The organism is Acidovorax sp., assembly GCF_046294525.1.
GTDB lineage: Bacteria > Pseudomonadota > Gammaproteobacteria > Burkholderiales > Burkholderiaceae_C > Acidovorax.
Window position 1 is genome coordinate 1 of sequence record NZ_JBKBKQ010000004.1, and the last position, 55,604, is coordinate 55,604.

Below are 55,604 nucleotides of genomic sequence, written 5' to 3' on the forward strand. Positions count from 1 at the left end.
CGCCCGCGAGAGGGGGCCGAGCGAAGCAAAGGCCCGTGTGGCTGTTTGGATGTTCGGCTGCCCCACCCCCTGCTGGCTGCGCCTGCGGCGGGGCGGTTGTGGGGTGGCATGGGCGTCGGAGTGCCCATGCTTTGTGAACTGACTCGCCGCAGTTGTCCGAACGGAGCTGCGAAGCAGCGCAGTGAGTTCTGCGGCGCACCCCGCAACCGCCCCGACGCAGGATTGCCCCTTCGCTCCGCGAAGGGGTCTCAGACTGGGGGTCGCCCTTTCTTTGGTGACTTTCTTTCGGCGAGACGAAAGAAAGTTACTCGCCGCCGGGCGACTCCCGGCCTCCACCCTCAACCCGGGCATGCAGTAACCAAAGTAAATCAGACTACGACAAGCCCAGCCCAAAAGGACAGCGGAAAACAAAACACTATCAAAACAATAGCTTCCGGCGCTTTATATACAAGCGCTAGCAGCCAAAATCGCCTACAAAACTACTGCGATACCTGCGCCAACTTCGTAGCAGGTTGCTCCCCCCAACCGCCACCCAGCGCCCGAATCAACCCCACCGTCGCCACATACTGCGCCGTCTGCACCTGCAACGCCTGCCGCCGGTTGCGCAACTCACTGCGCCGCGCGTCAAGCAACTCCAGCTGGCTGACCAGCCCATTGCGGTACCGCACATCCGACAACTGCGTCGCCCGCCGCGCCGCCGTCACCGCACGCGCCTGCGCCTCGGCCTGACCCGACAGGAGACGGAGCGAGGTCAGCTGGTCTTCCACGTCGCGAAAGGCGTTCAGCACCTGCCCCCGGTGGTCTGCCAATGCAGCCTCCAGGCGGGCTTTGGCGCCCTCGATCTGGGCGTTGCGCTGGCCGCCGTCAAAGATCGGCAGCGACAGTAGCGCACTCACACCCCAGGCCCGCGCAGACCACTTGAACAGATCGCCCAGTTCTGGCGAGGCATGTCCCGCGTTGCCGGTGAGTGTGACGGCAGGGAACCACGCTGTCTGCGCCACGCCCACACGGGCCTGGGCGGCCAGCACGGCGGCCTGCGCAGCCGACACATCGGGCCGGCGCGCCAGCACCGTGCCGGGCACCCCGGGCGGGATCACCGGCAACGCGGCATCTCCCGTGGCGGGCGGCAGCACAAAGGTGCTGGCGACTTCGCCGACCAGCACGGCGAGGGCGTTCGACAGCAAGGCTTGCTGGCGCTGCAGCGCGAGGGCATCCGACTCGGTGGCGGCGACCTCGGTCTGCACGCGGGCTACGTCCAGCTCGGCCACATCGCCGGCCTGCAGGCGGCGCTGGGTGAGGCGCAGCGTGTACTGGTAGGCGGCCAGGCTTTCCTGCACCAGCACTTGTTCGGCCTGCACGGCGCGCAGCTGCAAATAGGTTTGCGCTACGTCGGCCTGCACCATCAGGCGCGTGCTTTGCAACAGCGCTTCGCGGGCGTCGGCGTCCAGGCGCGCGGCATCGCTGGTTTGGGCAAGGCGGCCGAACAAGTCCAGTTCGTAAGACGCATTGAGCCCCACCGTCCCTAGTGTGGACGGCGTGGCGCTGCCGGTGCTGCTGGCGCCGGCCTGGCGTGACACGCCAGCCGAAGCGCCCACCTGCACCGAGCGTGCGGCATCGGCCGAGCGCAGCAGTGAGCGCGCCTCGGCCAGGCGTGCGGCCGCCTGTTGGATGCTGGTGTTGGCAGCACCCGCGCGCTGCACCAGGTCGGCCAGCACGGCGTCTTGAAAGCCCAGCCACCACTCGCCGCGCGGTTGCGCCTCGGCCGGGGGCGCCACCGTCCAGGGCGCGGCGGTGGGCAGCAGCGCGTCGCCTCCCGCGCTGAAGCTGGCGGGCACGGGCACGCCGGCGTGCGGCGCGGGGACCACGGGCTGGGTCATGCAGCCGGCCAGCACCAGGGCGGCGGCCAGGGGGGCCAGGAGGCTGCGTTTGCGCGCGGCCAGGGCGCCCTCGGTGATGTTCTTCGTCATCGTCAGCAAATCGGTCATGGTTGATCTCCAGCCCGAACCACCACTGCCGGCAGCAGCAGTAGCAACAGCCGTGGGGTGCGAGCGTTCAGCGCCACCGGAGTGGCCGCTGTCGTGATTGGAAGAATGGAAGCAGAGGCTTGGCGCGATGCATGGCTCATCACTCATGCTCCTTGCGGGGCGCGGCGAGCACAGGCTGGCCGATGCCACCGCTGCCGGGCGTGTGCGAAATGGGCGCCACGTGCGCACCGTGCTCCACCAGCGGCCGGTTGCCCGCCAGCTTGCGCAGCACCACGTAGAACACGGGCGTGAGGAACAGGCCGAAGGCCGTCACACCAATCATCCCGGCGAACACCGCCACGCCCATGGCGCTGCGCATTTCGGCGCCAGCACCGGTGGACAGCACCAGGGGCAGCACGCCCATCACGAAGGCCAGCGAGGTCATCAGGATGGGGCGCAGCCGCAGGCGGCTGGCCTCGATGGCGGCCTGCACGGGGGTGCGCCCGGCAAACTCCAGCTCGCGCGCAAACTCCACGATCAGGATCGCGTTCTTGGCCGACAGCCCCACCAGCACGATGAGCCCGATCTGCGTGAACACGTTGTTGTCGCCCTTGGTGAGCCACACGCCCGTCATCGCGGCCAGGATGCCCATGGGCACGATCAGGATGATGGCGATCGGCAGCGTGAGGCTTTCGTACTGCGCGGCCAGCACCAGGAACACCAGCAGGATGGCCAGCGGGAACACCAGCACGGCAGAGTTGCCCGCCAGGATCTCCTGGTAGGTCAGCTCGGTCCACTCGAAGGTGATGCCCTGGGGCAGCGTCTCCTTGGCGATGCGCTCGATGGCCGCCTGCGCCTGGCCTGACGAATATCCAGGCGCGGGGCCGCCGTTCACATCCGCGGCCAGGTAGCCGTTGTAGCGCATGGCGCGCTCGGGGCCGAAGCTGGGCTCCATCTTCATCAGCGCCGACAGGGGCACCATCTCGCCGGTGGCAGAGCGCACCTTGAGCAGGCCCACGTCTTCCGCCCGCGCACGGTAGGCCGCATCGGCCTGCACGCGCACGCTGTAGGTGCGGCCGAACTGGTTGAAGTCGTTGGCATACAGGCTGCCCAGGTAGATCTGCAGCGTGTCGAAGATGTCCGTCACCGGCACACCGAGCTGGCGCGCCTTGGTGCGGTCGATGTTGGCGTACAGCTGCGGCACGTTGACCTGCCAGCTACTGAAGATACCGGTCAGCTCGGGCGTCTGGTAGGCCTTGGCCATGAAGGCCTTCACGGCGCCGTCCATGGCTTCGTAGCCCAGGGATGCACGGTCTTCGATCTGCAGCTTGAAGCCGCCCGTGGTGCCGAGGCCTGCCACCGGCGGCGGCGGGAACATGGCGATGAACGCGTCCTGGATGCTGCCAAACGCCTGGTTTAATTGCCCGGCCACGGCACCGCCGCTTTGATCGGCGCGCGTGCGCTCGGCAAAGGGCTTGAGGGTGGCAAACACGATGCCAGCGTTGGAGCTGTTGGTAAAGCCGTTGATGGACAGGCCCGGGAAAGCAATCGCGTCCTCCACGTTCGGGTTCTCCTTCATGATCTCGCCCATGCGGCGGATCACGTTCTCGGTGCGGTCCAGCGTGGCGCCGTCTGGCAGCTGTGCAAAGCCGATCAGGTACTGCTTGTCCTGCGCGGGCACAAAGCCGCCGGGCACGGCCTTGAACAGGCCCCAGGTCACGCCCACCAGCGCCAGGTAGATGGCCAGCATCAGCGCTTTGCGGCCGATGACGCGCTTGACGCCCCCGCTGTAGGCCTCGGAACCGCGATGAAACACGCGGTTGAAGCCGCGGAACAGCCCGTCAAACACCTTGTCCATGCCGCGCGTGAGTGCGTCCTTGGGCTCGTGGTGGCCCTTGAGCAGCAAGGCGCTCAAGGCGGGCGACAAAGTCAGCGAGTTGATGGCCGAGATCACGGTGGAGATCGCGATCGTCACGGCGAACTGCCGGTAGAACTGGCCCGTGAGCCCGCTGATGAAGGCCAGCGGCACGAACACGGCCGTGAGCACCAGAGCAATCGCGATGATGGGGCCGCTCACCTCGCGCATGGCGCGGTAGGTGGCCTCGCGCGGGGTCAGGCCCGCCTCGATGTTGCGCTCCACGTTCTCCACCACCACGATGGCGTCGTCCACCACGATGCCGATGGCCAGCACCAGGCCGAAGAGCGACAGCGCATTGATCGAAAAGCCCAGCAGGTGCAGCACGGCAAACGTGCCCACCACCGACACCGGCACGGCCAGCAGCGGGATGATGGACGCGCGCCAGGTCTGCAGGAACAGGATCACCACGATCACCACCAGGGCGATGGCCTCCAGCAGCGTATGGATCACGGACTTGATGGAGGCGCGCACGAACTGCGTGGGGTCGTAGGCGATGCGGAACTCCACGCCCTCGGGCATGTTTTTCTGCAGCTCGTCCATGGTGGAGCGCACGTTGGCCGAGATGTCCAGTGCGTTGGAGCCTGGCGCCTGGAACACGCCCATGCCCACGGCCGGGTCGTTGTTGAGCAGCGAGCGCAGCGAATAGTCGGCCGCGCCCAGCTCCAGGCGGGCGATGTCGCGCAAACGGGTCACGGCGCCGTCGGCACCGGTCTTGACGATGATGTCGCCGAACTCTTCCTCGGTCTGCAGGCGGCCCTGGGCGTTGATGGACAGCTGAAGGTCCACGCCCGGCAGGCCGGGCGATGCACCCACCACGCCGGCCGCCGCCTGCACGTTCTGCCCGCGGATGGCGGACACCACGTCGCTGGCCGAGAGGCCGCGCTGCGCGACCTTCTGCGGGTCGAGCCACACGCGCATGGAATAGTCACCCCCGCCAAACACCTGCACCTGACCCACGCCCTGGATGCGCGCGAGGCGGTCCTTGACGTTGAGCACGGCGTAGTTGCGCAAGTAGTCGATGTCGTAGCGGTTGTTGGGCGAGACCAGGTGCACCACCATTGTCAGGTCCGGCGCGCTCTTCACGGTCGTCACGCCCAGGCGGCGCACTTCTTCAGGCAGGCGCGGCTCGGCCTGCGAGACGCGGTTTTGCACCAGCTGCTGGGCCTTGTCGGGGTCAGTGCCCAGCGCGAAAGTGACGGTGAGCGTCATCACGCCGTCGGTGGTGGCCTGGCTGCCCATGTAGAGCATGCCTTCCACGCCGTTGATGGATTCCTCCAGCGGCGTGGCCACAGTCTCGGCGATCACCTTGGGGTTGGCGCCCGGGTACTGGGCGCGCACCACCACGGAGGGGGGCGCGACTTCAGGGTATTCGGAGATGGGCAGACCGCGCAGCGCGATCAGCCCTCCGAGGAAGATGAGCACCGACAGCACCCCCGCGAAGATGGGCCGGTCGATGAAAAAGCGGGAAAGGTTCATGGATGCAAATTCCTGCTATCGCTTCCGCTCAGGCGGCGGGCGACTTGCTGCTGTTGCTGTTGTTCTTGGCTTCCTTGGGGTCGCTGTCCAGTTCGGCCTTGGCGGTCATCGGCACGGGCTGGGGCGCCACCACGGCGCCGGGGCGCACGCGCTGCAGGCCGTTGACGACGATGTTCTCGCCCGCCTTCAGGCCCGAGGTGACCACGCGCAAGCCGTCAATCGGCGCGCCCAGGGTGACCTCGCGGTACTCGGCCTTGTTGCCTTCACCCACCACCATCACGAACTTCTTGTTCTGGTCGGTGCCCACGGCCCGCTCGTTGATAAGCAGTGCCTGGGTGTTTTGCGCCTGGCCCATGCGGATGCGGGCGAACTGGCCGGGGATCAAGGCGCCGTCCTCGTTGTCGAACACGGCGCGCACGCGCACGGTGCCGCTTCGGGCATCCACCTGGTTGTCGATGAGCTGCAGGCGCCCGGCATGCGGTGTACCACCCACGGCGCCGGTGCCCATCTGCACGGGAATGCGCTCGATGAGCTGGCGCGCGCTCTGGCCGCGCTGGCCGCTTTGCAGGTCGTGCAGCGCCTTCACCACGATCTGCTCGTCGGTGTCAAAGCTCGCGTAGATCGGGCTCACCGACACCAGCGTGGTCAGCACCGGGGCGCCCGCGCCCGAGCCCACCAGGTTGCCCACGGTGACCTCGATGCGGCCCACGCGGCCGGCGATGGGGGCGCGCACCTGGGTGTAGCTCAGGTTCAGGCGTGCGGTCTGTAGGGCTGCCTGGGCGGCGCGCAGGTTGGCATCGGCCTCGCGCTGGGCGTTCTGGCGCTCGTCGTGCTCGCGCTGGGCAATGGCCTTGTCTTCCAGCAGGCGTGTGGCGCGCTCCAGCTCACTGCGCGTGTACGACAGGCGGGCCTGCGCGGCCACCACCTGGGCCTCGGCGCGGTCCACCTCGGCGGCGTAGGGGGCTGGGTCCACCGTGAACAACAGGTCGCCCTGCTTCACCAGCGAGCCTTCGCGAAAGTGCACGGCCTGTACGGCGCCCGAGACGCGGGGGCGCACGTCCACGCGCTGCACGGCTTCAAGCCGGCCGGAGAACTCGTCCCACAGGGCGATGTCCTTTTGCACCACGGCGGCCACCGATACCGGCATGGGAGGCGGCTCGGCAGGCCCGCCATCGGCCTGCGCCAGCGGCGCCTGAAACACGAGCACAGCGGCGGCCACAGCAGCCGTGACGGCGGTGGCCAGGGTGGCAATGCCCAAGGGGCGGGGAGCGGAGAAGCGGTTGAAGTTCATGATGGTCGTTTCAATCGTTGAAGCTGCTTGTGGCAGCCGTGAAGGCTTGCGGGTTGCGGCATGCGGCTCGGGCCGCCCGCCAGGGGATTTGTATGGGGGGGGGCCGTGCGCACAGCCGGGTGTCCAGGTCAACAGACGAAGCCGCGTGGCGCGCTGTGACAGCCAACGTGGCGAATGCGGCCGCCGGCCAAAGGGCGAGAGATCAGGTTCATGGCGTTTTTCCTCCGTATCGTTTGAATCAGTGCAGGTGTTTGCGTGTTCTGCAGGCAAAACCTCTCCCCTCCGGCGCGCGGGGCCGGAAATTCAGCAGTCAGAGACAGGTTGGGGAGAAAGCAGGCGGCAGTATCAAACCTCAACTGAAGTTGAGGTCAATGCTTTTTTTCGGCCTTGCCCGCTCAGGAAGGCACCGGACTTCGGGTGGCTTCGAAAAACAGGCGAATCTGTTCGATGGCGCCTGCAGCGCAAGGACATTCGTGCTGGCCGGCTTGCAGCAATGCATCGGGCCACTGCGGCGCCTTGGAGAACACGTGGCGCGTGACTTGCAGGCCTGCTGATTCCAGCCGCGCGGCATAGGCCAGCGCCTCGTCGTGCATGGGGTCAGTGTCGCCCACCATGATCAGCGTGGGCGGCAGGCCCGCCAGACGGTGCGCACCGGCAGGTACTGCGTAGGGATGCTCGGCATCGCGCGGGCAGCGAAGAAAGTTGCGCCAACCCTCCGTCCACTTGCAGCCCATGGCATTGCCCGTCGCCTCGCGCAGCGACGCCGTGCCCACACACGGGTCCAGCATGGGCGACAGCAGGATTTGCCCGGCCAACGGCGGGTGCGACTGGTCGCGCGTCACCACGGCCACGGCAGCGGCCAGGTTGCCGCCCGCTTCTTCGCCCGCCAGGTACACCAGGGCGCCCTGCCCGCCCAGCTTGGTGCGGTTGCGGTGCACCCACTTGAGCACGTCGTAGCCCGTCTCTACCGGCTGCGGGAACGGCGTGAGCGGGTAGGCCACCGACACGACCACGGCGCCCGCCTCCTGCAGCAGCGTGGCCACGGTGCAGCCATTGTCCAGGTCGCCGGACGTGAACGCACCGCCATGGAAGTGCACTACCACCGGCGAGGCCTGGCCCGCCTTCTTGCGGCCGTACATGCGCACGGCCACTTCTTGCCCATTGGCCACCTCAATGGTGGAATCGGTGCAGACTGCGGCGGGCGCATTCGCCTTGCTGGCAGCGGAAGCTGCGGGGGCGACGGCGGCTGGCGATGGAGAAGCTGGCGAGGACGGGCGGTCGGGCTGCATGGCATGTACCCATTGAATTGAGAATGGTTGAAATGTAGTGGCTCAGGCCGCCCAGATAAACCGGCCAAACACCACCGCACTGTTTCCAAAAGCTCAACAATCACGATGGGGGCGGCGTGTGAGAATTCCTCAGCACCCACTGGTGGGTGCTGCAGTAGCGGACAGCAGTTCCGGATTTCAAGGAGAAGCCATGGACCAGATACAGGCCATGCGCATATTCGTGCGGGTGGTGGAGGCCGGCACGTTTACCCGGGCAGCGGATTCGCTGAACCTGCCCAAAGCCACGGTGACCAAGCATGTGCAGGCGCTGGAGGAGCGGCTGCGCGTGAAGCTGCTCAACCGCACCACGCGCCGCGTGACGGTGACGCCCGACGGCGCCGCCTACTACGACCGCACGGTTCGGCTGCTGACGGACCTGGACGACATCGAGGCCAGCATGACCAACGCCCGCGCCAACCCGCGCGGGCGGCTGCGCGTGGACGTGGGCACCTCGGTGGCGCAACTCCTCATCATTCCGCACCTGGCGGAATTCCACGCGCGGTACCCCGACATCCAGGTGGACCTGGGGGTGAGCGACCGCGTGGTGGACCTGATCAGCGACAACGTGGACTGCGTGATCCGCGGCGGGGAGCTGAGCGACCAGTCGCTGGTGGCGCGGCGCATTGGCAACCTGGAGTTCATCACCGTGGCCTCGCCCGACTATCTGGCGCGCAAGGGCACGCCCACGCACCCGCTGCAGATCGAGGAACAGCACACCAGCGTGATCTATTTCTCGCCCCAGACGGGACGGCACTACCCGCTGGAGTTCCGCCAGGGGGCCGAATCCATCGACATCACCGGCCCCTACCAGCTGAGCGTGAACGAAAGCAACGCCTACGTCACGTCCGTCATGGCGGGCCTGGGCATCGGTCAGATCACGAGCTGGCAGGCCGAGAGGCACCTGAAAAGCGGCGCGCTGGTGCAGCTGTTGCCCGATTGGACCCAACCCCTGCTGCCCGTGTACGTGGTGTACCCACCCAACCGGCACCTGAGCGCCAAGGTGCGGGCGTTTGTGGATTGGGCCGCCGAATTGTTTCAGCGCGAGGCGCAACTACAGCGGGCGGCATGAATCTCCCCTGAGCCGCATCGCCGCACGGTACGTCCGCCACGGGGGGGCGCCACCCGTGGCCTGGCAAACCCAGTTCCACGGTGGCACTGATGCAGGAAGTCCCGCTGCATGCGAGTGGGGCTGCAAGCAGATCGGGGCGCATCCTCACCGCGTTCTCAGTCTGTATGCTTGCAGCCATGAGCACCCCAGAGACCCCACCTCCCGCCCCGCCCGCCAGCAAGCCCGCCCAGCCCCGCAACCCTTTGCACGGCGTCACGCTGGAGGCCATGGTGGTGGCGCTGGCCGATTATTTTGGCTGGGAGGAACTGGGGCGTCAGATTCCCATCCGCTGTTTCCAGGTCGACCCCAGCGTGGGTTCCAGCCTCAAATTCTTGCGCAAGACGCCGTGGGCGCGTGAAAAGGTGGAGAGTCTGTATCTCTTCATGCTGAGAGACCAAAAGCGCAACGCCCAGGGCTGATTGACTGCCCACCAGAACCCATCGCACCCCAAGGAATGCTATGAAATTAATAGCTTCCAGCGCTTAATGGATAAGCGCTAGAGCCTAAATTCTCTTGGATTTTTGTGGCTGTACAGCCAGCGATCCATCGTGCAGCAGCGTTCTCTGGCCTTTGCGAAAGGCCAGAGAACGCAAAGATCAGTCGCCCGCCACCACCAAGAAATCCCGGCTGATGCCGCCACCCAGATCGTTCACACGGTCCAGGAACTGGGTGAGGAAGGCATGCAGCCCGGTGGCCAGGATTTCGTCGATGCTGCCGTACTGCAGGTCGGCCAGCAGGCGACCGGCGCGGCGGCTGGTTTCAGCAGACTGGCCGTTGGCCAGCACGGCGAGGTTGTCCACCACTTCGCGCATGCAGGCATGCAGCGAACGCGGCATGTCGCTGCGCAAGATGAGCAGGTTGGCCACGCGGCCCGGCGTGATCACGTCGCGGTAGACCTTGCGGTACACCTCGAACGCCGAGACGCTGCGCAGGATGGCGCTCCAGTGGTAGAAGTCGCTTTCCTGGTTGCGCTCGCTGGCGCGGCCAAAAAAGTCGTTCTTCACCGCGTGGAACTTCACATCCAGCAAGCGCGCCGTGTTGTCGGCGCGCTCCAGGAAGGTGCCCATGCGCAGGAAGTGAAACGCCTCGTCCTGCAGCATGGTGCCCAGCACCACACCGCGCGACAGGTGCGAGCGGTACTTCACCCACTCAAAGAACTGGCCGGGATCGCGTTCGAACGCGTCGCCTTCCAGCTGGCGGTGCAGTTCCAGCCAGGTCTGGTTCTGCGTCTCCCACACCTCGGTGGTGAGTGCGCCGCGCACAGCGCGCGCGTTTTCACGCGCGGCCCGCAGGCACGACAGGATGGACGACGGATTGGTGCCGTCTCGCACCATGAATTCCAGCACCTTGGCGGGTGTCACTTCGCCATGTTTGGCGGTGTAGGCAGGGATCAGCTCGCTGATGGACAGCAGGCCTTCCCAGCCTTTTTGCGCCACATCGGCGGCCTGGGGCAGCAAGGATGTCTCGTAGCTCACGTTGAGCATCCGGGCGGTGTTCTCTGCCCTTTCGGTGTAGCGGGACATCCAGAACAAATGGTCGGCGGTGCGGCTCAGCATGCGGCCTCCTTCATCGAGCAGGGCAGAGAACCCCGCACGTGCTGCGCACGCAGCACGCGGTGTTGTGCCGAAAAACTGCCTTTGGCAGTCTTTACTGCCCTTTCGGTGTACCTGGACATCCAGAACAGATGATCGGCGGTGCGGCTCAGCATCTCAATTCCCTCCCAATGTTTGCGTCATGCCGCCCATGGACTGCGTCATGCGTCCCGTGTCTGCGGAGGCTGTCTGCGACGCAGCAGCCATGCCCTCGCCCAGGACCCAGGTGTCCTTGGTGCCTCCGCCCTGCGACGAGTTGACGACCAGGGAGCCTTCTTGCAGCGCCACGCGGGTCAGGCCGCCGGCCACCATCTGCACGTCGCGCCCGCTCAGCACAAAGGGGCGCAGGTCGATGTGGCGGGGGGCGATGCCGCTTTCCACATAGGTGGGGCAGCTCGACAGACTGAGCGTGGGCTGTGCAATGTAGCCGGAGGGGTTGGCAATGAGCGCGCGGCGGAAGTCCTCGATCTCGGCCTGCGTGGCGGCCGGCCCGATGAGCATGCCGTAGCCGCCGGCGCCGTGCACTTCCTTGACCACCAGATCCTTGAGGTTGGCGAGCACGTGCTGCAGGTCTTCGGGCTTGCGGCACATCCAGGTGGGCACGTTCTTGAGGATGGGTTCCTCGCCCAGGTAGAAGCGGATCATTTCCGGCACATAGGGGTAGACGGACTTGTCGTCGGCCACGCCTGTGCCCACGGCGTTGCAGATGCCGATGTTGCCGGCGCGGTAGGCCTCCATCAGCCCGTAGCAGCCCAAGGTGGAGTTGCTGCGGAACACCTGCGGGTCGAGGAAATCATCGTCCACGCGGCGGTAGATCACGTCCACCCGCTGCAGGCCGCGCGTGGTGCGCATGTAAACGAACTTGTCCTTCACGACCAGGTCCTGCCCTTCGACCAGTTCCACGCCCATCTGCTGGGCCAGGAAGGCGTGTTCGAAATACGCGCTGTTGTGCATGCCGGGCGTGAGCACCACCACCGTGGGGTCATCGGCCGCGGCCGGGGCGCTGGCGCGCAGGGTTTCGAGCAGCAGGTCCGGGTAGTGGGCGACGGGCGCCACCTTGTGCTGGCTGAACAGCTCAGGGAAGAGCCGCATCATCATCTTGCGGTTTTCCAGCATGTAGCTCACGCCGCTGGGCACGCGCAGGTTGTCCTCCAGCACGTAGTACTCGCCCTTGCCCTGCGCATCCGGCGCCCGCACGATGTCGATGCCGGCAATGTGCGCGTAGATGTTCTGCGGCACATGCAGGCCGGCCATCTCGGGCCGGTACTGGGCGTTGTTCAGGATCAGGTCGGTGGGGACGATGCCGGCCCGGATGATGTCCTGGCCGTGGTAGACGTCTTGGATGAAGCGGTTCAGGGCCGTGACCCGCTGCACCAGCCCTTGCTGCATGCTGCTCCACTCGTGGGCGGGGATGATGCGCGGGATCAGGTCGAACGGAATGAGCCGCTCGTTGCCTGCGCCGCCTTCGTCCTTGGCTCCATACACCGCGAAGGTAATGCCCACGCGCCGGAAGATCATCTCGGCTTCGGCCCGGCGGGCCTGCATCACATCAGGGGGCTGTTTGCTCAACCACTGCGCATAGCGCTTGTAGTGTTCCCGCACGTCGCTGCCATCAAAAGGCAGCATGGCGTACATCTCGTCAAATTTCTGCATGAACGGGCCTCCTGTTTCACAGAATAGCAAGTTGTGCGCCCACCCCGCGTGAAACTGGGTCGCGCCAGTCCACCCTCAATCGGCGGACCCAGGCAGTGCACCAGGCAGTGCATGCTGCCAGTAGCGCCGGCCCAGGTCGCGCTCGCAGGCCAGTTCGCCGGGCGATGCGGACGACCAGGTGGCAGCCCCGCAGCGGGGCGACTCGACCAGCCGAGTGCCCCGCTCTCTGTAGCGCTGGGCCACTTCAGTTGCCGGATGGCCAAAACGGTTGCGGTATCCGGCCTGCACCAAAGCTGTGCGCGGCCCCACGGCCTCCAGAAACGCGGGCGAGGACGAGGTCTTGCTGCCGTGGTGCGGTACCAGCAGCAGGTCGGCCCGCACGGGCGCGCCGCGGGCCAGCAGGGCCTGCTCCTGGGGCGCCTCGATGTCGCCCACCAGCAGGGCGACCGCACCCGCTGCGGCGCCGGGCGCAGGCGCCGCTTCGATGCGCAGCACGCAGCTGAGCACATTGGGCCGCGGCGGCACCGGCGGGCCGGGCGAACGCGGCCCGCGTGCCACCGGGGCCTCGTCGCCCGGCTGGGGGTGCAGCACCTGGAACCGCACACCGTCCCAGTCCCACCGCTGCCCAGCCTGGCACGGCCGGATGGGCCGCAAGCGCTGAAGGCTGTTCTCAGCCTCGATGGAGCCCAGCACCTCGGCCTGCGGCTGTTGGGCCAGCACGGCGGCCGCGCCACCCGTGTGGTCGGCGTCGCGGTGGCTGAGGACCAGCAGGTCCACCCGCTCACCCAACGCACGCAGCAGGGGCACCAGCACGCGGTGGCCGGCATCGCTTTCGCGGCTGAAGCGCGGGCCTGCGTCGTACAGCGCCGTGTGGTGGGCCGTGCGCACCAGCACTGCGTTGCCCTGGCCAATGTCGGCGGCCAGCAATTCAAACTGCCCCACCGCGGGCCGCGCCGGTTGCCACGCAAACACCGGCCACAGCAGTGGCAGCGCCAGCAGCCGCACGCGCCACGGCAGGCGTATGGCCAGCAGCGCCCCGCCCGCCACGGCCGACACCCCTGCCCACAGCGGTGCCGAGGGCAAAAACACCACCGCCCACGGCCACTGCGCCAGCCACTGCAGCAGGGCCGACAGCGGCTGCAGCGCCAGGGCCGCGCCGTCCCACAGCGGGGCCCACACCACGCCGCCCAGCGCCAGCGGCGTGACAACCAGCGTCACCCACGGGATCGCCACCAGGTTGGCGGCAAACCCCACCACCGAGATCTGCCCAAAAAGCAGTAGACCGAGCGGCGTGAGCGCCAGCGTGACCACCCACTGCTCTCTAAACAATGCATAAAAACGGGCCCTAGCGCTTTCTGGCAAAGCGCTTACAGCTATCGGATTGGTAGCAAACAACACCCCCACCGCCACAAAGCTCAGCCAGAAGCCTGCCTGCGCCAGCGCCCACGGGTCCACCAGCACCACAGCGGCGCAGGCCAGCAGCCACACCTGCGGCCAAGGCCATTGCCGCCCGCTCAGGCGCAGCAGGCCCACCACGGCCAGCATGATCACCGTGCGCTGCGCGGGCACACCCCAGCCGCTGAACACGGCATAGCCCGCCGCCAACGCCACCCCTGCCACCAGCGCAGCCGATGGCGCGGGCACGGCCAGGCACAGGCGCACCGACCGCCGCCACAGCGCCCCCACCACCAGCGCCGCCAGCCAGGCAAACAGCGTGATGTGCAGGCCCGAGATGGCCATGAGGTGGGCCACGCCCGTGGCGCGGAACACATCCCAGTCGGCCCGGTCGATGGCGCGCTGGTCGCCCGTGACGAGCGCAGCCACCACGCCGGCGATGCGCGCGCGGGCCGGGTCGGCGGCCTCGCTGTCTGCGTCGCTGCGGGCCAGTCGCTCCTGGATGGCATCGCGCACGGCCTGGCGGGCCTGCTCCACGGGGTGCTGCCAGGTGGCGGCAAGGCGCACCGGGGCCTCGTCCTTGGGGCCCGTGCGCACGTAGCCGGCGGCCTGCACGCCCTGCTCCCACATCCACAGCTCAAAGTCAAAGCCATGCGGGTTGCGCAGCCCGTGGGGGGCCTTCAGGCGCACCGTCATCTCCCAGCGCTCCCCGGCGCGCAGCGCGGGGGGTTTGAGATGCAGGCCGGCCGCGCCTGCAGCGTCGCGGAACGCGCCGCCGTACCAGGCCACATCGATCAGTGGCGGCAGCTGCACGGGCGTGCCGCCCGGCGTACGGGCCTGCAGTACGCGCAGCCGCAGCCGCGTGCCGGCCTCGTTGGCCTGCGGCATGGTGGCGATCACGCCCGTCACGCGCAGGTCCTGCCCTTCCAGCGCAGGGCTCAGGGCACCGCCACCGTATTGGATGGCGCGCAGGCCACACAGCCCCGCCATCGCCATGGCCGCGGCCAGAGCCGCCATCAGCGCCGGCCCGCCGCGTACCCAATGGCGCGAAGAGCAACGTTGCGCCCACTTCCACGCGGCCCACACTCCGAAACTGCCGGCCGCCAGCAGCGCACCGTATACCCCGGCCGGCCACAGCGCTGGCTGCTGCAGCTGCAGCGCCGCGCCCGCCACCAGGCCGAGCATCACGGCGGGCAGCAGCCAGGGCCGCACAGGCAGAGTGAGCACTGCGGCGTCGGCCACGCGGGGCGCAGGGCGCGCGGCGCTGCCGGGCAGGGCCTGGTCAGCAGGGGCGCGCATTAGAGGCACTTATGGCATGCATGGGCTGATGCTAATGCGGCGCGGGCGCCCGGCCAGGCGCATGCCGCATGCGGGCCTGTGTAACACTCTCAGCGATCCGCCCCCGGCAGGCCTGCGCCTGCGGGCGGGCACGGCCACAGGCCAACTTTCCCACCACTTTCTTTACCCTTACCGAGGACGACCATGAGCGTTTACGACAAGCTGACCGAGCTGAACATCACCCTGCCCCCCGTGTCCGTGCCTGCAGCGGCCTATGTGCCCTATGTGCAGACCGGCAATCTGGTGTTTTTGTCGGGTCACATTGCCCGCAAGGACGGCAAGCCCTGGGCCGCACAGTTCGGCCGCGACATCGGCACCGAAGAAGGCAAGGCCGCCGCGCGCGCCGTGGCCATCGACCTGATGGGCACGCTGCAGGCGGCCTGCGGCGGCGACCTGAATCGCGTCCAGCGCATCGTCAAGGTGATGAGCCTGGTCAACTCCACCGGCGACTTCACCGAGCAGCACCTGGTCACCAACGGCGCGAGCGAGCTGCTGGGCCAGGTGTTTGGCGACAAGGGCGTGCACGCCCGCAGCGCTTTTGGCGTGGCGCAGATTCCGATGGGCGCGTGTGTGGAGATCGAGCTGATCGCTGAGCTGGCGTAAGCCCCCCTGTGATGCGGCGCCCGCAACGCTGAGCCTCCTGGCACCTGCCCGCCACACGGTGCGGCGGGCGCAGGGCAGCACCATGCGCCGCGGACACTACCAAAAACATAGCTGCTGGCGCTTGCCGGTAAAGGTTTTCAGGCCGTTTTGGCTTTAAACCCTTTACCGGCAAGCGCCAGCAGCTATTTTTTATGCAGCGAGAATTGGGACCGGCGCCTCAGAAGCTTTCCCAGTCATCCTCCGCCCCGCGCCCCGCTGCCGCCGGGCGTGCCGCTGCGGGGGGGGGCGCCGCAGCTGCGGACGTCTTCTTGGCAGGCGCGGCGCTGGCAGCCGCGCTGCCAATACGCGGGGCTGGTCCCCCAGCGCGCGGCTTGCCGGCAGGTGATGCCGCAGACTTTTGCGCCGAGGTGGCGCGTGCCGCGCCAATGGCGGCTTGCGCGGGCCCGTAGCTGGCCGCGCTGACCTTGAACATCGACACCACCTGCGCCAGCTGGTCGGCCTGCTCGCGCAGGCTCTGAGCGGCGGCGGCACTTTCTTCCACCAAGGCGGCATTCTGCTGCGTCATCTGGTCCAGGTTGCCGATGGCCTGGTTCACCTGCGAGATGCCCTGGCTTTGCTCGGACGACGCGGACGTGATCTCGCCGATCATGTCCGTCACCTTCTGCACGGACTGGACGATGTCCGTCATGGTGGTGCCCGCATCGGACACCAGGCGCGAGCCGGTTTCCACCTTTTCCACACTGGCGCTGATGAGCGTCTTGATCTCCTTGGCGGCCTCCGCGCTGCGCTGGGCCAAGCTGCGCACTTCGCTTGCCACCACAGCAAAACCGCGGCCTTGCTCGCCTGCGCGGGCCGCTTCCACGGCGGCATTCAACGCCAGGATATTGGTCTGAAAAGCAATACCGTCGATGGTGCCGATGATGTCGGAGATCTTCTTGCTGCTGTGGTTGATGTCCTCCATGGTGGCCACCACCTGGTTCACCACCTCGCCCCCCCGGCGCGCCACGCCCGTGGCCCCCGCCGCCAGCGTACTGGCCTGTTGCGCACTGCCCGCGCTGTGCTGGATGGTGCTGGTGAACTGCTCCATCGCGGCCGCAGTCTCCTGCAGGTTGCTGGACGTCTGCTCGGTGCGGGCCGACAGGTCGTGGTTGCCCGTGGCAATCTCTGCGCTGGCGATGGCAATGCTGTCTGTGCTCTGGCGCACCTGGTGCACCATCCGGCCCAGCGCGCTGCTCATGGTGTAGAGAGAGCGCAGCAGGTCGCCAAACTCGTCGCCGCGCGTGACCGATTCCTGCGCGCTCAGGTCGCCGCCGGCAATGCGCTCCGCCAGGCCATGGGCCTGCTCCAGCGGCCGCTGGATGCTTCCGATCAGGTAGTACGCCCCCACGATGATGGCCAGCAGCAGCAGGCCCACCGCTACCGCCGCAATCTTGACGGTGAGCATGCGCTCGGCCGCCATGGCCTTTTGCGTGTCTTCAGCGTTTTTCTGCTGCTGCTGCACAAACTCGCGCAAGGTGGTGATGTAGGCCGTCACCGACGGGTTGTACTTTTGGTTGATGAGCGTCACGGCCTGATCCTGCTGGCCGTCGCTCTTGAGCTTGCGCGCTTCCCCGCGCAGGTCGATCATGGTCTTGCGCGCCGCGGCAATCTTGGCCATCTGCGCCTTGTCGGCATCGGACAGCGCCATCGACTCCAGAGACTTCTGCACTTCGGTGATCTGCGCCGAAGTGGCGGCAATCACGTCCTTGAATTCGGCCTCCACGGCCGGATCATTGCTGACGATGAGCGCCTGCGTGCGGGCCGCGTTCGTTTCAGTAAGGCCGGACCAGCGCAACGCGGCCTGCACCCTGGATTCCATTTCTTTGGTGACAGCATCCGCATGCGCCTGCACCTTGGCCGACCGGTAGGCCGCGAACCCGACCACCGCCACCAGCATGACCACGATCAGAATCACCGCAGCCCACAGTTTGTGGGCCATACGAAGTTGGTTGAGCATGGGGCATGTCTCCGTCTGTGTTGTGCATGTAACGCGATGTTGCTCGCTTTTTTACGATTGCACAAACAGCGGCGGGGTGCACGAGGGTGTTCCCCAGCATGCCGCCACACCCCGCGCCCGCACACAGCTCCGCAGTGGCGGGACGCGCAGGCCTTGTTTTCTTGCCGGCTTACTCGACCCGCGTCACGGCGTTGGGCTTGAAACCCAGGTCCGCCGCCTTGCCCTTGCGGCCACGCGCGGCACGGGCGTTGTTCAGGCTGCGGATCTCCAGCGTTTCGTCACGCTGCTTGCCGCCCCTCCCCACACCGTCCAGCCGGATGCTGCGCGTGTAGGCGGCAGCGCCCGCCAGCGTGTCCTTGTCCTCCAGGTCGATCAGCATCAGGCCCCGGCCGCCGTTGGCCATGGTTTTGAGCTCTGTGATCTCGAAGGTGAGGATGCGCCCGCCCACGGACGCGCAGGCCACATGTGTGGCGGGCGGCACCGGCTTGCTGCCCGAGGTGCCTGCGACGTGCGACGGCACGCACACGGTCTCGCCCTCGCCCAGGGTGATGAAGGCCTTGCCGCCCTTTTGGCGCGACACCATGTTCTCCACCGCCGCCAGAAAGCCGTAGCCGCCCGAGTTGGACAGCAGCAGCGTGGCGTTGGCGGGCCCCGCAAAGTAGTGCAACAGCTGCGTGCCCGTTTCAAGCTCAATGAGCGTCGTCACAGGCTGGCCGTCGCCCCGCGCGCCCGGCAACAGCGACACGGCCACCGAATACACGCGGCCATTGCTGCCAAAGGCCAGAAGGGTATCGACCGTGCGGCATTCGAAGGTGCCATACAGCCCGTCGCCCGCCTTGAAGGCAAAACTAGCGGCCTCGTGCCCATGGCCCGTGCGGGCGCGCACCCAGCCCTTTTGCGACACGATCACCGTGACCGGCTCGTCCACCACCTTCACTTCGGCCACGGCCTTCTTCTCGGCCTGGATGAGTGTGCGGCGCGCGTCGGCGAAGGTCTTGGCGTCCGCCTCGATCTCCTTGATCATGGTGCGGCGCAAGGCGCTCGGGTTGTTCAGGATGTCTTCGAGCTTGCCTTGGCTCTCACGCAGCTCTTTCAGCTCTTGCTCGATCTTGATGGCCTCCAGCCGCGCCAGCTGGCGCAGGCGGATTTCGAGGATGTCCTCGGCCTGCCGGTCGCTGAGGTTGAAGCGTGCGATGAGCGCAGCCTTGGGCTCGTCCGACTGGCGGATGATGGCGATCACCTCGTCGATATTGAGCAGCACGATCTGCCGCCCTTCGAGGATGTGGATGCGCTCCAGCACCTTGTTCAGGCGGTGCTGGCTGCGGCGCGTGATGGTGGTCTGGCGGAAGGCGATCCACTCCTCCAGCATCTGGCGCAGCGACTTCTGCACGGGCTTGCCGTCCAGCCCCACCATGGTCAGATTGATCGGCGCCGAGGTCTCCAGGCTGGTGTGGGCCAGCAGCGCCGTGATCAGCTCCTGCTGCGGTGTCTTGCCCGTCTTGGGCTCGAACACCAGGCGCACCGGCGCGTCTTTGCTCGACTCGTCGCGCACCACGTCCAGCACCGCCAGCATGCTGGCCTTCAGCTGCGTCTGGTCCTGCGTCAGCGCCTTCTTGCCCGCCTTGACCTTGGGGTTGGTGATTTCCTCGATCTCTTCCAGCACGCGCTGGGTGCTCACGCCGGGCGGCAGCTCGTTGACCACCAGCTGCCACTGGCCGCGCGCCAGCTCCTCGATCTTCCAGCGCGCGCGCACCTTCAGGCTGCCCCGGCCCGTGCGGTAGGCGTCGGCAATGTCACCGGGGCTGCTGATGATCTGGCCGCCGCCGGGGTAGTCCGGGCCGGGCACGATGGCCAGCAGTTCGTCTTGGCTCAGCGATGGCGTCTTGATGAGCGCCACACACGCATCGGCAATCTCGCGCAGGTTGTGGCTGGGGATTTCGGTGGCCAGGCCCACGGCAATGCCGCTGGCGCCGTTGAGCAGCGCGAATGGCAGTCGGGCGGGTAGCTGGCGGGGCTCCTGCGTGCTGCCGTCGTAGTTGGGCATGAAATCGACCGTGCCTTCGTCGATCTCATCCAGCAGCAGGCTGGTGATGCGCGACAGGCGCGCCTCGGTGTAGCGCATGGCGGCGGCGCCGTCGCCGTCGCGGCTTCCGAAATTGCCCTGACCGTCGATCAGCGGGTAGCGCTGGGCAAAGTCCTGCGCCATGCGCACCAGCGCGTCGTAGGCCGACTGGTCACCGTGCGGGTGAAAGCGGCCCAGCACATCGCCCACCACACGGGCGCTCTTGACAGGCTTGGCGGCCGTGTTGCGCGTGGGGCCGCTGTAGCCCAGTCCCATGCGGTCCATCGAATACAAAATGCGCCGCTGCACGGGCTTGAGGCCGTCGCACACGTCGGGCAGTGCGCGGCCCTTGACGACCGAGAGCGCATATTCAAGATAGGCCCGCTGGGCGTAGCCCGCCAGGTCCAGGGAGTCGCCCCCGTCGTCGCCAGCGGTGGTGAAGTCAAGTGTGGGTTGGTCGCTCATTCGTTGGGTACAACAACAGTTTGTTCTTGTGTGGGGGCCGCTGGGGCGACGGGGGTCTGCGCCACCTGGGCGGGCGGCAGGTTGCCGCGCCGCGCGGCGCCGCCCGACAGCTCCATGCGCACCCGGCCCGTGACGGCACGCTGGGCGCGCACGGGCTCTGGCGGCTTGAGTTGTGCGTACAGGCCGAGCACCGTGCGCACGTAGTTCTGGGTTTCCTTGTACGCCGGTATTTGGTTGCCTGCGCGCTGCACCGCCCCTTCGCCCGCGTTGTAGGCGGCCACGGCCAGGTCCATGCGGCCCGGGAACAGGTCCAGCAGGTGGCGCAGGTAGCGCGTGCCGGTGGGCACGTTCACGGCCGGGTCGGCCAGCTTTTGCTCCACCGTGCGTTTGGCGTCCGCGCGCACGCCAAAGCGGCTGGCGGTGGCAGGCATCACCTGCATGAGCCCCACGGCGCCCTTGGGCGACACGGCGGTGGCATCAAAGCCGGATTCGGCGGCAATCACGGCCTGCAGCAGTTCATAGTCCACCGCGTGTTTCGTCGCCGCCGCCCGCAGGTGGTGCTTGACGCGCTTGTAGTCCGGCGCAATGTCAAAAAACGCCAGCAGGCGCGCGCCGTCAGCCGGGAGCGCGTAGGGCATGGGTTGCGCAGGGGCGGGCGTGTCGCGGGTGGAATCGAATTCGGTGCCGCGGAAGAACAGCTGGTAGCGGGAATCCAGCTGCTCGGCGGCAAAGTGGGTTACGCCGCGCTCGTCCACAAATGCCCACAGGTCCGCACGGGCGGTTTGCTGCAGAAAAAATAGCAACAAACCTATGCCAAGCAAGCGCAGGGGGGCAATTTTTTTCATATCAGCCAGATCCAAATCGATCAGATGTCGATCTCGACCGCATCCCCGTGCAGCTCCATCAGCTCGCGGCGGGCGGCTGCTTCACCCTTGCCCATGAGCTTGGTGATGAGGCCTTCGGTGGCGGCGAAATCAAGGTCGCCCAGCTGCACGGGCAGCAGGCGGCGGGTGTCGGGGTTGAGTGTGGTTTCCCACAGTTGTTCCGCGTTCATCTCGCCCAGGCCCTTGAATCGGCTGATCTGGCACTTCTCGCGCGACACGCCATCCTTTTCAGCCTTGTCGAGGATGGCGGCCAGTTCGCCGTCGTCCAGTGCGTACAGCTTGGCGGCGGGCTTCTTGCCACGGGCGGGCACGTCCACACGGTACAGCGGGGGGCGCGCCACGTAGATGTGCCCGGCCTCGATGAGCTTGGGAAAGTGGCGGAAGAACAGCGTGAGCAGCAGCACCTGGATGTGCGAGCCGTCCACGTCGGCGTCTGACAGGATGCAGACCTTGCCGTAGCGCAGGCCGCTCAGGTCGGGCGTGTCATTCGGCCCGTGCGGGTCCACGCCAATGGCCACGGAGATGTCGTGGATCTCGTTGTTGGCAAACAGGCGGTCGCGCTCCACCTCCCAGGTGTTGAGCACCTTGCCGCGCAGTGGCAGGATGGCTTGGCTTTCCTTGTCGCGGCCCATCTTGGCGCTGCCGCCGGCCGAGTCGCCCTCCACCAGAAATACTTCGTTGTGCGACAGGTCGCGGCTTTCGCAGTCGGTGAGCTTGCCGGGCAACACGGCCACGCCGGAGCCCTTGCGCTTTTCGACCTTCTGGCCCGCCTTCTGGCGGGTCTGCGCGGCCTTGATGGCCAGCTCGGCCAGCTTCTTGCCGTAGTCCACGTGCTGGTTGAGCCAAAGTTCGAGTGCAGGGCGCACAAAACCGCTGACCAGGCGCACGGCATCGCGCGAGTTCAGCCGCTCCTTGATCTGGCCCTGGAACTGCGGGTCCAGCACCTTGGCCGACAGCACGTAGCTGGCGCGCGCGAACACGTCTTCGGGCAGCAGCTTGACGCCCTTGGGCAGCAGGCTGTGCAGTTCGATGAAGCTCTTTACGGCGTTGAACAGGCCGTCACGCAGGCCGCTTTCGTGCGTGCCACCTGCGCTGGTAGGGATCAGGTTGACGTAGCTCTCGCGCATGGGCTGGCCGTCTTCGGTAAAAGCCACGCACCAGGCCGCGCCCTCGCCCTCGGCAAAGCTCTCGCTGTGGCGGTCGGCGTAACCCTCGCCCTCAAACAGCGGGATCACGGGGTCTGCCGACAGCGTCTGCATCAGGTAGTCGCGCAGGCCGCCTTTGTACTGCCAAGTCTGAGTGTCGCGGGTTTTCTCGTTGACCAGGGAGACGGACACCCCGGGCATCAGCACCGCCTTGCTGCGCAGCAGGTGGGTGAGCTCACCCATGGGCAGGCTGCTGGATTCGAAATATTTGGCGTCCGGCCACACGCGCACGGTGGTGCCCTGCTTGCGCTCGCCCGCTTCCAGCGGGCGCGCCACCAGTGGCTCCACCACGTCGCCGCCCGAGAACACCAGCCGTGCCAGTTTGCCCTCGCGGTGGCTGGTGGCCTCCAGCCGCGTGGCCAACGCATTGGTCACGCTCACGCCCACGCCGTGCAGGCCGCCCGAGAAGCTGTAAGCGCCGCCCTTGCCCTTGTCGAACTTGCCGCCCGCGTGCAGCCGGGTAAAGACCAGCTCGATCACGGGCGCCTTTTCCTCGGGGTGCATGCCGAAGGGAATGCCGCGCCCGTCGTCCTCTACGCTCACCGAGCCGTCGATGTGCAGGGTGACCTTGATTTTCTTGCCGTGTCCGGCCAAGGCCTCATCGGCCGCGTTGTCCAGCACCTCCTGGATGATGTGCAGGGGGTTGTCGGTGCGGGTGTACATGCCCGGGCGCTGCTTGACGGGCTCCAGGCCCTTGAGCACACGGATCGAGCCTTCGGAATATTCGGTGGGTGCGGAAGCGGGTTTGACTGCCATGGGCGCGGATTGTAGTGCGCCAAGCCGGACAGGGCTGGATAAAAAACCAGCATCACAACACCGGCGGGTGCACTGTACTGGTCGCGTTCGATTGCACCTGTATCAGCGCGTTTCACGCAAACTGGCTACATTCCTGCGCATGCATATGAATCAGCCCAAACTGTCCATGTTCCAGGTGCTTGCGTGCGGCGCGGCCATCGTCACGCTGTCCATGGGCATTCGCCACGGCTTTGGCCTGTGGCTGCTGCCCATCACACAGGAAATGGGCTGGAGCCGCCAGTCGTTCGCCCTGGCCATTGCCATCCAGAACCTGTCCTGGGGCCTGATCGGCATCTTCGCGGGCATGGTGGCCGACCGGTTTGGCGCGTTCCGCGTGCTCATCGGCGGCGCCGTGCTGTACGGCCTGGGGCTGGCGGGCATGGCGCTGTCGCCCACCCCCACGCTGTTTGCGCTGACCGCGGGTGTGCTGATCGGTGCGGCGCAGGCCGGCACCACCTACGCCGTGATCTACGGCGTGCTGGGCCGGCAGATCGCGCCCGAGAAAAGATCGTGGGCCATGGGCGTGGCGGCGGCGGCCGGCTCGTTCGGCCAGTTCCTGATGGTGCCAGTCGAAGGCTGGCTGATTGCAGGCCTGGGCTGGCAGCAGGCGCTACTGGCGCTGTCGATGGCGGTGCTGCTGATCGTGCCGCTGGCCTTTGGCCTGCGGGAACCGGGCTTCAAGGGGGCGGCTCCGGTCAAACGCGAGCAGACGATTGCGCAGGCGCTCTACGAGGCGTTCCGCTATCCAAGCTTCAACCTGCTCATGGCGGGCTACTTCGTTTGTGGCTTCCAGGTGGTGTTCATCGGCGTGCACATGCCCAGCTACCTCAAGGACCATGGCCTGTCGCCCCAGGTGGCCAGCTATGCGCTGGCGCTGATCGGGCTGTTCAACGTGCTGGGCACTTATGTGGCCGGCACGCTGGGCCAGCGCCTGCCCAAGCGCTACATCCTGGCGTTCATCTACTTTGCGCGGGCCGCCGCCATCACCGTGTTCCTCATCGCGCCGCTGTCGCCGCTGTCGGTGTACGTGTTCTCGGCGGTGATGGGCACGCTCTGGTTGTCCACCATTCCGCCCACCAACGCCACCATTGCGCAGATCTTTGGCGTTCAGCATTTGTCCATGCTGGGCGGCTTTGTGTTTTTCAGCCACCAGATCGGCAGCTTCCTGGGCGTCTGGCTGGGCGGCTACCTGTATGACGCCACGGGCAGCTACGATATCGTCTGGTACATCGCCATCGCCCTGGGCGTGTTTGCCGGCCTGGTGAACCTGCCCGTCAAGGAAAGTCCCATCCAGCGCTCAGCCCCCCAGCCGGCCTGACCTTCACGACCGTCGCCATGCCGCCCCACGCCGCCGCCCCCCAACTACCTGCCAATGCCGCTGCGCGCGGGAGGTCTTGGAAGGCGTGGGTATGGGGATCGCTGGCGGTGATCGCCTGCCTGCTGGTGTTTGGCCTGTACACGGCGCCAGACTTCATGGTGATGCTGGCCGACCAGGTGTGGGCCTGCTTTTGAGCGCCCACCACCACTGATTCCAAGCCTTTTTGGCCGCTAGCGCTGATCCATCAAGCGCTGGCAGCTATCATTTTTGAACTATCCACATGCACGGTACTGAAGCGCCTTCCGAGTGGGTCCGCCGCTGGTCGCACCTGATCGAGCCCGGCAGCGTGGCGCTGGACGTGGCCTGCGGCGCGGGGCGGCACCTGCGCTGGCTGCACGGCCTGGGGCACCGCGTGGTGGGGGTGGACCGCTCGGCCGAGGCTCTGGACGCATGCGAGGGCCTGGGCGAGATGCTGCTCGCCGACATTGAGCACGGCCCGTGGCCCCTGGCCGGGCGCACGTTTGGCGCAGTGGTGGTCACCAACTACCTGTGGCGCCCGCTGCTGCCCACCCTGGTGGGCAGCGTGGCGCCGGGCGGCGTGCTGATCTATGAAACCTTTGCGCAGGGCAACGAAACGGTGGGCCGCCCGGCGCGGCCGGAGTTCCTGCTGGCGCCGGGCGAACTCATCGCCGCGTGCGCCGGTCTGCGCGTGGTGGCGTACGAACACGGCTTCCAGCAAAACCCCGACCGATTTGTGCAGCGCATCACGGCGGTGCGGGAACTCCCGGGCGCGGCCGCACCCTCACGACATCTTTTGCGGGTGTCGCCTAGTTAGAATGCCCTTTTACCGTTTACCCCTGCGGACATGACCCTTCCCTCCGTCCCCCTTACCGGCAGCATCGTCGCCCTCGTCACACCCATGCACGAGGACGGTAGCGTGGACTACCCCACCCTGCGCAAACTCATCGACTGGCACATCGCCGAAGGCACCGACTGCATCGGCGTGGTGGGCACCACGGGCGAGTCGCCTACGGTCAATGTCGAAGAACACTGCGAAATCATCCGCGTCGCGGTCGAACAATCGGCCAAGCGCGTACCCATCATGGCCGGCTGCGGCGCCAACTCCACGGCCGAAGCCATCGAGCTGGCCAAGTTTGCCCGCGGCGTGGGCGCCGACAGCCAGTTGCAAGTCGTGCCCTACTACAACAAGCCCACGCAAGAAGGCCAGTACCAGCACTTCAAGGCCATTGCCGAGGCAACGGGCGACCTGCCCATCGTGCTGTACAACGTGCCCGGCCGCTCAGTGGCCGATATGCAGCACGACACCGTGCTGCGCCTGGCCCAGGTGCCCGGCATCATCGGCATCAAGGAAGCCACCGGCAACATCGAACGCGCCCAATGGCTCATCCGCGATGTGCCCAAGGGTTTTGCCGTGTATTCGGGCGACGACCCCACCGCCGTGGCCCTGATGCTGTGCGGCGGCCAGGGCAACATCAGCGTGACGGCCAACGTCGCGCCTCGCCTGATGCACGAGCTGTGCGTGGCCGCCCTGGCTGGCGACGCGCGCCGCGCTATGGAAATCCAGTTCAAGCTGATGCCCGTGCACAAGCACCTGTTCGTCGAGGCCAACCCCATCCCCGTCAAGTGGGCCATGGCCCGCATGGGTCTGTGTGGCGGCACACTGCGCCTGCCCATGACGCCACTGTCCGGCAGCAACGAAGCCGTCGTCGAAGCTGCGCTGCGCAACAGCGGCCTGCTCGCCTGATCGAACCCGGGCCGCACCCGGCCCTCCGAGACACTTTGTTTGTACTTCCCAAGGATTTCCGCGTGAACGCTGCTATCACCCGCCTGAGCCTGCTGGCCCTTGCCACGGCCTTGTCCGCCTGCGCCGCCCTGGAAGGCGACAAGATCGACTACAAGAGCGCTACCAAGGGCTCCACCCTGGAAGTCCCTCCGGACCTCACGCAACTCTCGCGCGACTCCCGCTATGCCATCCCCGGGGGCGCCGTGTCGGCCGCCGCGCTGCAGGCCGGCCAGGCCGCCCAGCCCTCGGGCACGGCCAATGCCGCCGCTGCACAGTTGGGTGACGTCCGCATCGAGCGCGACGGCAACCAGCGCTGGCTGGTCGTCAACCGCCCGGCCGACAAGCTGTGGGAGCCTGTGCGCGACTTCTGGCAGGAAAGCGGCTTCAATCTGGAACAGGCAGACGCCAACGTGGGCATCATGGAAACCGACTGGGCCGAAAACCGGGCCAAGCTGCCTCAGGATTTCATCCGCTCCACGCTGGGCAAGCTGCTGGATTCACTGTATTCCACCGGCGAGCGTGACAAGTTCCGCACCCGCCTAGAACGCAATGCCAGCGGCGGCACAGAGATCTACATCACCCACCGCGGCATGGTCGAGGTGTATGGCACGCAAACCAAGGACAACACCGTCTGGCAGCCTCGGCCGTCCGACCCGGAACTGGAAACCGAATTCCTGCGCCGCCTGATGGTCAAGCTGGGTGTGAGCCAGGAGCAGTCCAAGGCCGTCGTGGCCGCCGCTGCGACCCCGCGCACGCCCACGGCCCGCGCCACCACGGTCAACAACGTGCCCGTGGTGCAGATGGACGAGGGCTTTGACCGCGCATGGCGCCGTGTCGGCCTGGCGCTGGACCGCACGGGCTTCACCGTCGAAGACCGCAACCGCAATGAAGGCACCTACTTTGTGCGCTATGTGGCGCCCAACGCCGACAAAAAGGAGCCCGGCTTCTTCAGCAAGCTGTTCAGCAGCTCGTCGTCCGCTACCCCGCCGCTCAAGTTCCGCATCGTGCTGCGCAGCCAGGGTGAATCCACCACGGTGTCTGTGCTCAACGAAGCCGGCGCCCCCGAGTCGTCGGCCAATGCAGAACGCATCGTCCGCGTGATCGCTGACGACCTCAAGTAAGACACTTACTCTTTATCTTCATCGCGGGGCGACAGGGCATTGCCCTGGTCGCCCCGCGTTGTTCTCCGCCACGGCTTTTTCATGCTGCGATTCAAGAACCTGGGAAGCGGCAGCACGGGCAACGCCACCGTAGTGGAAGGCGCCAGAGGCACGCAGGTGAGCCGCCTGCTGGTGGACTGCGGCTTTGGCATCCGTCAGCTGCAGTCCCGCCTGGAATTGGCAGCGCTGTCCATTGAAGACATCGACGCCGTGTTCATCACGCACGAGCACTCCGACCACGTCGGCTGTGCGCAGAAGCTGGCGGTGCGCTACGGCATCCCGGTGTGGATGAGCGCGGGCACGCACGCCGCACTGGGCGCGCCGGACCTGGGCGAATGGCTGCGCGTGGCACGGGACATGGAACCCATTGATCTGGCCACATTCACCGCCCTGCCCTTCACCGTGCCCCACGACGCGCGGGAACCGCTGCAGTTGCGGTGCAGCGACGGCACAGCATCGCTGTGCGTGATGACGGATCTCGGCCATGCGAGCGACCACGTGCTGCGCCAACTGGAAGGCTGCCACGCGTTGATGATCGAAGCCAACCACGACCCCGATCTTCTGGCCGCGTCCAGCTACCCGACATTTTTAAAGCGCCGAGTGGGCGGCCGGTTTGGTCACCTGGCCAACGCCGCCAGCGCCGACATCGTGCGCGCTGTGCGGCACGACGGCCTGCAGTGTGTGGTGGCAGCCCACCTCAGCGCGCGCAACAACGCGCCGGCGCTGGCCCGCCAGGCGCTCTCGGAGGCGCTGGGGTGGGCGGAGGAGCGGGTGGCGGTGGCGGACCCGCTGGATGGCACTGACTGGCTGAGCGTGGGCTGACGCGGCCCGGTGCCGTGCCGCTTGTCTGCCAGCGACCGCAGCAGCGACCGCAGCAGCGACCGCTCAGGCAGGCGCGCACAGGCAAAAAAAATGCCCCGTCCTGTACAGGTACGGGGCTTTGCCTGGAACGCCTACCCGCCCGAAGGCAGAGGAGGCGCCAAAGGTCCAGTCAATGATTACTTGGCTTCGGAAGCAGCGCCGGTAGCGGCAGAAGCAGCAGCGTCAGCAGCGGCCTTGGCAGCGTCGTCAGCTGCAGGAGCGGAAGCTGCGTCGGAAGCCACTGGAGCAGCTTCGGAGGCGGCAGGCATAGCGGCTGGCGCAGGTGCTTCCACAGGAGCGGGAGCGGGTGCTGGAGCGGGTTCTTCCTTCTTGCCACAGGCGGCGAGTGCAGCAGCAGCGATCAGGGCGGCCAGAACGAGAGAGTTCTTCATTGAGATGTTCCTAGTTGGACAGACAGAATCTTGAAAAGCCACGGCGTCAGGCCTGTCAGAAGCCCCGGTACGCATTGGCACGATGCACTTGGATTGCACCTTTTTGGCGCAACCCCGGATTATATTGGCATTTAGTCAATACTGACTAACACTGACGAAAGCTTTACGGACACTTGACGCAGCGCTAGAAGCGCGACGCTGTTCTAAAGCCCCAGGGTAGTGGCCGGAAAACCTGGCGCGCTTTTGCCGCGGACCCATTCGTTCAATGTCTCGCGCAGCAGCATGCGGCGATCGGGCTCGGTGCCGGTCACCCCCACGCAACGCTCCGGGTCCAGGCGGTGCAGTACCCAGTGCGGCGACCACAGCGCACTGGGAATGTCGAGCGGGTCCGCAGCCGGGCTGCGCCGGCAGGTGATGATGTGGTCCCAGGTGCCGCGCCAGCGCACAAAACGCGCATGGCGGCGGATCACGTCGTCATAGCTGCAGGCGAGCATGGTGAAACGGCGGCTGCCGTGCGCCCACTCCTGCAAGGCCTCGACCACGCTGCGCTCGCCCAAAGGCCAGTCGTGGAAATGGGCGTCGCTGATGATGATTTCCTGCCAGCCCTCGCGCGCAGCCGTGGCAAAGGCGTCGCGCACCATCTGCTGGAAAGCCTCGCGGCTGCTGAATCTGCCGGTGGGCAGGTCACTGCCGTTTGACGGGGCGGGGGTGGCGGGCAGGTCAGTCATGTCCAGACATCCTTTCAGCAAGAAAGCGGCACCGTCCGCCGCGCTATGCGCTCCATGTGTGGGCCCAGCCCGCATCGCACCAGGACGAAAGCAGCTCCAGCGCGTCATCGCTCGCCCGCGCGAGGTCCCGCGCGGCAAGCTGCCGCTCATCGGCAAGGCGCCGCATCAGCGTCGCATCGCGTCCACCCGCCAGGTAGCTCTCGCCGTTGATGAAAACGTGCTTGGCGTCGTACATCATGCGGGTGCGGCGGTCCAGCCGCACGCCTTCCAGCATGACCCCGGGGTCGCCCGGCTCAAACCACACACTGGCCTTGGGCTCGGTCAGATATTCCCCCAACGCGCGCTCCAAAGCCTGCGGCTGTGCCAGCGCCCGGGTCAGCGCTGCGCGCGCAAAGTCCTGCAGATTGGCCGGAATGGCGGCCGCATGCGGCACAGCAGGTTGACCCGCGTCCGCATAGAGCGGTGTGTTGTCGTCATCCGCCGCGTCTTCGGCCAAGCGCGCCATCAACTCTTGCGCCAGCTCGGCCCGCGCGGGGGCTCTAAATCCAATCGAATATGTCATGCATTCGCCCTGCGCAATACCGTCATGGGCATAGCGCGGAGGCAGATACAACATGTCGCCCGGCTCCAGCACATACTCTTCTTCCGGCTCGAAATTCTCCAGCACCTTGAGCGGAAGACCGTCCCGCAGCGTCAGGTCCTTCTGCCGCCCGATACGCCAGCGCCGCTGGCCGTGGGCTTGGAGCAAAAACACGTCATAGCTATCGAAATGCGGGCCCACCCCGCCGTCCGGGCTGGCGTAGCTGATCATCAGATCGTCCAGGCGCGCGTCGGGCACAAAACGGAACTGCTGCAGCAGCGCGTGCACCGCGTCATTGTGCAAATCCACCCCCTGCACAAGCAGCGTCCAATCCGGCTGCTGCAGCGAGGGCAATGCGCGGCGGCTGAATGGGCCGTGGCGCAATTTCCATGCCCCCTTCACGCGCTGCACCAGACGGGATTCCACACCTTCATGCGCGGCTAGCGCAAACAGTTCAGCCCGCTGAACAGGGGGAGAAAACTGGGGGATGGCCTGGCGCACGAGCAAAGGCTTCTTTTGCCAGTGGCGACGCATGAACTGGGCCGGAGTGAGGCCGCCCAGAAGGGACAAAGGTTGCTGGATATCCATGGAATCATTCACGCCCGCAGAGGCAATCGGTCAAGCTGCGACAATTCTCCTATGGAAATTACCCAACAATGTGTGGTCGCACTGACCTGGATCTTGAAAGACACGCTGGGCGAAGAGCTGGACGTGCTGGATGATCCCGTAGAGTTCTTGATTGGCGGAGACGACCTGCTGCCGCGTATTGAAGAAGCCCTGCAAGGCCATGGCTCAGGTGCAACGCTGGCCCTTCACCTGGAGCCTGAGGACGCGTTTGGAGACTTCAACGACCAGTTACTGTTTCTGGAACCCCGCACGCTGTTTCCGGCAGAGATTGAAGAGGGCATGACGTTTGAAGGCACCGCGCTCCCAGCGGACTGCAATCCGGACGCGCCGCGCAGCGGGCTTTACACCGTGACGGAAATCTACCCCGAGCATGTGGTGCTTGACGGCAACCACCCGCTGGCCGGCATAGCGCTACGCTTGCAACTGACGGTGCAATCCGTGCGCGAAGCGACGGAAGAGGAAATTGGGCGCGGCACGGCCGGAACCGGGTTCTTCCGCATCGAACCCCAGGCCCCTGGCAACTCACTTCTACATTGAGATCCTGCCGACTCGATGTGAGCCGGCACGAGATGGCGTTTTAGATGCGGGAGATCTGGCCGTTGTACAGACGCACACGGTCGCCAATGCGCAGGTCGCCGGGCGAGCTCACGTCATAGACGCGGTAGCCGCCGTGGTCCAGTTGAACCGACAGGCGGTAACCCTGCGCATACTCGTTGCTGTTGTTGCGGCCTTCGATCGCGTTGCCTGCCACGGCGCCACCCAGCACGCCCACGGCGGTGGCGGCTGCGCGACCGGAGCCCTTGCCGACCTGGTTGCCCAGAACGCCACCCACGACAGCGCCCAAAATCGCGCCGCCGCCCGAGGTTTGACCCTGCGCACGGCCTTGCAGCACCTCAATGTTGGAGACACGCCCGTATTCGGTGCCAGCAGGGTTGGACGGATACGCGGGAGCAGGCGTCTGGTAACCGCCTGAATACTGCGGTGGGGGCGGGTTGTGGCCGCACGCAGCCAACGAACCCACCAGCGCCAGGGCACCAACAACGGCAAAAGGACGAGGAATGTTCAGCATTTTGGATCTCCTTGATTCAAAGGCGGGCGCAGGGCGATCGATAGTCTCGCCTCGCTACGCTCTGCCTTGATTGGAACAACGTCCCAAGGGTTGCAAGCGTAGACCCGAAGAACCCCTGCCCGTCAGTAACAGACCTTACGAGAAGTAAGCCGCGACCTACACGCTTGTCAGGCCGTGCCGGTAGAGCCGTAGCCACCCTCGCCACGCTCGGTGGCGGGGAATTCGGTGACCACGTTGAACTGCGCCTGCACCACAGGCACGATGACCAGTTGCGCAAGCCGCTCCATGGGCTCAAGCGTGAAGGCCACGCTGCTGCGGTTCCAGGCGCTCACCATCAACTGCCCCTGGTAGTCGCTGTCGATCAGTCCCACCAGATTGCCCAGCACGATCCCATGCTTGTGGCCCAGGCCCGAGCGGGGCAGGATCAGCGCCGCGTAGCCCGGGTCCTTGATGTACATCGAGATGCCCGTGGGGACGAGTTGCCATGCATTGGGCTGCAAGGTCAGCGGTGCATCCAAACACGCGCGCAGGTCCAGGCCAGCGCTGCCCGGGGTGGCATAGGTGGGCAACTGATCCGCCATGCGCGGATCCAGAATCTTCACATCAATCTTCACGGTCGTTTCTTCTTTCCTGTATTGCGCTGATCGGCTACCTGCCGCAGTCGCTCCTGCAAGGGCTCCAAGCCGGGCTTTCCGGTGGCGGCGCTGGCGCCCTGTGACACGGATGCGGGCGTCATCTGCAGAAGACGCCCCAGGCCCCACCACAACAACGCCATCACCATCAGACCGGGCACAGAGCCCTGGCCGAATACAAATAAAGCGGCGGCATGCAGCGCGGTAAACACCAGCAACGCCGCACGCGCGGCGCGCAGTGCGCCCATGATCGGCTGTAGGGCCACAACAAGGTCGGGGGGCAAGCCCGTGGTTCCAGCAACAGCGGAGCCCGCAGACTGCGGCGCAGGCGCCGCGCGACCTGCCCGAGCCGCCGAGTGGTTTTTGGGGGGCTTAGCTGGTGGTGGGGATGCCGTGAGCCGCTCCACGTAGCTCGCGAAATCGCCGTGGGGCGGCGTGTCCCATTCGGGTTTGGTGGCGCCAGTTCTCATACATGCTCCCGGGCAGCAAGGACATTCAGAGATGCCGTGGCGGCAGCCGCGCCGCGATCTCTTCCACCAACTGCCGGGCCAGCACCCGCTTGGACGCGTGAGGCAGTTCCCGGTGACCGTTGGCATCGACCAGTAGCAGCGCGTTGTCGTCCTGGCCAAACGCTGCGGGGCCGATATTGCCCACCAGCAACGGCACCTGCTTGCGCGCGCGCTTGGCTGTAGCGTGGGCCAGCAGATCGTGGCTTTCTGCGGCGAAACCTACGCAGTACAGCGCACCGCTGCGCGCTCGTTCCGACTGGGCAACCGATGCGAGGATGTCAGGGTTCTCGGCAAAGTCCAGGGTGGGAGCCAACCCCGAGCCGTCCTTCTTGATTTTTTGCTCCGCAGCCTGCGCCGGGCGCCAGTCCGCCACTGCAGCCGTGGCAATAAACACTGAAGCGGCGTTCACGTGTTGCTCCACCGCCGCGAGCATCTGCCGGGCCGACTGCACGTTCACACGCCGAACACCCCGTGGCGTGGGTAGGTGCACCGGGCCCGCTACCAGCGTCACCTCGGCGCCGGCCTCGCGGGCCGCACGTGCAATGTGAAACCCCATTTTTCCGCTGGAGTGGTTGGTGATGCCCCGCACCGGGTCCATCGCTTCAAAGGTCGGTCCGGCAGTGACAAGCACCTTTTGCCCAGCCAGCCGCTTCGGCGTAAAAAAGGCGATCAGCTCGTCCAAAAGCTCCAGCGGCTCCAGCATGCGGCCATCGCCGGTTTCGCCACAGGCCTGGTCACCGTTGCCCACGCCCAGCACCACAGCGCCGTCCTGCGCCACCTGGGTCAAGTTGCGCTGTGTGGCAGGGTGCGCCCACATCTCGCGGTTCATGGCAGGCGCCAACAGCAGGGGCACACGCTGTGCGGGGCGCGCCAGGCACAGCAGACTCAGCAGCTCGTCCGCCCTGCCCTGCACCAGGCGCGCGACAAAGTCCGCGCTGCAGGGCGCGATCAGGATCGCATCCGCCTCGCGGCTCAAATTGATGTGGGGCATGTTGTTGGGCTCGCGGGGATCCCACTGCGAGCCATAGACCGTGCGCCCGGACAGCGCCTGCATGGTGACCGGCGTGATGAACTGCTCGGCTGCCGCGGTCATGACCACCTGAACCGTGGCACCCTCCTTGACGAGCTGGCGGCACAGATCGGCCGCCTTGTAGCAAGCCACGCCCCCGCTCAGACCCAGAACAATGTGTTTGCCAGCAAGCTCATTCATGGGGCGAATTTAGCAGACGGGTTGCCCTGTCGAGAAAGGGGCGCGCAGGGCGGCCCTCTATAATCCCGATTTCCCACCACCAAAAAAGACATGACCAAATTTGTCTTCGTCACCGGCGGTGTGGTGTCTTCCCTCGGTAAGGGAATCGCCTCAGCCTCCCTTGCCGCGATCCTCGAATCGCGGGGACTCAAAGTCACCCTCATCAAGCTAGACCCCTACATCAACGTCGACCCCGGCACGATGTCGCCCTTCCAGCATGGCGAAGTCTTCGTGACCGATGACGGGGCCGAGACCGACCTCGACCTGGGCCACTACGAGCGTTTCATCGAAACGCGCATGAAGAAAACCAACAACTTCACCACGGGCAAGATTTACCAGTCCGTGCTGGAGAAGGAACGCCGCGGCGACTACCTGGGCAAGACCGTGCAGGTCATCCCCCACGTCACCAACGAGATCCAGGAATTCATCAAGCGCGGCGCCGGCATCGGCACGCCCGACGCCGTGGATGTGGCCATCGTCGAGATCGGCGGCACGGTGGGCGACATTGAATCGCTGCCCTTCCTCGAAGCCGTGCGCCAGATGAGCCTGCGCATGGGCCCCAACAATACGGCCTTTGTGCACCTGACCTACCTGCCCTGGATTGCGGCAGCGGGCGAGCTCAAGACCAAGCCCACCCAGCACACGGTGCAGAAGCTGCGCGAAATCGGCATCCAGGCCGACGCCCTGCTGTGCCGCGCCGACCGCCGCATCCCTGAAGAAGAGCGCGCCAAGATCAGCCTGTTCACCAATGTGCCCGAATGGGGCGTGATCAGCATGTGGGACGTGGACACCATCTACAAGGTGCCCCGCATGCTGCACGAGCAGGGGCTGGACGGCCTGATCTGCGACAAGCTGCGCCTGAACACGCCGCCCACCAGCCTCAAGCGTTGGGACGACCTGGTGCACGAGACCGAGCATCCGCAAGGCGAAGTCACTATCGCCATGGTGGGCAAGTACGTGGACCTGTCGGACAGCTACAAGTCGGTGAACGAAGCCCTTCGCCACGCGGGCATGAAGAACCATGTGCGCGTGAAGATTGAGCACGTCGATTCCGAAACCATCGAAGGCGCGGACGCCGCGCAAAAACTGGCCAAGTACGACGCCATCCTGGTGCCCGGCGGCTTCGGCCAGCGCGGCGTGGAAGGCAAGATCGCCACGGCCCAGTTTGCCCGCGAGCGCAAGGTGCCTTACCTGGGCATCTGCCTGGGCATGCAGGTGGCCACGATCGAATACGCCCGCCACGTGGCTGGCCTGGCCAACGCCAACAGCACCGAATTCGACCCGACCACGCCCCACCCCGTGATCGCGCTGATCACCGAGTGGAAGGACGCCGACGGCACCATCAAGACGCGCGACGAGAACTCCGACCTGGGCGGCACCATGCGCCTGGGCGCACAAAGCTCCGACGTGTCCAAGGACACGCTGGCCCACAGCATCTACGGCGATGTGGTGACCGAACGCCACCGCCACCGCTACGAAGCCAACGTGAACTACCTGGACCAGCTGCGCAAGGCAGGCCTCGTGATCTCGGCCCTCACGCAGCGCGAGCAGCTCACAGAGATCGTGGAGCTGCCGCAAAGCGTGCACCCCTGGTTCATCGGCGTGCAGTTCCACCCCGAGTTCAAGTCCACGCCCTGGAACGGCCACCCGCTGTTCAACGCCTTCATCAAGGCGGCCGTGGAACACCAGCAAGCCGCCAAGAAGGCGTAAAGGGACCTCACCATGCAGCTGTGCGGATTCAACGTCGGCCTCGACCAGCGCTTTTTTCTGATCGCCGGCACCTGCTCCATCGAAGGTCTGGAGATGTCGATGGAGGTCGCAGGCCAACTCAAGGAAGCCTGTGCGCCGCTGGGCATTCCGCTGATCTACAAGGGTTCGTTCGACAAGGCCAACCGCTCGTCCGGCACCAGCAAGCGTGGTGTGGGCCTGGATGCGGGCCTCAAGATCCTGGACGAAGTACGCCGCCAGCTGCGGCTGCCCATCCTGACCGATGTGCACGACACCTCGCACGTGGCCGAGGTGGCCAGCGTGGTCGATGTGCTGCAGACGCCTGCCTTCCTGTGCCGCCAGACGGACTTCATCCGCGCCGTGGCGCAAAGCGGCAAGCCGGTGAACATCAAGAAGGGCCAGTTCCTGGCGCCGTGGGACATGAAGAACGTCATCGACAAAGCCCGCGCTGCTGCGGCCGAAGTCGGCCTGTCGGAAGACCGCTTCCTGGCCTGCGAGCGCGGCGTGAGCTTTGGCTACAACAACCTGGTGGCCGACATGACCAGCTTGGCCGAGATGCGCAACTCCGGCGCACCCGTGGTGTTCGACGTGACCCACTCGGTGCAAAAGCCCGGCGGCCTGGGCGCCGTAAGCGGCGGCGCGCGCGACATGGTGCCCGTGCTGGCGCGTGCTGGCGTGGCCGTGGGTGTGGCGGGCCTGTTCATGGAAACCCATCCCCGCCCTGCCGAAGCCTGGTCGGACGGCCCCAACGCCGTGCCGCTCAAGCACATGAAGGCGCTGCTGGAAACCTTGGTGGCGCTCGACGACATCACCAAGAAAAACGGATTCCTCGAAAACAACTTTGGAGCCTGAAGACATCATGAGCAGTGGTTACGTCATCGCATCCGTCACCGTCACCAACCCCGAGCAGTACGAGGAGTACAAGAAGTGGAGCACGCTGGCCATGCAGGCGCATGGCGCCGAGGTGTGCATTCGCGGCGGCAAGGTGGAAGTGCTGGAAGGCGACTGGAACCCAGGCCGCACAGTGCTGCTGAAGTTCCCAAGCTTCGAGGCCGCGCGCGCCTTCTACGACACGCCCGAGTACCAAAAGGCCAGAGCCGCCCGCGAAGGCGCAGCCATCATGCGCATGGTGTGCGTCGAGGGTGTCTGATTCACGCTGCGGTTACCGCTCACCTATTGATAGCTTCTAGCGCTTACTGGGCAAGCGTTAGAGCCCGATTTGATTTAAAACTTCTGCAAAAGGAAAACCATGAGTGCCATCGTTGACATCGTCGGTCGCGAGATTCTGGACAGCCGCGGCAACCCCACCGTCGAATGCGACGTGTTGCTCGAATCGGGCGTGATGGGCCGGGCCGCCGTGCCTTCGGGCGCCTCCACCGGCAGCCGCGAAGCCATTGAAATGCGCGACGGTGACAAGGGCCGCTACCTGGGCAAGGGCGTGCTCAAGGCCGTGGAATACATCAACACCGAGATCAGCGAAGCCGTGCTGGGCCTGGATGCCTCCGAGCAGGCCTTCCTGGACAAGACCCTGATCGACCTCGACGGCACCGAGAACAAGAGCCGCCTGGGCGCCAACGCCATGCTGGCCGTGTCGATGGCCGTGGCCCGCGCCGCCGCCGAAGAGTCCGGCCTGCCCCTGTACCGCTACCTGGGCGGCATGGGCAGCGTGCAACTGCCCGTGCCCATGATGAACGTGATCAACGGCGGCGCCCATGCCAACAACAGCCTGGACCTGCAGGAGTTCATGATCATCCCCGTGGGCGCACCCACGTTCCGCGAAGCCGTGCGCTGGGGCGCCGAGGTGTTCCACGCCCTGAAGAAGATCCTGCACGACAAGGGCATCAGCACCGCCGTGGGCGACGAAGGCGGCTTTGCTCCCTCCGTCGAGAACCACGAAGCAGCCATCCGCCTCATCCTGCAAGCCATCGAAGCCGCTGGCTACACGGCGGGCGAGCAGATCGCCCTGGGCCTGGACTGCGCCGCGAGCGAGTTCTACAAGGACGGCATGTACGTGCTGGAAGGCGAAGGCGGCCTCAAGCTGACTGCGCAGCAATGGACGGACATGCTGGCGGCCTGGGTGGACAAGTACCCGATCATCAGCATCGAAGACGGCATGCACGAAGGCGACTGGGATGGCTGGAAGATTCTTACCGAACGCTTGGGTGACAAGGTGCAGCTGGTGGGCGACGACCTGTTCGTGACCAACACCAAGATCCTGAAGGAAGGCATCGACAAGCGCATCGCCAACTCGATCCTCATCAAGATCAACCAGATCGGCACGCTGACCGAAACGTTTGCCGCCATCGAGATGGCCAAGCGCGCGGGCTACACCGCCGTGATCTCGCACCGCTCGGGCGAGACCGAAGACAGCACCATTGCCGACATCTCGGTGGGCACCAATGCCGGCCAGATCAAGACCGGCTCGCTGTCGCGCTCGGACCGCATCGCCAAGTACAACCAGTTGCTGCGCATCGAAGAAGACCTGGGCGAAATCGCGCAGTACCCTGGCCGCGCTGCGTTCTACAACCTGAAGTAATGGCCCCGTTGGTCGCCCACAGCGTGTGGCTTCTTACCTTTCAAGGGAGCCGCGCTTTGCCATGGGGCGGCCCTGCGGCCAAGCCTCGAGCCAAGGAATAGGCCATGGGCTCCCGCCTCGTGCCCGTCATCCTGCTTGCCCTGCTGGCGGCACTGCACGCCCAACTTTGGCTGGGGCGAGGCAGCGTGCCGCGCGTCAACGAAATGCACCGGCAAATCGATGTGCAAAAGGCGGCCAATGACCAGGCGCGGCAGGCCAATGAACGCTTGGCGTCCGAGGTGCACGACCTGAAGGAAGGCCTGGACATGGTCGAAGAAAAGGCACGCAGCGAGCTGGGCATGGTCAAGCCCAACGAGATCTACGTGCAGTTCACGCCCCGCTGAACGGCGCGGCCCCCTCGCACGGCCGCACCTCTTCACCCATGGCTCCTGCAACCCCTCCTTTGATTGCCCTGGTGGGCGCCCCCTGCACGGGCGCAGCCCCACTGGCCGAGGCGCTTCGGCAGCGCCTTGCAGCGGGTGCAGCCACCCTGTGCCCCTCGACCGCGCTGCTGGATGCACTGACCTGCGCCCTTGCGACAACGCAATCCCCCTCCCCACCTCCGCCTTTCAGCCACAACAGCGGCGCTGTGGCCGCTGCGCTGGAACTGCACCAGCGTGCCCAACTCACGCTGCTGATGGGTCTGGATGAAGCGCCCCCGTCGCACTGGCAGGTGCCGCCCGGCACCTCACACGGCATGTCACAGGAGGCCTGCGATGCGCTTTTGCGTGCGGCCCTGGCGAACGCGGGAGTGGTGTTCCACGTCGTGTATGGACAAGGCAAGCGCCGGGTGGACACTGCCTTGAATGCTATAAAATCAATAGCTTTCAGCGCTTATCCAGAAAGCGCTAGAGCCGGATTCGATACAAATATAAACACGGAGGATGCCAACCCGCGGCGCGTCCGACTGCGCGCATGGGACTGCGAGAAATGCAGCGACCCGGAGTGTGAGCACCGCCTGTTCACGGCGCTGGTTGCAGCCCAGGCTGGGGATGCGCGCTGACGACCGACGCGCAGGAGTTTTGTTATCCCTGGCTGAGCCCGCGCTTGAGCTCCTTGAGCAGCAGCACCACCTGGCTGGATCCATAGCGGTAGCCACCGTTTAGCACCTGCACCGCCTTGTCCCATTCACCGTGCTGGGCCAGTTCGACCAGGCTGGCTGCCTGCTCGTGAAAATACCGGTGCCGGGCCAGCAGCAGCGCAAAGGCGGGCTGGTCGCCCAGCAGTTCCCCACCCACGCCATGCAGCCAGCGGCCCAGTGCGCTGTGCGTGTCGCGCCGCACCAGAGCCGGGTCCACGCCGTAGGTGGTGCGGCCTTCCAGGTAGTCCATCAGCCGGTCTTTCCATCGCTCGTGCGCGTTGATGGCCGCGTCGATGTCCAGCGCCGCCAGCAGGGTTTCGGGGCGGCGCGAATCAGCAGCCGCCCCGCTGTCGGACAGCGCAAGCGGCACCTCTGCCCCACGCGCATGGCGTACCCCTCCCAAGACTCGGCGAAAAATCTCCATGACACCCTCGTTGGACCGGCAGACCCGGAATACGGGCGGCAGCGGTTTGCATGGACCGGGATGTTAGGCGGGGAAGCGTCTGAAGATTGTCAACGATGGTCAGCGCTGCACCGGCGTGGGGGTTGGAGGCTCCAGGCTACTGGAGACCCGTCGGGCCGGGGGGTTGAGCGGAACTCGGCGGCACAAAGATCTGGGCGGCATCCACGGCGTCGAACCGATATTGCTGGCCGCAGAACTCGCACCCCACCTCGATATCGTCACGCTCGGCCAGGATGCTTTCGGCCTCTCCAGCGCCCAGGTTGCGCAGCATGTTGCTCACGCGCTCGCGGCTGCAGGTGCAGGCAAAACGCGGGCCGTCGGCACCCAGCTGCGGCTCGAAGCGCAGCAGCTTCTCTTCCCAGAAAAGACGGCGCAGGATGGTGTCCACGTCCAGCGTCAGCAATTCTTCGCGGGTCAGGCTGGAGGCCAGGTGCGCAATACGGTTGTAGTCCTCGTTGTGGCCGATCTGGTCTTCGTTCTCACGGTGCGAGAGGCCGGCGGCCAGGTTGCCCTCGCCCTTGATGGGCATGCGCTGGATCAACAGGCCTGCGGCCACCTGCTCGTTGGCCCCCAGCACCAGGATGGTGTCGAGCTGCTCGGACTGCAGCATGTAATGCTGAAGCACGTCCGACAGGCGTTCGAGCTTCTCGTGCCGGTCACCATGCAGCGGCACCACGCCCTGGTAAGGCTGCTGGCCGGGGTGCCGGTCCTTGGGGTCCAGCGTGATGGCGCAACGGCCACCGCCGCCCAGATTCACCATCTGGCTCAGGCGCGCGCCCTCGGGCACTTCGCCGTTGATGGTGGCGGTGGCGCGCAGGCTCAGGTCCGACTGCACCTCGGCCACAGCCAGCTTGACGGGGCCATCGCCAAACACCTGCAGCACCAGCGCGCCGTTGAACTTGATGTTGGACTGCATCAGCACGCCCGCCGCGGCCATCTCGCCCAGCAGCTCGCTCACGGGCGCGGGGTAGGCGCCGGTGGTGGTGTTGCTGGCGCGGCGGCGCTGGATCTCGGTCCAGGCATCGGTCAGGCGCACAATCATGCCGCGCACCGGCAGGCCATCAAAAAGAAACTTGTGGAGTTCAGACACGCAGGGGGTTCCAGAAAAAATTCGGCCTTCAGCCGATCTTGTGCAGGCCGGTCTGAAACCGGCGCGCGTTGTCAATGTAGTGCTGCGCGCTCTGGCGCAGGCCCTCGATCTGCTCGGGCGTGAGCTGGCGCACGGCCTTGGCGGGGCTGCCAATGATCATGGAGCCATCGGGAAACTCCTTGCCCTCGGTGACCAGCGCACCCGCGCCCACCAGGCAGTGTTTGCCGATCTTCGCGCCGTTGAGCACCACGGCGCCGATGCCGATCAGCGACTCGTCGCCAATGGTGCAGCCGTGCAGCATCACTTGGTGGCCCACGGTGACCCGTTCGCCCACCACCAGGGGCTTGCCGATGTCGGCATGGAGCACGCTCGCATCCTGAATATTCGAGCCCGCGCCAATGGTGATGCTCTCGGTGTCGCCGCGCACCACCGTGCCAAACCACACGCTTGCGTCCTCGCCCAGCACCACGTTGCCCATCACCTGCGCGCTGTCGGCCACCCAGGCCGATGCCGCCAGCTTTGGCGCCACGCCGTCCAGTTCGTAGATTGCCATGCACCCACTCCGCAAAAAGTTGAGGGGCGGCCCCTGGCGGGGCGCCCCTGAAGAGGTCGCCAATCGTTACAAAGCGTGTGTCTTCGCTCCGATGGCAAGGCCTAGAATTGTAAGGATGGAGCTTCGCCACCGTGCACTGCAGGTCTTGTGCCTTGCAGACCCCGAACAAAAAGCGGCCGCAGCGCTTGAACTGCAAGCGCAAGCAGCTACTCTTTCGATAGCAGACTCCGCGCCCGACGCACCTTCCGACGCCAGCGTCCTGCCTGGCCGCCCCGCCCGTCCTACGCTGCTACGCCACACCGAGGTGGCACGCCGGTCCCCCGCCACGGCAGAGGGCCGCGCCGTGCTGATCCACGCCATTGCCCACATCGAATTCAACGCCATCAACCTCGCGCTGGACGCCGTCTGGCGGTTTGATGGCATGCCCGCCGCCTACTACACGGACTGGATGCTGGTGGCCGGCGAAGAGGCAAGGCACTTCAGGCTTCTGCGCGACCACCTGCGCCTGCAGGGGCATGACTATGGCGACTTCCCGGCCCACCAGGGGCTGTGGACGATGTGCGAGAAAACCCAGCACGACATCGTGGCCCGCATGGCCCTGGTCCCCCGCACGTTGGAGGCGCGCGGCCTGGACGCCACGCCCCAGATCCAGGCCAAGCTGCGCCAGGTAGGCACCCCCGACGCCCTGGCCGCCGTGGACATTCTGGACATCATCCTGCGCGACGAGGTGGGCCACGTCGCCATCGGCAACCATTGGTACCGGTGGCTGTGCGAACGCGAGGGCCTGAACCCTGAAAGCCACTACGGCACCCTTGTGCGCCAATACGAAGCCCCTCGCCTGAAGCCCCCGTTCAACGAGGCCGCACGCCGCAAAGCAGGCTTTACCGACACCGAGCTGCGCTGGCTGCAGCAGGCCTGAGCCATGCAAACCTTGGCCGAATCGCTTTTCGATGCGCTGCCCTGTGCGAAGGCAAATGCACATTGCAGCACTCTGCGGGGATGGCCCAGTTTGCCGGTGGGCCAACGGGCTTCCCAAGCAGCCGCAAACGGCCCCGCTCCTACAATCCTGGACGGCTGGCAACCGATGCGGCCCGTATTCTTTTCACGATGACCTCCATGACCTCCCCTTCCGCCCCAGGCACCCCTTCCTCACCGCCACCGGGCAGCCAGACGTCTGTTGCCATGATCGCGCGCCAGGCCATCGTCAACGCGCAGCAGGTGGTCGTGGGGTACGAGCTGTTCAACCGCTCGCGCAGTGGTTCGGCCCACACGGCCGCCACGGATGTCATCCTGGTGTTCACCGCGCTGTCCCATGCCGGCACGGACGAACTGGTGGGCAAGAAGCTCATCTTTGTGAACTGCACGCACGAAAGCCTCTCGGGCGGTCACCTGGAGCTGGTGGACCCCGACAAGGTCGTGCTGGAGATTCCGCCGCTGGGCCACGCGGCAGCCGAGGAAGTCGCCACGCGCATGCCCATCCTGGCCGAGCTGCGCAACCGCGGGTTCCACCTGGCGTTCAACCACACCGTGCTGCAGTCGGCCTACGCACCCTGGCTGCCGCTGGCCGATTACATCAAGCTGGACCTGTCGGTGCTGGCACCTGACCAGCTCGCCGTGCTCATCAGTTACGCGGGGCGCAATTCCAAGGCTGAGCTGATTGCCGAGAAGGTGGAAACCGCCCAGCAGTACGACATGGTGTCCAGCCAGGGCGTAGAACTGTTCCAGGGCTACTGGTTTGCGCGTCCTTCGCTGGTCGAGGCCAAACTGCTCACGCCCTCGCAGTCCAGCATCATCGAACTCATCAACCAGGTGCGCAAACAGGCCAGCACCGACGAGATCGAAGAAGTGCTGAAAAAGGACGCTGGCCTGGCATTCAACCTCATGCGCATCATCAACTCGGCGGGCTTCGGCCTGAACCGCGAGATCACGTCCTTCCGGCAGGCGGTGATGCTGATGGGCCTGAAAAAGCTGTTCCGCTGGGCCGCCCTGCTGCTGACAGCCTCGCGCACCGGCGGCGCGCCCTCGTCCGTGGGGCAGACGGCGGTGGAGCGCGGCCGGCTCATGGAACTGCTGGCGCTGGAAACCCTGCCCCCCGAAGAGGCCGATCAGGCCTTTGTGGTGGGAATCTTCTCGCTGCTGGACGTGATGCTCTCCATGCCCATGGAATCCGCCATCGGCTTGCTCAACGTGCCCGAGCCCGTGGCCGCGGCCCTGCTGCGGCGCGAAGGCTTCCTGGGCGACCTGCTCACGCTGGCCGAGGCCTGCGAGTCCAGCGACGATGCCGTATTCAACCGCACGGCGGGACTGCTGCACCTCACCAGCCAGCAGATCAACATGGCCCACCTTCAGGCGCTGGCTTGGGCGGACCACCTCACCACCCAGTGACCGCACGCGCCCTGCACCTTCTGCCCGCTGTGCTCGCCGTGCCCGGTTGGGCCCGGCACCGCGGGTAAACCAATCGTTCGCGGTTGCGAATTAGGGGTCTAGAATCAGCGCAGAGCCCAGCCAACCACTACTGCAGACCCATGTCGAGCACACCTGAACAAGACACCCCGGAGGCTGCGTCCCTCGCGATGGAAGCCGTTGACGAGAACCTCGCCATCATCGCCCGCCAGGCCATCGTGGACGAATCCCGCGCAGTCTATGGCTACGAGCTTTTCGACCGCTCCACCGCCTCCGACTCGCACACCGCCGCCAGCGACGCCGCCCTGCTGTTCAACGCCCTGTCGTACGCCGGAACCGAGGCCCTGGTAGGCAAGAAGACGGTGTTCATCAACTGCACGCACGACAGCCTCTCCGGCGGCCACCTGGAGCTAATCCACCCCGAAAAAGTGGTGCTGGAAGTGCCCCCGCTGCCCGAGGGCGCCACGCCCGAAGACATCGAAGGCCGCGTGCCCACGCTGCATGCACTGCGCACGCGGGGCTTTCGCCTGGCGTTCGACCAGCAGGCTTTGAAGCGGGCCTACACCAGCTGGCTGCCACTGGCGGCGTTCATCAAGCTGGACATGCAGGCCTTCAAGCCCGAGTTGGCGGGCCCGCTGGTCAAATTTGCCACCACGCACAGCCAGGCCACGCTGGTGGCCGAAAAGGTGGAAACCGCCGAACAGTACGAGCTGATGAAAGGCCTGGGAGTAAAGCTCTTCCAGGGCTACTGGTTTGCAAAGCCTTCGCTGGTCAAGGCCACCACCATCCGGCCCTCGCAGGCCACCATCATCCAGCTCATCAACCTGGTGCGCAAACAGGCCAGCACGGCCGAGATCGAGGACCTGCTCAAGAAAGACCCCACGCTGTCTTTCAACCTGCTGCGCTTCATCAACTCGTCGGGTTTTGGCCTGTCGTGCGAGATCACGTCATTCCGCCACGCGGTGATGATCCTGGGCCTGAAAAAGCTGTTCCGCTGGGCGGCTTTGCTCATGACCACATCCCGCGCTGGCGGAGCCCCTCCAGCCGTGGGCCAGACCGCCGTGGTGCGCGGCAGGCTGATGGAGCTGCTGGCGGCCGAGCTGCTGCCCCCCGAAGAATGCGACAACGCCTTTGTGGTGGGCGTGTTCTCGCTGCTGGACACCATGCTGGGGGTGCCGCTGGAAAAGGCGCTCGAATCCGTGGCCCTGCCTGAGCCCGTGATGGACGCCCTGCTGCGCCGCACCGGCGTGTTTGCGCCCTTCTTGGAGCTGACCATCGCCTGCGAAAGCGGCGACGAAGTGGCGTTTGCCAAGAACGCCGACGCACTGCACCTGTCCAATCGCCAAGTCAACTGGGCCCACCTGCAGGCGCTGACTTGGGCGGAGAGCCTGAACGAGGAGTGACGCGCCCCCGCTGTGAAAGACACCGCAGCGTTTCAGGCTCAGATCAAATGGCACGGGCCCTGGTCATCCAGGGCCCTTTTTTTCTGGCCAGATTGCTCTGGCGTCCACTCGTCACTCAGTTGCTGGCGTGGATTCCGGCCTCGCGGATGATGCGCGCGTTGTTCTCCGATTCCTGCGCAATCTGGCGCGCAAACTCTGCCGCCGTGCCGCCGGTAGGCACGTTGTCCGTTGCTTCCAGCCTGCTGCGGATGTCGGGCAGGGCCAGGGCCTTGTTCACCTCCGCATTGATGCGCTGCACGATGGCTGCGGGGGTTTGCGCCGGTGCGTAAATGCCGAACAGCGACGACATGTTGGCAGCAGGCTGTCCCAGCTCGGCCAGTGTTGGCACCTGGGGCAGAGAATCGAGCCGCGCGGGCGCGCCCACGGCCAGCGGCTTGAGCTTGCCCGCCTTGATGTGCTGCAGCACGGCAGGGCCAGCATTGGTGGACAGCACTTCGTACTGCCCGCCCAATGCATCGTTCATCTGCTGGCCGCCGCCCTTGTAGGGGACATGCGTGATCTGAACCTTGCTCTTGCCCACGATCTGCTCCAGCATGATGTGTCCCAGCGATGCCTGTCCCGAGGTCGCCCAGCGCACGGCCCCGGGTTTTGCCTGAGCGTTGGCGATCAGTTCCTTGAAATCCGCTGCAGTGCTGGCGGAGGTACCCAGCAGCAGCACGGGCGAATACATCACGCTTACCACAGGGGCGATGTCCTTTTGCGGGTCGAATGGGGATTTGCCCAGGTGCGGGTTGAGTGCCAGGGGGCTCACCGACGCAAAGCCCAGGGTGTAGCCGTCCGGGGCGGCCTTGGCCACAGCGTCCACGCCCAGGCTGCCACTCGCTCCCGCCTTGTTTTCGATCACCACGGGCGTACCCAGTTGCAACGCCAGCTTGTCGGCCAAGGCGCGTGCCACGTTGTCGCTCACGCCGCCAGCGGGGTAGGCCACCACGATGCGGATGGATTTGGCCGCAGGCCAGGCCTGCGCCAACGCCAGGCTGGCCGCACTCAGCAGCGCAGCGCCAATGAACAGTTTTTTCATGACTTTCCTTGAATGAAGTGAATTGATGGGGGGACGTGCAAATCAACCAGCGCCGATGCAGCCTGCACCAGGCGCTATTCGCTATTCGCTATCCGCGCGGGTGATGCAGCGCGTGCAGAGCCTTGAGCCGCTCACGCGCCACGTGGGTATAGATGGTAGTGGTCGAGATATCAGCGTGACCCAACAGCAGTTGCACCACGCGCAGGTCCGCGCCATGGTTGAGCAGGTGGGTGGCAAACGCGTGACGCAGCGTGTGGGGCGACAGCGGCACCGTGATGCCTGCCACCTGCGCCCACTTCTTGACGATGACCCAGAACATCGCACGCGTCATGGCGCTGCCGCGTTGGGTCACGAAGAGATCGTCGGTCTGCTGCCCACCCAGGATGGCGCCGCGTGCATCCTGCAGATAGCGCTGCAGCCACTGCTGCGCCTCCTCGCCAAAGGGCACCAGCCGCTCCTTGCTGCCTTTGCCCATCACCCGCAGCACGCCCTCGCTCAGCCCCAGCTGAAAGGTCTTCAGCGTCACCAGCTCGGTCACGCGCAGGCCGCTGGCATACATCAGCTCCAGCATGGTGCGGTCACGCACGCCCAGGGGGTTGCCCAGGTCTGGCGCGGCCAGCAAGGCCTCCACATGCGCCTGCGACAGCGTCTTGGGCACGCGCAGAGGCTGGCGCGCGGCCTGCAGGCGCAAGGTGGGGTCGCTGCTGATGCGCCGCTCGCGCAGAGCCCAATGAAAGTAGCGGCGCAGCACCGTGAGGCGGCGGTTGGCCGACGTGGCCCGCGTCTGCGCATGCCGGGCTGCAAAGTAGGCCTGCAGGTGGTGCTCGGCGGTGCTGTCCAGCGCCAGCGGGGGCTGCTGGTCGGCCAGCCACTGGGCGTACAGCGTGAGGTCGCGCCGGTAGGCGGCCAGTGTGTTGCGCGAGAGGCCATCCTCCAGCCACAAGGCATCCACAAAACTGTCTATTGCGTTCAGGCTGGCGGCGAGCATCCAAAAACGATAGCACGTAAAAAAGCCGCCCGGCGGTACGGACGGCTTTGGGATGCGGACGGCGCGGAGGGGCTTATTCCAGCGTCAGCTTCTGCTTGGCCACCACTTCCTTGTAGACGGCGAATTCGGCCTTGATCTGCTCAGCAAACTGCTCGGGCGTGTTGCCCACCACGATGGAGCCGGTGTCTTCAATGCGCTTCTTCACGGCGGGGTCCTGCAGGGCTGTGCGCACGGCGGCGTTCACCTTGTCAACCACTTCCTTGGGCAGGCCCTTGGGGCCCAGGATGCCGTAGTAGGCCATGCGGTTCACCGGCTCCAGGCCCAGTTCCTTGAAGGTGGGCACGTTGGGCAGGGCAGCCACGCGCTGGGGTGCGGCCACGGCAATGGCCACCAGGCGGTTGTCCTTGATGAAGGGCAGCGCAGAAGGGATGTTGTCGAAAATGATCGGCACCTGGCCGGCCACTGTGTCGTTCAGCGCCGGGCCTGCGCCGCGGTACGGAATGTGCGTGACAAAGGTGTTGGACAGGCTCTTGTACAGCTCCATCTGCAGGTGGCCGATGCCGCCCGTGCCGGACGACGCGTACGAATACTTGCCGGGGTTCTTCTGCACTTCAGCCACAAACGACTTGTAGTCCTTGGCTGGGAAGCTGGGGTTCACGGCGATCAGATTCGGCGTGGCCGCAATGTTGATGATGGGCGTGAAGTCCGTCAGTGGGTTGTACGGCGTCTTGGGGTTGATGGCCGGGTTGGCTGCGGTGGTGGACACGGTGGCAATGCCCAGCGTGTAGCCGTCCGGGGCAGAGCGGGCCGTTTCTGCCGCGCCCACGATGCCACCGCCACCGGCCTTGTTTTCCACGATCACGCTCTGGCCCAGGGCTTTGCCCAGGGGGTCGGCGATCACGCGCGCAATGATGTCGGTGGTGCCACCGGGTGCGAACGGCACCTGCAGCTTGATCACCTTGTTGGGGTAGCCCTGCGCGGCTGCAGTACCTGCTGCGGCGGCCAGTACGGTCAGAGCGAGCCATTGACGACGATGCATTGAGTTCTCCTTGTGCGGGGTGACAGACAGCGCAGATGGTATGCGCAACACGCACTTTGGCGCCCTGCGGATTCCACATAAGGGGTAACCCCAGGGTCCGGCCCCGCATCCGCTATCCTCGCCCGGTGAATTACGCCCAGCTCCTGATCCCCGATTTCTCCCTCATCCTGTTCGGCTATCTGGTGTGCCGCTACACGGCGCTCAACCGGTCGGTGTGGCAACCGGTGGAGAGCCTGGTGTACTACCTGCTGTTCCCGGTGCTGCTGTTCCAGTCCATCGTCAAGAGCCCGGTGGACGTGGGTGCCGCATCGGGCCTCATCGCTGCGGGGCTGGTGATGGGCCTGTCAGGCATTGCGCTGGCCTACAGCCTGCCGCACTGGCCGTTGCTGGGCCGGCGCATTGATGCGCGTGACCACGCAGCCAGCGCTCAGGTGGCGTTCCGCTTCAACTCGTTCATTGGGCTGGCGATTGCCGAGCGGCTGGCGGGCGCCGAAGGCCTGCTGATGATTGCCGTGCTGATCGGCGTGTGCGTTCCGCTGTTCAACGTGGCAGCCGTGTGGCCCATGGCGCGGCAGGGCCAGCACAGCTTTGTGCGCGAGCTGGCGCGCAACCCGCTCATCATTGCCACGGTGTCGGGCCTGGTGGCCAACCTGCTGGGCTTTCAAATTCCCGAATGGGCGTCGCCCACAGTCAGCCGCATCAGCGCCGCATCGCTGGCACTGGGGCTGATGGCGGCTGGCGCCGGCCTGCAGTTCGGGCTGCTGGCGCGCGGCAAGCTGCTGAGCGTGGCGGTGTTGTCCATCCGCCACCTGGTACAGCCGCTGCTCGCATTTGCCATGGCCCGCCTGCTGGGGCTGAGCCCCGTGCAGACCACCGTGCTGCTGGCTTTTTCGGCCCTGCCCACCGCGTCCACCTGCTACGTACTGGCTGCGCGCATGGGCTACAACGGGCCGTACGTTGCGGGGCTGGTGACGCTGTCCACCCTGCTGGGCACGGCGAGCCTGCCGTTTGCGCTGGGGGTGCTGCGGTAGGGCAACGACGCGCAACGTCCGGTGCGCCGTCTCCTACCCGCGTGCCCGGGCCTCACCGACAGGGGTGTCCAGGGCGACTGGCCAGCATGGGGACATGCACCGGCCGCTGTGGCTGGTGCCCCTTTTGCGGAGATGCAAAACATGCCCAACCAGGAAAATTCGTCCGACGGCACACCCCATGTCGACCGCCACCGCCCCTCCCCCGATGTGGAGCGCCACGCCACCGATGGCCAGGCCGACGCACGCGGCAAGGGACCGACCGAGCAGCAAGGCCCGCCGCCTACCGGCAGCCGGCAAGACACCTCAGCCGGCGACGGCCCCAGCCGCATGGGTCTGACAGGTGCACCTGATGCAAACTTGGTCGCGCCCAGCGGGCTCAATGAACGCGACCGGGGCGCGGCCGATGTGCCGCCCACCACGTCCGAGCAGCTGAACTTTGACGACGCCAGCGACGACCACCCCAGGGGCGACAACCGTCGCACCGGCGGCACCTGGAACACGCCCGACCACAACACCGGCGACCAGGGCGAGCTGGGTCGCGCGCCCGGCGCAGGCCTGTCAGACCGCAACGGGCCCAGCGACCCGGACCAGGAAAAGGGCCGCCCGGTGGCATGATGCAGAGCGGCAGGAGTTGCCCGGTGCGCACGCCGGACCCCTCGCCGCTACGCCTGTGCTGCCACCATGCTTTCTTCCCGTCCCTTACGATCCTCTTCAACCCCACTCCCACGGCGTGCAGTGCTTGCCAGCTTGGCCGCCGGTGCGATGGCGCCGCTGGTCGCTTGTGGGCGCAAGGCGCCGAGTTCACAGGCCGTGCTGCCCGGCGCCACGGTCCTGGCCCTTGGTGATTCGCTGACATCCGGTGTGGGGGCGGCCGCCAGCACGGCCTACCCAGCGGTGCTGGCGCAGCTGACCGGCTGGAAAGTGGTGAACGGCGGAGTATCGGGCGACACCTCCGCCCAAGCGCTTTCTCGGTTGCCGGGCCTATTGCAACAGCATCAGCCCGCCCTGGTCATCGTGAGCATCGGCGGCAACGACTTTCTGCGCCGCCAGGGCAGTGCCGGCACGCGGGCCAACATCCTGCGCATCTGCCAGGATGCCCTTGCCAGCGGTGCGCAGGTGCTGCTGGTCGCGGTGCCGGAGCTCACGCTGATGGCCATGGCAGGGCGGCTCAGCGACCACGCGATGTATGCCGACATTGCGGCCGAACTGAAGATTCCGCTGCACAGCCAAGGCTGGTCCGGCGTGTTGGCACAAGAGCGACTGCGGGCCGACCAGATCCACGCCAACGCCGAGGGCTATGCGCAGTTTGCGCAAGGGCTGGTGCAGACGCTTAAATCCACGGGGCTGCTCGTAGGTTGAATCCCTGCGCTGTCAGACCACTCATTTTTTGATAGCTTCTAGCGCTTATGCAGCAAGCGATAGCGGCCGATTTCATTTAATTTCCAACGCCCAGGCTACGTGCTCGCGCACCAAAGCGCTCGGGTCCTGGACACGGGCGGCCAGTGCCGCGCGTACAGCCGGGTCGCCCGTGGCACGCAGGGCATTGCCCAGCGCCACCGCCACGTTGCGCAGCCAGCGCTCGTGGCCGATGCGGCGGATGGGGCCGCCCTCGGTCATGCGCAAAAAGGTGGCCTCGTCCCATGCAAACAGATGCACCAGTTGCTGGCCGGCCAGGCCCTGGCGCTCGTCAAAGTCGGGCAGACGGCTGACCTGCGCGAATTTGTTCCAGGGGCAGATGAGTTGGCAGTCGTCGCAGCCATAGATGCGGTTGCCCAGCAGCGGCCGCAGCTCCAGCGGGATGGGCCCGGCGTGTTCGATAGTGAGGTACGAAATACAGCGCCGAGCGTCGATGCGGTGCGGCGCGATGATGGCCTGCGTGGGGCAAACATCGATGCAGGCGCTGCAGCTGCCGCAGTGGGCCGTCACGGGCGCGCTTTCGGGCAGCGCCATGTCGACGTAGATCTCGCCCAGGAAGAACATGGACCCCGCCTCGCGGTTGAGCACAAGCGTGTGCTTGCCGCGCCAGCCCTGGCCGCTGCGCGCGGCCAGCTCGGCCTCCAGGACCGGGGCGGAGTCGGTGAACACGCGGTGGCCAAACGGGCCGACAGCGACGGCGATGCGGTCACTCAATTTTTGCAGGCGCGTACGCAGCACCTTGTGATAGTCCCGCCCACGGGCGTAGACGGACACGATGCCTTCATGCGGACGGGCCAGGCGGGACAGTTCCTGCGCCTGCCAGCCATCGGCGGCCTGCTGGCCTACACCGCCCCCCGTGGCCCTTGGCAAATAATCCATGCGCGCCGTGATCACGCTCACGGTGCCGGGCACCAGCTCGGCCGGGCGGGCGCGCTTCATGCCGTGGGTCTCCATGTAATGCATCTCGCCGTGGAACCCTTGCGCGAGCCAGGCCGCCAGGCCGGGCTCGGCGGCAGACAGGTCCACCCCTGCCACGCCGATTTGGGAAAATCCCAACTCGCGGGCCCACTCCTGCATTTGAGGAACGAGTTGACTGTTGCACCACATACCGGCCAGATTGTAGAAAGCGGCACCTCCCTTCCCGCCGACGCGGCCACCCGCCACGCCATCTGGCACAGCGAAGCCGACACCGATGCCTTTGCCCGCCAACTGGCCGCGCAGCCGCAGCTGGCCAACGCCTACCTGACCCTGCACGGCGACCTGGGCGCCGGCAAGACCACGCTGGTGCGCCACCTGCTGCGCGCCTTGGGTGTGCAGGGCCGCATCAAGAGCCCCACCTATGCGGTGGTGGAGCCGCACGAGGCGCCCAACCTCTCGATCTGGCACTTCGACTTCTACCGCTTCGACGACCCGCGCGAGTGGGAGGACGCGGGTTTCAGGGACATTTTTGCCAACCCGGGTCTCAAGGTGGCAGAATGGCCGGAAAAGGCTGCAGCGCTTACCCCGTCTGCGGACCTTGCTATCCACATTGAAGCAATCGATGACACCGAAAGGAAGGTCACGCTGCACGCCCACACACCCGCCGGGCGCGCAATGCTGCAAGGACTCTGACACGCCGTGAACGACCCGCACAAGCCCGCTCCCTCCGCCAGGCCGACGTCACGCCGCGCTGTGCTGCAGACGGGCACCCTGGTCTTGCTGCTGGGCACGCAGCACATTGCACGCGGCGCAACCATCGTGGCGGTGCGCGTGTGGCCCGCGCCGGAATACACCCGCGTCACCATCGAATCCGATGGCCCGCTGGTGGCCAAGCAGTTCTTCGTGACCACGCCACCGCGGCTTGCGGTGGACATCGAGGGCATCGACCTGAGCCCCGAGCTCCGCGAACTGGTGGCCAAGGTCAAGCCCGACGACCCCAACATTGCCGGCATACGCGTGGGCCAGAACGCGCCCGGCGTGGTGCGCCTGGTGGTGGACCTGAAGCAGGCCGCCATGCCCCAGGTGTTCACCCTGCCGCCCGTGGCCGCCTACCGCCACCGCCTGGTGTTTGACCTGTACCCGGCCGAGCCGGTGGACCCTCTGGAGGCGCTGATTGCCGAGCGGCTGCGCGACGCACCCGCGTCCGCACTGCCTGCACCCACTGCGCAGGCCCCTGCCGCCCGCCCTGCCGCGCCGGCCGCCAAGTCACCTGCCGCCCCCGGGCCCACGGCCGAGCATGACCCGCTGGGCGACCTGATTGCCCAGCGCTCGCAACAACGGCCCGCGCCGGCCGACGCCCCCGCGGTTGCGGCAGCCCCCCCTCCGGCGGCAGAGCCCACCCGCCCCGGCAACCGGGCGACGGCCACGCAGACCGACCGCATCATCATCGTGGCGCTGGACCCGGGCCATGGCGGCGAGGACCCTGGGGCCATCGGCCCCGGCGGCACGCGCGAAAAAGACGTGGTGCTGCGCGTGGCCCACCTCCTGCGCGACCGCATCAACGCCACCACCATCGGCGGCAATCCCATGCGCGCCTACCTCACGCGGGACGGCGACTACTTCGTACCCCTGGGCACACGCGTGCAAAAGGCCCGGCGCGTGCAGGCCGACCTGTTCGTCAGCATCCACGCCGACGCCTTCACCGTGCCTACCGCCCGGGGCGCCAGCGTGTTTGCGCTGAGCCAGGGTGGCGCCTCCAGCACCGCAGCGCGCTGGCTGGCCAACAAGGAGAACCAGGCTGACCTGGTGGGCGGCATCAACGTGCAATCCAAAGACCGGCACGTGCAGCGCGCGCTGCTGGACATGAGCACCACCGCGCAGATCAACGACAGCCTGAAGCTGGGCGCGGTGCTCCTGGGCGAGATCGGCAACGTCGGCCGGCTGCACAAGCCCCGTGTGGAGCAGGCCGGCTTTGCCGTGCTGAAGGCGCCGGACATCCCCAGCGTGCTGGTGGAAACCGCCTTCATCAGCAACCCTGAAGAAGAAAAGCGCCTGCGCAGCCCCGCCTACCAGGAGCAGCTGGCCGATGCGCTGATGCGCGGCATCACACGCTATTTCGCCAAGAACCCGCCGCTGGCGCGAAGCCGGTCGGTGTAAAGCCTGTAGGCCGTCTCCCCGGATGGGCCCGGCCACCTTGCGCGAGCCTGCGGGCCGGTGCACAGTGTTCTGCAATGCACAGCGATTGAAGGAGAACACCATGGCCCTGCCCCACGCCCAATCCGGCCAGATCGTCAGCGTGCGCCCCCTGGGCGAACGCCTGAGCGACACGCCCACTTCGGCCATCCTCAAGGCCGGTCAACTGGAAGTCATGCGGGTGGTGCTGCCCGTGGGCAAGTCGATGAAGGAACATCAGACACCCGGCGAGGCCACTGTGCAGTGCATCGAAGGTGTGGTGGAGTTCGCCAGCGAGGACGGTACCCAGCGCCTGCATGCGGGTGACTTCGTGCATCTGGCGCCCCGGGCACTGCATTCGCTCAAGGCGGTCGAGGCGGCGTCGCTGTTGGTCACCATGTGCCTGAAACCGGCGTAGCGCTGCCGCCCTGGGGCGCCAACCCGGGCAGCGATACCCTTGATCTAACGCCCCAGCCGGAACACGCTCACGATCTGCGCCAGGCGGGCTGCCTGGTGCTTCAGGCTGTCAGCTGCGGCCGCGCTTTCTTCCACCAGGGCCGCGTTCTGCTGCGTGACCTGGTCCAGCTGCGACACCGCTTCACCCACCTGCGTGATGCCGATGGTCTGCTCGCCGGTGGCGCTGGAGATTTCGCTGAGCAGGTCGCTCACCCGCTTCACCTGGGTGACGATGTCGTCCATGCTTTGCCCGGCAGCCGACACCAATTGGGCGCCGTTTTCCACCTTCTCCACGCTGGCGCCGATCAGCGCCTTGATCTCCTTGGCCGCGTCGGCGCTGCGCTGGGCCAAGCTGCGCACCTCGCTGGCCACCACCGCAAAGCCGCGGCCCTGCTCGCCGGCGCGGGCGGCCTCCACGGCGGCATTCAGTGCGAGGATGTTGGTCTGGAACGCGATGCCGTCGATCACCGCGATGATGTCGGTGATCTTGCGCGAGGCGGCCGAGATGTCCTGCATGGTGGCAACGACCTGCCCCACCACCTCGCCCCCTTTGACGGCGGCAGATGACGCGGAACCGGCAAGCGCTGCCGCGCGCTGCGCGGTGTCGGCGTTGTTCTTGACGGTGCTGGTGATCTGTTCCATCGATGCGGCGGTCTGCTGCAGGTTGCTGGCCTGCTCCTCGGTGCGCTGGCTCAGGTCGGCGTTGCCGGTGGCGATTTCGCTGGAGCCGGTGGCAATGCTGTCACTGCTGTGGCGCACGTCGCTCACAATGCGCACCAGCGAGGTCTGCATGGCCTCCATGGCCCGCATCATCTCGGCCACCTCGCCGCGTCCCTGGGCGTGAATGGGCTCCGACAGGTCGCCCCCGCCAATGCGCTGGGCCACGGCCGTCACCGCGCCCAATGACCGCCGTATGCGCTGCACCACCACCCACGACAGCACCACCAGCAGTGCCAGCCCCGCCAGCCCGGCCGTGAGCACCGAGATGCGGTACGACCGGATGAGGTCTGCCGCCTCGGCCGCCTGGTCGGCAGAGCGCTTGACCTGGTAGGCCACCATCTTGTCGGCCACGGCGTTGTATTTTTCGAGCACCGGGGCGAACGAGCCCAGCGCATAGGCACGGGCCTGCGCCATATCGCCCGCCTTTTTCAGCTCCAGCGCCTTGTCGCGGGTTTCGAGGTAGGACTTGCGGATGACGCCTAGCT

General features: G+C 66.2%; 52 protein-coding genes (1 of these 52 running past the window's edge). 25 read left to right on the forward strand and 27 right to left on the reverse strand.

Going from position 1 to position 55,604, the window contains the following annotated elements; all coding sequences use genetic code 11:
* Positions 1 to 479 precede the first annotated feature (479 nt).
* The 4 genes from ACK4HJ_RS05980 to ACK4HJ_RS05995 form a co-directional block, all read right to left on the reverse strand.
* Positions 480 to 1,967: an efflux transporter outer membrane subunit gene (locus tag ACK4HJ_RS05980; RefSeq protein WP_409829261.1), complete on the reverse strand. Its 1,488-nt coding sequence runs from the start codon at positions 1,965 to 1,967 to the stop codon at positions 480 to 482.
* Positions 1,968 to 2,124: 157 nt separating this feature from the next.
* On the reverse strand, positions 2,125 to 5,358 hold the full coding sequence (locus ACK4HJ_RS05985) for an efflux RND transporter permease subunit (protein ID WP_409828693.1): 3,234 nt from the start codon (positions 5,356 to 5,358) through the stop codon (positions 2,125 to 2,127).
* A gap of 28 nt (positions 5,359 to 5,386) precedes the next feature.
* Positions 5,387 to 6,649, reverse strand: coding sequence for an efflux RND transporter periplasmic adaptor subunit (locus ACK4HJ_RS05990; RefSeq protein ID WP_409828696.1), 1,263 nt, complete (start codon positions 6,647 to 6,649; stop codon positions 5,387 to 5,389).
* A gap of 395 nt (positions 6,650 to 7,044) precedes the next feature.
* Positions 7,045 to 7,938 (reverse strand): alpha/beta hydrolase, encoded by an 894-nt coding sequence (locus ACK4HJ_RS05995; protein ID WP_409828699.1) that lies wholly within the window; start codon positions 7,936 to 7,938, stop codon positions 7,045 to 7,047.
* A gap of 190 nt (positions 7,939 to 8,128) precedes the next feature.
* On the opposite strand from ACK4HJ_RS05995, the gene ACK4HJ_RS06000 reads away from it, so the two are divergent.
* Positions 8,129 to 9,046, forward strand: a complete 918-nt coding sequence (locus ACK4HJ_RS06000) for a LysR family transcriptional regulator (protein ID WP_409828702.1) — start codon at positions 8,129 to 8,131, stop codon at positions 9,044 to 9,046.
* A 176-nt stretch (positions 9,047 to 9,222) separates the two neighbouring features.
* Entirely contained in the window at positions 9,223 to 9,504 is a 282-nt protein-coding gene (locus ACK4HJ_RS06005) for a VF530 family DNA-binding protein (RefSeq protein ID WP_409828704.1), read from the forward strand.
* 177 nt (positions 9,505 to 9,681) lie between these two features.
* Here the strand turns inward: ACK4HJ_RS06005 and ACK4HJ_RS06010 are convergent, their stop codons facing one another.
* The 4 genes from ACK4HJ_RS06010 to ACK4HJ_RS06025 all read right to left on the reverse strand — a co-directional run bounded on the left by ACK4HJ_RS06010 (position 9,682) and on the right by ACK4HJ_RS06025 (position 15,024).
* Complete coding sequence (locus tag ACK4HJ_RS06010) at positions 9,682 to 10,641, reverse strand: alpha-E domain-containing protein (protein ID WP_409828707.1); 960 nt, start codon at positions 10,639 to 10,641, stop codon at positions 9,682 to 9,684.
* Positions 10,635 to 10,793 (reverse strand): alpha-E domain-containing protein, encoded by a 159-nt coding sequence (locus ACK4HJ_RS06015; protein WP_409828709.1) that lies wholly within the window; start codon positions 10,791 to 10,793, stop codon positions 10,635 to 10,637. Before ACK4HJ_RS06015 ends, ACK4HJ_RS06010 begins: the two co-directional genes overlap by 7 nt.
* A gap of 1 nt (position 10,794) precedes the next feature.
* Entirely contained in the window at positions 10,795 to 12,330 is a 1,536-nt protein-coding gene (locus ACK4HJ_RS06020) for a circularly permuted type 2 ATP-grasp protein (RefSeq protein WP_409828712.1), read from the reverse strand.
* 75 nt (positions 12,331 to 12,405) lie between these two features.
* Positions 12,406 to 15,024 carry a DNA internalization-related competence protein ComEC/Rec2 gene (locus tag ACK4HJ_RS06025; RefSeq protein WP_409828713.1) on the reverse strand — a complete coding sequence of 873 codons (2,619 nt, stop codon included), beginning with the start codon at positions 15,022 to 15,024 and terminating at the stop codon, positions 12,406 to 12,408.
* A 183-nt stretch (positions 15,025 to 15,207) separates the two neighbouring features.
* On the opposite strand from ACK4HJ_RS06025, the gene ACK4HJ_RS06030 reads away from it, so the two are divergent.
* The gene (locus tag ACK4HJ_RS06030; protein WP_409828716.1) at positions 15,208 to 15,666 is read left to right on the forward strand and encodes a RidA family protein; all 459 of its coding nucleotides are present in this window, start codon (positions 15,208 to 15,210) and stop codon (positions 15,664 to 15,666) included.
* Between the two features lie 217 nt (positions 15,667 to 15,883).
* Here ACK4HJ_RS06030 and ACK4HJ_RS06035 read toward each other — a convergent pair whose 3' ends face one another.
* The 4 genes from ACK4HJ_RS06035 to ACK4HJ_RS06050 form a co-directional block, all read right to left on the reverse strand.
* Positions 15,884 to 17,662 carry a methyl-accepting chemotaxis protein gene (locus ACK4HJ_RS06035; RefSeq protein WP_409828719.1) on the reverse strand — a complete coding sequence of 593 codons (1,779 nt, stop codon included), beginning with the start codon at positions 17,660 to 17,662 and terminating at the stop codon, positions 15,884 to 15,886.
* Between the two features lie 169 nt (positions 17,663 to 17,831).
* Positions 17,832 to 20,189 (reverse strand): DNA topoisomerase IV subunit A, encoded by a 2,358-nt coding sequence (parC, locus tag ACK4HJ_RS06040; protein WP_409828722.1) that lies wholly within the window; start codon positions 20,187 to 20,189, stop codon positions 17,832 to 17,834.
* Entirely contained in the window at positions 20,186 to 21,034 is an 849-nt protein-coding gene (locus ACK4HJ_RS06045; protein ID WP_409828725.1) for a lytic transglycosylase domain-containing protein, read from the reverse strand. The genes parC and ACK4HJ_RS06045 overlap by 4 nt, the downstream gene beginning before the upstream one ends.
* A 20-nt stretch (positions 21,035 to 21,054) precedes the next feature.
* Positions 21,055 to 23,034 (reverse strand): DNA topoisomerase IV subunit B, encoded by a 1,980-nt coding sequence (locus ACK4HJ_RS06050; protein ID WP_409828727.1) that lies wholly within the window; start codon positions 23,032 to 23,034, stop codon positions 21,055 to 21,057.
* Between the two features lie 139 nt (positions 23,035 to 23,173).
* Here ACK4HJ_RS06050 and ACK4HJ_RS06055 point away from each other — a divergent pair, with 139 nt between their 5' ends.
* The 6 genes from ACK4HJ_RS06055 (at position 23,174) to ACK4HJ_RS06080 (ending at position 28,177) form a co-directional block, all read left to right on the forward strand.
* A complete protein-coding gene (locus ACK4HJ_RS06055) occupies positions 23,174 to 24,391 on the forward strand; it encodes an MFS transporter (RefSeq protein WP_409828730.1) in 1,218 nt (405 codons plus the stop codon).
* 17 nt (positions 24,392 to 24,408) lie between these two features.
* Positions 24,409 to 24,585 carry a hypothetical protein gene (locus tag ACK4HJ_RS06060; RefSeq protein WP_409828733.1) on the forward strand — a complete coding sequence of 59 codons (177 nt, stop codon included), beginning with the start codon at positions 24,409 to 24,411 and terminating at the stop codon, positions 24,583 to 24,585.
* Positions 24,586 to 24,671: 86 nt separating this feature from the next.
* Positions 24,672 to 25,226, forward strand: coding sequence for a class I SAM-dependent methyltransferase (locus tag ACK4HJ_RS06065; protein ID WP_409828735.1), 555 nt, complete (start codon positions 24,672 to 24,674; stop codon positions 25,224 to 25,226).
* Between the two features lie 30 nt (positions 25,227 to 25,256).
* Entirely contained in the window at positions 25,257 to 26,156 is a 900-nt protein-coding gene (gene dapA / locus ACK4HJ_RS06070) for a 4-hydroxy-tetrahydrodipicolinate synthase (protein ID WP_409828739.1), read from the forward strand.
* 62 nt (positions 26,157 to 26,218) lie between these two features.
* A complete protein-coding gene (bamC, locus tag ACK4HJ_RS06075) occupies positions 26,219 to 27,316 on the forward strand; it encodes an outer membrane protein assembly factor BamC (protein WP_409828741.1) in 1,098 nt (365 codons plus the stop codon).
* A gap of 81 nt (positions 27,317 to 27,397) precedes the next feature.
* Positions 27,398 to 28,177 (forward strand): MBL fold metallo-hydrolase, encoded by a 780-nt coding sequence (locus ACK4HJ_RS06080; protein WP_409828743.1) that lies wholly within the window; start codon positions 27,398 to 27,400, stop codon positions 28,175 to 28,177.
* Positions 28,178 to 28,353: 176 nt separating this feature from the next.
* On the opposite strand, the gene ACK4HJ_RS06085 is transcribed toward ACK4HJ_RS06080, so the two are convergent.
* The 3 genes from ACK4HJ_RS06085 to ACK4HJ_RS06095 all read right to left on the reverse strand — a co-directional run bounded on the left by ACK4HJ_RS06085 (position 28,354) and on the right by ACK4HJ_RS06095 (position 30,504).
* Positions 28,354 to 28,608, reverse strand: coding sequence for a hypothetical protein (locus ACK4HJ_RS06085; RefSeq protein WP_409828745.1), 255 nt, complete (start codon positions 28,606 to 28,608; stop codon positions 28,354 to 28,356).
* Between the two features lie 203 nt (positions 28,609 to 28,811).
* Positions 28,812 to 29,336 carry a hypothetical protein gene (locus ACK4HJ_RS06090; RefSeq protein WP_409828747.1) on the reverse strand — a complete coding sequence of 175 codons (525 nt, stop codon included), beginning with the start codon at positions 29,334 to 29,336 and terminating at the stop codon, positions 28,812 to 28,814.
* A gap of 43 nt (positions 29,337 to 29,379) precedes the next feature.
* Complete coding sequence (locus ACK4HJ_RS06095) at positions 29,380 to 30,504, reverse strand: JmjC domain-containing protein (RefSeq protein ID WP_409828749.1); 1,125 nt, start codon at positions 30,502 to 30,504, stop codon at positions 29,380 to 29,382.
* Between the two features lie 51 nt (positions 30,505 to 30,555).
* Between ACK4HJ_RS06095 and ACK4HJ_RS06100 the strand changes: the two genes are divergently transcribed.
* Positions 30,556 to 31,080, forward strand: a complete 525-nt coding sequence (locus ACK4HJ_RS06100) for a peptidylprolyl isomerase (protein ID WP_409828752.1) — start codon at positions 30,556 to 30,558, stop codon at positions 31,078 to 31,080.
* Positions 31,081 to 31,120: 40 nt separating this feature from the next.
* Here the strand turns inward: ACK4HJ_RS06100 and ACK4HJ_RS06105 are convergent, their stop codons facing one another.
* From ACK4HJ_RS06105 to coaBC, 4 genes are all read right to left on the reverse strand, one after another.
* The gene (locus ACK4HJ_RS06105) at positions 31,121 to 31,612 is read right to left on the reverse strand and encodes a glycine zipper 2TM domain-containing protein (protein WP_409828753.1); all 492 of its coding nucleotides are present in this window, start codon (positions 31,610 to 31,612) and stop codon (positions 31,121 to 31,123) included.
* A gap of 167 nt (positions 31,613 to 31,779) precedes the next feature.
* The gene (dut, locus tag ACK4HJ_RS06110; RefSeq protein WP_409828756.1) at positions 31,780 to 32,226 is read right to left on the reverse strand and encodes a dUTP diphosphatase; all 447 of its coding nucleotides are present in this window, start codon (positions 32,224 to 32,226) and stop codon (positions 31,780 to 31,782) included.
* Positions 32,223 to 32,528, reverse strand: coding sequence for a hypothetical protein (locus ACK4HJ_RS06115; protein WP_409828758.1), 306 nt, complete (start codon positions 32,526 to 32,528; stop codon positions 32,223 to 32,225). The genes dut and ACK4HJ_RS06115 overlap by 4 nt, the downstream gene beginning before the upstream one ends.
* A gap of 211 nt (positions 32,529 to 32,739) precedes the next feature.
* Positions 32,740 to 33,963: a bifunctional phosphopantothenoylcysteine decarboxylase/phosphopantothenate--cysteine ligase CoaBC gene (gene coaBC / locus ACK4HJ_RS06120; RefSeq protein ID WP_409828761.1), complete on the reverse strand. Its 1,224-nt coding sequence runs from the start codon at positions 33,961 to 33,963 to the stop codon at positions 32,740 to 32,742.
* A gap of 90 nt (positions 33,964 to 34,053) precedes the next feature.
* On the opposite strand from coaBC, the gene ACK4HJ_RS06125 reads away from it, so the two are divergent.
* The 6 genes from ACK4HJ_RS06125 (at position 34,054) to ACK4HJ_RS06150 (ending at position 39,308) form a co-directional block, all read left to right on the forward strand.
* Positions 34,054 to 35,712, forward strand: coding sequence for a CTP synthase (locus ACK4HJ_RS06125; RefSeq protein WP_409828764.1), 1,659 nt, complete (start codon positions 34,054 to 34,056; stop codon positions 35,710 to 35,712).
* 12 nt (positions 35,713 to 35,724) lie between these two features.
* Positions 35,725 to 36,582, forward strand: a complete 858-nt coding sequence (gene kdsA, locus ACK4HJ_RS06130; protein WP_409828766.1) for a 3-deoxy-8-phosphooctulonate synthase — start codon at positions 35,725 to 35,727, stop codon at positions 36,580 to 36,582.
* Positions 36,583 to 36,589: 7 nt separating this feature from the next.
* Positions 36,590 to 36,880: a DUF1330 domain-containing protein gene (locus ACK4HJ_RS06135; RefSeq protein WP_409828770.1), complete on the forward strand. Its 291-nt coding sequence runs from the start codon at positions 36,590 to 36,592 to the stop codon at positions 36,878 to 36,880.
* A gap of 99 nt (positions 36,881 to 36,979) precedes the next feature.
* Complete coding sequence (gene eno / locus ACK4HJ_RS06140; RefSeq protein WP_409828772.1) at positions 36,980 to 38,266, forward strand: phosphopyruvate hydratase; 1,287 nt, start codon at positions 36,980 to 36,982, stop codon at positions 38,264 to 38,266.
* Between the two features lie 104 nt (positions 38,267 to 38,370).
* On the forward strand, positions 38,371 to 38,649 hold the full coding sequence (locus tag ACK4HJ_RS06145) for a septum formation initiator family protein (protein ID WP_409828774.1): 279 nt from the start codon (positions 38,371 to 38,373) through the stop codon (positions 38,647 to 38,649).
* Between the two features lie 38 nt (positions 38,650 to 38,687).
* Positions 38,688 to 39,308, forward strand: coding sequence for a hypothetical protein (locus ACK4HJ_RS06150; RefSeq protein ID WP_409828776.1), 621 nt, complete (start codon positions 38,688 to 38,690; stop codon positions 39,306 to 39,308).
* A 22-nt stretch (positions 39,309 to 39,330) separates the two neighbouring features.
* On the opposite strand, the gene ACK4HJ_RS06155 is transcribed toward ACK4HJ_RS06150, so the two are convergent.
* From ACK4HJ_RS06155 to ACK4HJ_RS06165, 3 genes are all read right to left on the reverse strand, one after another.
* On the reverse strand, positions 39,331 to 39,810 hold the full coding sequence (locus tag ACK4HJ_RS06155) for a CZB domain-containing protein (RefSeq protein WP_409828779.1): 480 nt from the start codon (positions 39,808 to 39,810) through the stop codon (positions 39,331 to 39,333).
* Between the two features lie 136 nt (positions 39,811 to 39,946).
* Positions 39,947 to 40,939, reverse strand: coding sequence for an Hsp33 family molecular chaperone HslO (locus tag ACK4HJ_RS06160; protein ID WP_409828782.1), 993 nt, complete (start codon positions 40,937 to 40,939; stop codon positions 39,947 to 39,949).
* A 28-nt stretch (positions 40,940 to 40,967) separates the two neighbouring features.
* Positions 40,968 to 41,492 (reverse strand): gamma carbonic anhydrase family protein, encoded by a 525-nt coding sequence (locus tag ACK4HJ_RS06165; RefSeq protein ID WP_409828784.1) that lies wholly within the window; start codon positions 41,490 to 41,492, stop codon positions 40,968 to 40,970.
* Positions 41,493 to 41,607: 115 nt separating this feature from the next.
* Between ACK4HJ_RS06165 and ACK4HJ_RS06170 the strand changes: the two genes are divergently transcribed.
* The 3 genes from ACK4HJ_RS06170 to ACK4HJ_RS06180 all read left to right on the forward strand — a co-directional run bounded on the left by ACK4HJ_RS06170 (position 41,608) and on the right by ACK4HJ_RS06180 (position 45,298).
* Positions 41,608 to 42,411: a ferritin-like domain-containing protein gene (locus ACK4HJ_RS06170; RefSeq protein ID WP_409828787.1), complete on the forward strand. Its 804-nt coding sequence runs from the start codon at positions 41,608 to 41,610 to the stop codon at positions 42,409 to 42,411.
* Positions 42,412 to 42,599: 188 nt separating this feature from the next.
* A complete protein-coding gene (locus ACK4HJ_RS06175) occupies positions 42,600 to 43,877 on the forward strand; it encodes an EAL and HDOD domain-containing protein (protein ID WP_409828789.1) in 1,278 nt (425 codons plus the stop codon).
* A 140-nt stretch (positions 43,878 to 44,017) separates the two neighbouring features.
* Complete coding sequence (locus tag ACK4HJ_RS06180) at positions 44,018 to 45,298, forward strand: EAL and HDOD domain-containing protein (protein ID WP_409828792.1); 1,281 nt, start codon at positions 44,018 to 44,020, stop codon at positions 45,296 to 45,298.
* 115 nt (positions 45,299 to 45,413) lie between these two features.
* Here the strand turns inward: ACK4HJ_RS06180 and ACK4HJ_RS06185 are convergent, their stop codons facing one another.
* The 3 genes from ACK4HJ_RS06185 to ACK4HJ_RS06195 form a co-directional block, all read right to left on the reverse strand.
* Positions 45,414 to 46,379, reverse strand: a complete 966-nt coding sequence (locus ACK4HJ_RS06185) for a Bug family tripartite tricarboxylate transporter substrate binding protein (protein ID WP_409828795.1) — start codon at positions 46,377 to 46,379, stop codon at positions 45,414 to 45,416.
* Positions 46,380 to 46,467: 88 nt separating this feature from the next.
* Entirely contained in the window at positions 46,468 to 47,367 is a 900-nt protein-coding gene (gene xerD / locus ACK4HJ_RS06190; protein WP_409828798.1) for a site-specific tyrosine recombinase XerD, read from the reverse strand.
* A 73-nt stretch (positions 47,368 to 47,440) separates the two neighbouring features.
* Entirely contained in the window at positions 47,441 to 48,406 is a 966-nt protein-coding gene (locus tag ACK4HJ_RS06195) for a tripartite tricarboxylate transporter substrate binding protein BugE (protein ID WP_409828801.1), read from the reverse strand.
* A gap of 125 nt (positions 48,407 to 48,531) precedes the next feature.
* Here ACK4HJ_RS06195 and ACK4HJ_RS06200 point away from each other — a divergent pair, with 125 nt between their 5' ends.
* From ACK4HJ_RS06200 to ACK4HJ_RS06210, 3 genes are all read left to right on the forward strand, one after another.
* Complete coding sequence (locus ACK4HJ_RS06200; protein ID WP_409828804.1) at positions 48,532 to 49,437, forward strand: AEC family transporter; 906 nt, start codon at positions 48,532 to 48,534, stop codon at positions 49,435 to 49,437.
* 141 nt (positions 49,438 to 49,578) lie between these two features.
* Entirely contained in the window at positions 49,579 to 50,052 is a 474-nt protein-coding gene (locus ACK4HJ_RS06205) for a hypothetical protein (RefSeq protein WP_409828805.1), read from the forward strand.
* Between the two features lie 66 nt (positions 50,053 to 50,118).
* Positions 50,119 to 50,796, forward strand: a complete 678-nt coding sequence (locus ACK4HJ_RS06210) for a GDSL-type esterase/lipase family protein (protein ID WP_409828808.1) — start codon at positions 50,119 to 50,121, stop codon at positions 50,794 to 50,796.
* 72 nt (positions 50,797 to 50,868) lie between these two features.
* Here ACK4HJ_RS06210 and queG read toward each other — a convergent pair whose 3' ends face one another.
* On the reverse strand, positions 50,869 to 51,930 hold the full coding sequence (queG, locus tag ACK4HJ_RS06215) for a tRNA epoxyqueuosine(34) reductase QueG (RefSeq protein ID WP_409828810.1): 1,062 nt from the start codon (positions 51,928 to 51,930) through the stop codon (positions 50,869 to 50,871).
* 12 nt (positions 51,931 to 51,942) lie between these two features.
* Here queG and tsaE point away from each other — a divergent pair, with 12 nt between their 5' ends.
* The 3 genes from tsaE (at position 51,943) to ACK4HJ_RS06230 (ending at position 54,361) form a co-directional block, all read left to right on the forward strand.
* On the forward strand, positions 51,943 to 52,464 hold the full coding sequence (tsaE, locus tag ACK4HJ_RS06220; protein WP_409828813.1) for a tRNA (adenosine(37)-N6)-threonylcarbamoyltransferase complex ATPase subunit type 1 TsaE: 522 nt from the start codon (positions 51,943 to 51,945) through the stop codon (positions 52,462 to 52,464).
* Between the two features lie 6 nt (positions 52,465 to 52,470).
* A complete protein-coding gene (locus ACK4HJ_RS06225; protein WP_409828815.1) occupies positions 52,471 to 53,928 on the forward strand; it encodes an N-acetylmuramoyl-L-alanine amidase in 1,458 nt (485 codons plus the stop codon).
* 100 nt (positions 53,929 to 54,028) lie between these two features.
* On the forward strand, positions 54,029 to 54,361 hold the full coding sequence (locus ACK4HJ_RS06230; protein ID WP_409828818.1) for a cupin domain-containing protein: 333 nt from the start codon (positions 54,029 to 54,031) through the stop codon (positions 54,359 to 54,361).
* 44 nt (positions 54,362 to 54,405) lie between these two features.
* Here ACK4HJ_RS06230 and ACK4HJ_RS06235 read toward each other — a convergent pair whose 3' ends face one another.
* Positions 54,406 to 55,604 carry the 3' portion of a methyl-accepting chemotaxis protein gene (locus ACK4HJ_RS06235; RefSeq protein ID WP_409828819.1) on the reverse strand. Its footprint extends 394 nt past the window's final position, so 1,199 of the gene's 1,593 nt are visible here — the last part of the coding sequence; the start codon falls outside the window, past its right edge — the gene reads right to left on this strand; the stop codon is at positions 54,406 to 54,408.

Coding starts and splice junctions, on each gene's coding strand:
- ACK4HJ_RS06195 (WP_409828801.1), bottom strand. CDS start 48,406: ATGCATCGTCGTCAATGGCTCGCTCTGACCGTACTGGCCGCCGCAGCA.
- ACK4HJ_RS06015 (WP_409828709.1), bottom strand. CDS start 10,793: ATGCTGAGCCGCACCGCCGATCATCTGTTCTGGATGTCCAGGTACACC.
- ACK4HJ_RS05990 (WP_409828696.1), bottom strand. CDS start 6,649: ATGAACTTCAACCGCTTCTCCGCTCCCCGCCCCTTGGGCATTGCCACC.
- ACK4HJ_RS06155 (WP_409828779.1), bottom strand. CDS start 39,810: ATGGAGATTTTTCGCCGAGTCTTGGGAGGGGTACGCCATGCGCGTGGG.
- ACK4HJ_RS06065 (WP_409828735.1), top strand. CDS start 24,672: ATGCACGGTACTGAAGCGCCTTCCGAGTGGGTCCGCCGCTGGTCGCAC.
- ACK4HJ_RS06035 (WP_409828719.1), bottom strand. CDS start 17,662: ATGCTCAACCAACTTCGTATGGCCCACAAACTGTGGGCTGCGGTGATT.
- ACK4HJ_RS06170 (WP_409828787.1), top strand. CDS start 41,608: ATGGAGCTTCGCCACCGTGCACTGCAGGTCTTGTGCCTTGCAGACCCC.
- ACK4HJ_RS06080 (WP_409828743.1), top strand. CDS start 27,398: ATGCTGCGATTCAAGAACCTGGGAAGCGGCAGCACGGGCAACGCCACC.
- kdsA (WP_409828766.1), top strand. CDS start 35,725: ATGCAGCTGTGCGGATTCAACGTCGGCCTCGACCAGCGCTTTTTTCTG.
- ACK4HJ_RS06150 (WP_409828776.1), top strand. CDS start 38,688: ATGGCTCCTGCAACCCCTCCTTTGATTGCCCTGGTGGGCGCCCCCTGC.
- ACK4HJ_RS06025 (WP_409828713.1), bottom strand. CDS start 15,024: ATGCGCGCCCCTGCTGACCAGGCCCTGCCCGGCAGCGCCGCGCGCCCT.
- ACK4HJ_RS06125 (WP_409828764.1), top strand. CDS start 34,054: ATGACCAAATTTGTCTTCGTCACCGGCGGTGTGGTGTCTTCCCTCGGT.
- ACK4HJ_RS06095 (WP_409828749.1), bottom strand. CDS start 30,504: ATGGATATCCAGCAACCTTTGTCCCTTCTGGGCGGCCTCACTCCGGCC.
- ACK4HJ_RS06030 (WP_409828716.1), top strand. CDS start 15,208: ATGAGCGTTTACGACAAGCTGACCGAGCTGAACATCACCCTGCCCCCC.
- ACK4HJ_RS06205 (WP_409828805.1), top strand. CDS start 49,579: ATGCCCAACCAGGAAAATTCGTCCGACGGCACACCCCATGTCGACCGC.
- ACK4HJ_RS06230 (WP_409828818.1), top strand. CDS start 54,029: ATGGCCCTGCCCCACGCCCAATCCGGCCAGATCGTCAGCGTGCGCCCC.
- ACK4HJ_RS06210 (WP_409828808.1), top strand. CDS start 50,119: ATGCTTTCTTCCCGTCCCTTACGATCCTCTTCAACCCCACTCCCACGG.
- ACK4HJ_RS06060 (WP_409828733.1), top strand. CDS start 24,409: ATGCCGCCCCACGCCGCCGCCCCCCAACTACCTGCCAATGCCGCTGCG.
- queG (WP_409828810.1), bottom strand. CDS start 51,930: ATGCAGGAGTGGGCCCGCGAGTTGGGATTTTCCCAAATCGGCGTGGCA.
- ACK4HJ_RS06100 (WP_409828752.1), top strand. CDS start 30,556: ATGGAAATTACCCAACAATGTGTGGTCGCACTGACCTGGATCTTGAAA.
- ACK4HJ_RS06020 (WP_409828712.1), bottom strand. CDS start 12,330: ATGCAGAAATTTGACGAGATGTACGCCATGCTGCCTTTTGATGGCAGC.
- ACK4HJ_RS06105 (WP_409828753.1), bottom strand. CDS start 31,612: ATGCTGAACATTCCTCGTCCTTTTGCCGTTGTTGGTGCCCTGGCGCTG.
- ACK4HJ_RS06090 (WP_409828747.1), bottom strand. CDS start 29,336: ATGACTGACCTGCCCGCCACCCCCGCCCCGTCAAACGGCAGTGACCTG.
- ACK4HJ_RS06045 (WP_409828725.1), bottom strand. CDS start 21,034: ATGAAAAAAATTGCCCCCCTGCGCTTGCTTGGCATAGGTTTGTTGCTA.
- coaBC (WP_409828761.1), bottom strand. CDS start 33,963: ATGAATGAGCTTGCTGGCAAACACATTGTTCTGGGTCTGAGCGGGGGC.
- ACK4HJ_RS06055 (WP_409828730.1), top strand. CDS start 23,174: ATGCATATGAATCAGCCCAAACTGTCCATGTTCCAGGTGCTTGCGTGC.
- xerD (WP_409828798.1), bottom strand. CDS start 47,367: ATGCTCGCCGCCAGCCTGAACGCAATAGACAGTTTTGTGGATGCCTTG.
- ACK4HJ_RS06145 (WP_409828774.1), top strand. CDS start 38,371: ATGGGCTCCCGCCTCGTGCCCGTCATCCTGCTTGCCCTGCTGGCGGCA.
- ACK4HJ_RS06010 (WP_409828707.1), bottom strand. CDS start 10,641: ATGCTGAGCCGCACCGCCGACCATTTGTTCTGGATGTCCCGCTACACC.
- ACK4HJ_RS06135 (WP_409828770.1), top strand. CDS start 36,590: ATGAGCAGTGGTTACGTCATCGCATCCGTCACCGTCACCAACCCCGAG.
- ACK4HJ_RS06165 (WP_409828784.1), bottom strand. CDS start 41,492: ATGGCAATCTACGAACTGGACGGCGTGGCGCCAAAGCTGGCGGCATCG.
- ACK4HJ_RS05995 (WP_409828699.1), bottom strand. CDS start 7,938: ATGCAGCCCGACCGCCCGTCCTCGCCAGCTTCTCCATCGCCAGCCGCC.
- parC (WP_409828722.1), bottom strand. CDS start 20,189: ATGAGCGACCAACCCACACTTGACTTCACCACCGCTGGCGACGACGGG.
- ACK4HJ_RS06180 (WP_409828792.1), top strand. CDS start 44,018: ATGTCGAGCACACCTGAACAAGACACCCCGGAGGCTGCGTCCCTCGCG.
- ACK4HJ_RS06005 (WP_409828704.1), top strand. CDS start 9,223: ATGAGCACCCCAGAGACCCCACCTCCCGCCCCGCCCGCCAGCAAGCCC.
- ACK4HJ_RS05985 (WP_409828693.1), bottom strand. CDS start 5,358: ATGAACCTTTCCCGCTTTTTCATCGACCGGCCCATCTTCGCGGGGGTG.
- dapA (WP_409828739.1), top strand. CDS start 25,257: ATGACCCTTCCCTCCGTCCCCCTTACCGGCAGCATCGTCGCCCTCGTC.
- ACK4HJ_RS06185 (WP_409828795.1), bottom strand. CDS start 46,379: ATGAAAAAACTGTTCATTGGCGCTGCGCTGCTGAGTGCGGCCAGCCTG.
- ACK4HJ_RS06085 (WP_409828745.1), bottom strand. CDS start 28,608: ATGAAGAACTCTCTCGTTCTGGCCGCCCTGATCGCTGCTGCTGCACTC.
- ACK4HJ_RS06050 (WP_409828727.1), bottom strand. CDS start 23,034: ATGGCAGTCAAACCCGCTTCCGCACCCACCGAATATTCCGAAGGCTCG.
- ACK4HJ_RS06000 (WP_409828702.1), top strand. CDS start 8,129: ATGGACCAGATACAGGCCATGCGCATATTCGTGCGGGTGGTGGAGGCC.
- ACK4HJ_RS05980 (WP_409829261.1), bottom strand. CDS start 1,967: ATGACGAAGAACATCACCGAGGGCGCCCTGGCCGCGCGCAAACGCAGC.
- ACK4HJ_RS06175 (WP_409828789.1), top strand. CDS start 42,600: ATGACCTCCATGACCTCCCCTTCCGCCCCAGGCACCCCTTCCTCACCG.
- eno (WP_409828772.1), top strand. CDS start 36,980: ATGAGTGCCATCGTTGACATCGTCGGTCGCGAGATTCTGGACAGCCGC.